Annotated in this window: 46 protein-coding genes and 5 pseudogenes (1 of these 51 running past the window's edge); 17 read left to right on the forward strand and 34 right to left on the reverse strand. The window is 62.3% G+C overall.

From position 1 onward, the window contains the following. A protein-coding gene (metE, locus tag PEP31012_RS20870; protein ID WP_150591213.1) for a 5-methyltetrahydropteroyltriglutamate--homocysteine S-methyltransferase crosses the window boundary here: on the reverse strand, positions 1 to 2,106 show its 5' portion. 183 nt of this gene lie to the left of the window's left edge; only the first 2,106 of its 2,289 coding nucleotides appear in the window; it begins with the start codon at positions 2,104 to 2,106; the stop codon falls past the left edge of the window. Positions 2,107 to 2,479: 373 nt separating this feature from the next. On the opposite strand from metE, the gene PEP31012_RS20875 reads away from it, so the two are divergent. After that, the gene (locus PEP31012_RS20875; RefSeq protein WP_150591214.1) at positions 2,480 to 3,073 is read left to right on the forward strand and encodes a putative pterin-binding protein; all 594 of its coding nucleotides are present in this window, start codon (positions 2,480 to 2,482) and stop codon (positions 3,071 to 3,073) included. A gap of 52 nt (positions 3,074 to 3,125) precedes the next feature. Here the strand turns inward: PEP31012_RS20875 and PEP31012_RS20880 are convergent, their stop codons facing one another. The 3 genes from PEP31012_RS20880 to PEP31012_RS20890 all read right to left on the reverse strand — a co-directional run bounded on the left by PEP31012_RS20880 (position 3,126) and on the right by PEP31012_RS20890 (position 6,056). Further along, positions 3,126 to 4,133 carry a sterol desaturase family protein gene (locus PEP31012_RS20880; RefSeq protein ID WP_150591215.1) on the reverse strand — a complete coding sequence of 336 codons (1,008 nt, stop codon included), beginning with the start codon at positions 4,131 to 4,133 and terminating at the stop codon, positions 3,126 to 3,128. Between the two features lie 12 nt (positions 4,134 to 4,145). Continuing rightward, positions 4,146 to 5,168 carry a YVTN family beta-propeller repeat protein gene (locus tag PEP31012_RS20885; RefSeq protein ID WP_150591216.1) on the reverse strand — a complete coding sequence of 341 codons (1,023 nt, stop codon included), beginning with the start codon at positions 5,166 to 5,168 and terminating at the stop codon, positions 4,146 to 4,148. Between the two features lie 318 nt (positions 5,169 to 5,486). Further along, positions 5,487 to 6,056, reverse strand: a complete 570-nt coding sequence (locus PEP31012_RS20890) for a PadR family transcriptional regulator (RefSeq protein ID WP_150591217.1) — start codon at positions 6,054 to 6,056, stop codon at positions 5,487 to 5,489. Between the two features lie 188 nt (positions 6,057 to 6,244). Between PEP31012_RS20890 and PEP31012_RS20895 the strand changes: the two genes are divergently transcribed. Then, positions 6,245 to 8,266: an NADPH-dependent 2,4-dienoyl-CoA reductase gene (locus PEP31012_RS20895; protein WP_150591218.1), complete on the forward strand. Its 2,022-nt coding sequence runs from the start codon at positions 6,245 to 6,247 to the stop codon at positions 8,264 to 8,266. Positions 8,267 to 8,505: 239 nt separating this feature from the next. Further along, positions 8,506 to 10,284, forward strand: coding sequence for a GGDEF domain-containing protein (locus PEP31012_RS20900; RefSeq protein WP_174978347.1), 1,779 nt, complete (start codon positions 8,506 to 8,508; stop codon positions 10,282 to 10,284). A 78-nt stretch (positions 10,285 to 10,362) separates the two neighbouring features. On the opposite strand, the gene PEP31012_RS20905 is transcribed toward PEP31012_RS20900, so the two are convergent. From PEP31012_RS20905 to PEP31012_RS20945, 9 genes are all read right to left on the reverse strand, one after another. Next, the gene (locus PEP31012_RS20905; RefSeq protein WP_150591220.1) at positions 10,363 to 11,574 is read right to left on the reverse strand and encodes an SAM-dependent methyltransferase; all 1,212 of its coding nucleotides are present in this window, start codon (positions 11,572 to 11,574) and stop codon (positions 10,363 to 10,365) included. Then, positions 11,571 to 12,398: a DUF1365 domain-containing protein gene (locus PEP31012_RS20910; protein WP_150591221.1), complete on the reverse strand. Its 828-nt coding sequence runs from the start codon at positions 12,396 to 12,398 to the stop codon at positions 11,571 to 11,573. Before PEP31012_RS20910 ends, PEP31012_RS20905 begins: the two co-directional genes overlap by 4 nt. Further along, positions 12,395 to 13,699 carry an NAD(P)/FAD-dependent oxidoreductase gene (locus tag PEP31012_RS20915; RefSeq protein WP_150591222.1) on the reverse strand — a complete coding sequence of 435 codons (1,305 nt, stop codon included), beginning with the start codon at positions 13,697 to 13,699 and terminating at the stop codon, positions 12,395 to 12,397. Before PEP31012_RS20915 ends, PEP31012_RS20910 begins: the two co-directional genes overlap by 4 nt. A 145-nt stretch (positions 13,700 to 13,844) precedes the next feature. Beyond that, a complete protein-coding gene (locus PEP31012_RS20920; protein WP_150591223.1) occupies positions 13,845 to 14,951 on the reverse strand; it encodes an SAM-dependent methyltransferase in 1,107 nt (368 codons plus the stop codon). Positions 14,952 to 14,982: 31 nt separating this feature from the next. Further along, positions 14,983 to 15,774: a DUF1295 domain-containing protein gene (locus PEP31012_RS20925; protein WP_150591224.1), complete on the reverse strand. Its 792-nt coding sequence runs from the start codon at positions 15,772 to 15,774 to the stop codon at positions 14,983 to 14,985. A gap of 330 nt (positions 15,775 to 16,104) precedes the next feature. Further along, entirely contained in the window at positions 16,105 to 16,839 is a 735-nt protein-coding gene (locus PEP31012_RS20930) for an anti-sigma factor (protein WP_150591225.1), read from the reverse strand. Then, positions 16,836 to 17,453 (reverse strand): sigma-70 family RNA polymerase sigma factor, encoded by a 618-nt coding sequence (locus PEP31012_RS20935; protein WP_150591226.1) that lies wholly within the window; start codon positions 17,451 to 17,453, stop codon positions 16,836 to 16,838. The genes PEP31012_RS20930 and PEP31012_RS20935 overlap by 4 nt, the downstream gene beginning before the upstream one ends. A gap of 206 nt (positions 17,454 to 17,659) precedes the next feature. Next, positions 17,660 to 20,206: a cation-translocating P-type ATPase gene (locus PEP31012_RS20940; protein ID WP_150591236.1), complete on the reverse strand. Its 2,547-nt coding sequence runs from the start codon at positions 20,204 to 20,206 to the stop codon at positions 17,660 to 17,662. A 41-nt stretch (positions 20,207 to 20,247) separates the two neighbouring features. Then, a complete protein-coding gene (locus PEP31012_RS20945) occupies positions 20,248 to 20,721 on the reverse strand; it encodes a carboxypeptidase regulatory-like domain-containing protein (protein ID WP_150591227.1) in 474 nt (157 codons plus the stop codon). A gap of 685 nt (positions 20,722 to 21,406) precedes the next feature. Here PEP31012_RS20945 and PEP31012_RS23755 point away from each other — a divergent pair. Then, entirely contained in the window at positions 21,407 to 21,574 is a 168-nt protein-coding gene (locus PEP31012_RS23755; protein ID WP_217427158.1) for a hypothetical protein, read from the forward strand. 91 nt (positions 21,575 to 21,665) lie between these two features. On the opposite strand, the gene PEP31012_RS20950 is transcribed toward PEP31012_RS23755, so the two are convergent. From PEP31012_RS20950 to PEP31012_RS21005, 13 genes are all read right to left on the reverse strand, one after another. Further along, the gene (locus PEP31012_RS20950; protein ID WP_150591228.1) at positions 21,666 to 22,514 is read right to left on the reverse strand and encodes a class I SAM-dependent methyltransferase; all 849 of its coding nucleotides are present in this window, start codon (positions 22,512 to 22,514) and stop codon (positions 21,666 to 21,668) included. A gap of 425 nt (positions 22,515 to 22,939) precedes the next feature. Further along, positions 22,940 to 23,581, reverse strand: a complete 642-nt coding sequence (locus PEP31012_RS20955; RefSeq protein ID WP_172417063.1) for an HAD family hydrolase — start codon at positions 23,579 to 23,581, stop codon at positions 22,940 to 22,942. 148 nt (positions 23,582 to 23,729) lie between these two features. Further along, on the reverse strand, positions 23,730 to 25,595 hold the full coding sequence (locus PEP31012_RS20960) for a hypothetical protein (protein WP_125338883.1): 1,866 nt from the start codon (positions 25,593 to 25,595) through the stop codon (positions 23,730 to 23,732). 821 nt (positions 25,596 to 26,416) lie between these two features. Continuing rightward, a complete protein-coding gene (locus PEP31012_RS20965) occupies positions 26,417 to 27,433 on the reverse strand; it encodes an ATP-binding protein (protein WP_083902327.1) in 1,017 nt (338 codons plus the stop codon). Between the two features lie 10 nt (positions 27,434 to 27,443). Then, complete coding sequence (locus PEP31012_RS20970; RefSeq protein WP_150591229.1) at positions 27,444 to 29,309, reverse strand: hypothetical protein; 1,866 nt, start codon at positions 29,307 to 29,309, stop codon at positions 27,444 to 27,446. Between the two features lie 62 nt (positions 29,310 to 29,371). Next, positions 29,372 to 30,019, reverse strand: coding sequence for a hypothetical protein (locus PEP31012_RS20975; protein ID WP_094067664.1), 648 nt, complete (start codon positions 30,017 to 30,019; stop codon positions 29,372 to 29,374). Positions 30,020 to 30,421: 402 nt separating this feature from the next. Then, positions 30,422 to 32,401, reverse strand: a complete 1,980-nt coding sequence (locus PEP31012_RS20980; RefSeq protein ID WP_094067663.1) for a tyrosine-type recombinase/integrase — start codon at positions 32,399 to 32,401, stop codon at positions 30,422 to 30,424. A gap of 370 nt (positions 32,402 to 32,771) precedes the next feature. Further along, complete coding sequence (locus PEP31012_RS20985; RefSeq protein WP_376739879.1) at positions 32,772 to 33,266, reverse strand: antitoxin Xre/MbcA/ParS toxin-binding domain-containing protein; 495 nt, start codon at positions 33,264 to 33,266, stop codon at positions 32,772 to 32,774. A gap of 997 nt (positions 33,267 to 34,263) precedes the next feature. Continuing rightward, positions 34,264 to 34,464 (reverse strand): hypothetical protein, encoded by a 201-nt coding sequence (locus tag PEP31012_RS20990; protein ID WP_039830432.1) that lies wholly within the window; start codon positions 34,462 to 34,464, stop codon positions 34,264 to 34,266. 159 nt (positions 34,465 to 34,623) lie between these two features. Next, the gene (locus PEP31012_RS23760; RefSeq protein WP_165385207.1) at positions 34,624 to 34,884 is read right to left on the reverse strand and encodes a hypothetical protein; all 261 of its coding nucleotides are present in this window, start codon (positions 34,882 to 34,884) and stop codon (positions 34,624 to 34,626) included. Then, positions 34,845 to 35,057, reverse strand: coding sequence for a GDCCVxC domain-containing (seleno)protein (locus PEP31012_RS24085; RefSeq protein ID WP_083902328.1), 213 nt, complete (start codon positions 35,055 to 35,057; stop codon positions 34,845 to 34,847). Before PEP31012_RS24085 ends, PEP31012_RS23760 begins: the two co-directional genes overlap by 40 nt. Positions 35,058 to 35,064: 7 nt before the next feature. Next, positions 35,065 to 35,340: a mercury resistance system periplasmic binding protein MerP gene (merP, locus tag PEP31012_RS21000; protein WP_094067661.1), complete on the reverse strand. Its 276-nt coding sequence runs from the start codon at positions 35,338 to 35,340 to the stop codon at positions 35,065 to 35,067. A 17-nt stretch (positions 35,341 to 35,357) separates the two neighbouring features. Beyond that, complete coding sequence (locus PEP31012_RS21005) at positions 35,358 to 35,705, reverse strand: mercuric transporter MerT family protein (RefSeq protein WP_094067660.1); 348 nt, start codon at positions 35,703 to 35,705, stop codon at positions 35,358 to 35,360. A 76-nt stretch (positions 35,706 to 35,781) separates the two neighbouring features. Between PEP31012_RS21005 and merR the strand changes: the two genes are divergently transcribed. From merR to PEP31012_RS21030, 5 genes and pseudogenes are all read left to right on the forward strand, one after another. After that, the gene (gene merR / locus PEP31012_RS21010) at positions 35,782 to 36,177 is read left to right on the forward strand and encodes a mercury resistance transcriptional regulator MerR (protein ID WP_017234406.1); all 396 of its coding nucleotides are present in this window, start codon (positions 35,782 to 35,784) and stop codon (positions 36,175 to 36,177) included. A 170-nt stretch (positions 36,178 to 36,347) separates the two neighbouring features. Further along, the gene (locus tag PEP31012_RS21015; protein ID WP_125338879.1) at positions 36,348 to 36,581 is read left to right on the forward strand and encodes a hypothetical protein; all 234 of its coding nucleotides are present in this window, start codon (positions 36,348 to 36,350) and stop codon (positions 36,579 to 36,581) included. 615 nt (positions 36,582 to 37,196) lie between these two features. Further along, positions 37,197 to 37,472 (forward strand): metal/formaldehyde-sensitive transcriptional repressor, encoded by a 276-nt coding sequence (locus tag PEP31012_RS21020; protein ID WP_017234408.1) that lies wholly within the window; start codon positions 37,197 to 37,199, stop codon positions 37,470 to 37,472. A gap of 7 nt (positions 37,473 to 37,479) precedes the next feature. After that, complete coding sequence (gene dmeF, locus PEP31012_RS21025; protein WP_094067659.1) at positions 37,480 to 38,739, forward strand: CDF family Co(II)/Ni(II) efflux transporter DmeF; 1,260 nt, start codon at positions 37,480 to 37,482, stop codon at positions 38,737 to 38,739. Positions 38,740 to 38,742: 3 nt separating this feature from the next. Further along, positions 38,743 to 38,942: pseudogene (locus PEP31012_RS21030) on the forward strand (DUF1289 domain-containing protein). Positions 38,943 to 39,205: 263 nt separating this feature from the next. Here the strand turns inward: PEP31012_RS21030 and PEP31012_RS21035 are convergent. Then, positions 39,206 to 39,566, reverse strand: a pseudogene (locus PEP31012_RS21035) (transposase); the annotation flags it as partial. 108 nt (positions 39,567 to 39,674) lie between these two features. Between PEP31012_RS21035 and PEP31012_RS21040 the strand changes: the two are divergent. The 8 genes and pseudogenes from PEP31012_RS21040 to PEP31012_RS21075 form a co-directional block, all read left to right on the forward strand. Beyond that, a pseudogene (locus tag PEP31012_RS21040) lies at positions 39,675 to 39,908 on the forward strand (IS110 family transposase); the annotation flags it as partial. Beyond that, positions 39,877 to 40,152: pseudogene (locus tag PEP31012_RS21045) on the forward strand (APC family permease); the annotation flags it as partial. The pseudogenes PEP31012_RS21040 and PEP31012_RS21045, both read left to right, overlap by 32 nt. A gap of 246 nt (positions 40,153 to 40,398) precedes the next feature. Then, positions 40,399 to 42,324, forward strand: coding sequence for a copper resistance system multicopper oxidase (locus tag PEP31012_RS21050; protein WP_150563911.1), 1,926 nt, complete (start codon positions 40,399 to 40,401; stop codon positions 42,322 to 42,324). 17 nt (positions 42,325 to 42,341) lie between these two features. Beyond that, a complete protein-coding gene (locus PEP31012_RS21055) occupies positions 42,342 to 43,232 on the forward strand; it encodes a copper resistance protein B (RefSeq protein WP_150563912.1) in 891 nt (296 codons plus the stop codon). Positions 43,233 to 43,304: 72 nt separating this feature from the next. Next, positions 43,305 to 43,691, forward strand: a complete 387-nt coding sequence (gene copC / locus PEP31012_RS21060; RefSeq protein WP_017234413.1) for a copper homeostasis periplasmic binding protein CopC — start codon at positions 43,305 to 43,307, stop codon at positions 43,689 to 43,691. Positions 43,692 to 43,696: 5 nt separating this feature from the next. Beyond that, positions 43,697 to 44,620, forward strand: a complete 924-nt coding sequence (copD, locus tag PEP31012_RS21065) for a copper homeostasis membrane protein CopD (RefSeq protein ID WP_017234414.1) — start codon at positions 43,697 to 43,699, stop codon at positions 44,618 to 44,620. A 124-nt stretch (positions 44,621 to 44,744) separates the two neighbouring features. Then, on the forward strand, positions 44,745 to 45,416 hold the full coding sequence (locus PEP31012_RS21070; protein ID WP_094067655.1) for a heavy metal response regulator transcription factor: 672 nt from the start codon (positions 44,745 to 44,747) through the stop codon (positions 45,414 to 45,416). Then, positions 45,413 to 46,813, forward strand: a complete 1,401-nt coding sequence (locus tag PEP31012_RS21075; RefSeq protein ID WP_150563913.1) for a heavy metal sensor histidine kinase — start codon at positions 45,413 to 45,415, stop codon at positions 46,811 to 46,813. Before PEP31012_RS21070 ends, PEP31012_RS21075 begins: the two co-directional genes overlap by 4 nt. A gap of 18 nt (positions 46,814 to 46,831) precedes the next feature. Here the strand turns inward: PEP31012_RS21075 and PEP31012_RS21080 are convergent, their stop codons facing one another. From PEP31012_RS21080 to PEP31012_RS21110, 7 genes and pseudogenes are all read right to left on the reverse strand, one after another. Next, positions 46,832 to 47,338: a TPM domain-containing protein gene (locus PEP31012_RS21080; RefSeq protein WP_198288704.1), complete on the reverse strand. Its 507-nt coding sequence runs from the start codon at positions 47,336 to 47,338 to the stop codon at positions 46,832 to 46,834. Next, positions 47,332 to 48,126 (reverse strand): TPM domain-containing protein, encoded by a 795-nt coding sequence (locus tag PEP31012_RS21085; RefSeq protein WP_051060219.1) that lies wholly within the window; start codon positions 48,124 to 48,126, stop codon positions 47,332 to 47,334. The genes PEP31012_RS21080 and PEP31012_RS21085 overlap by 7 nt, the downstream gene beginning before the upstream one ends. Positions 48,127 to 48,314: 188 nt before the next feature. Then, positions 48,315 to 48,536, reverse strand: coding sequence for a hypothetical protein (locus PEP31012_RS21090; protein ID WP_017234529.1), 222 nt, complete (start codon positions 48,534 to 48,536; stop codon positions 48,315 to 48,317). Positions 48,537 to 48,588: 52 nt separating this feature from the next. Next, on the reverse strand, positions 48,589 to 49,251 hold the full coding sequence (locus tag PEP31012_RS21095; protein ID WP_017234528.1) for a methyltransferase family protein: 663 nt from the start codon (positions 49,249 to 49,251) through the stop codon (positions 48,589 to 48,591). 2 nt (positions 49,252 to 49,253) lie between these two features. Continuing rightward, positions 49,254 to 49,517, reverse strand: a complete 264-nt coding sequence (locus PEP31012_RS21100) for a DUF2933 domain-containing protein (RefSeq protein ID WP_017234527.1) — start codon at positions 49,515 to 49,517, stop codon at positions 49,254 to 49,256. A gap of 193 nt (positions 49,518 to 49,710) precedes the next feature. Beyond that, positions 49,711 to 49,929 carry a hypothetical protein gene (locus tag PEP31012_RS21105; RefSeq protein WP_017234526.1) on the reverse strand — a complete coding sequence of 73 codons (219 nt, stop codon included), beginning with the start codon at positions 49,927 to 49,929 and terminating at the stop codon, positions 49,711 to 49,713. After that, a pseudogene (locus tag PEP31012_RS21110) lies at positions 49,926 to 51,731 on the reverse strand (copper-translocating P-type ATPase); the annotation flags it as partial. The gene PEP31012_RS21105 and the pseudogene PEP31012_RS21110, both read right to left, overlap by 4 nt. Positions 51,732 to 51,799 lie beyond the last annotated feature (68 nt).

Raw genomic sequence — 51,799 nt, forward strand, 5'->3', positions numbered from 1 at the left:
AATATCGTAGACGCCCGGGCCGATCTCGTTCGGGTACTGGAACGAATCGAAGGCGTCCAGCAGTTCCATGTCCGAGCGCGACGTTTCGATGGTGATGACGTCGGCGTCCATGTCGGCGATGGCCGCGATGATGTCGTTGAACTCCGAATAGCACATGTGCGTGTGGATCTGCGTGTCGTCTTGCACGCCGTTCGCGGTAATGCGGAACGACTCGACAGCCCAGTCCAGATAGGTTTGCCACTGGGCGCGGCGCAGCGGCAGACCTTCGCGAAGGGCCGCTTCGTCGATCTGGATCACGCGCACGCCCGCTCGCTCCAGATCCAGCACTTCCTCACGAATCGCCAGCGCCAGTTGGTAGCACGACACCGAGCGGGGCTGATCGTCGCGCACGAACGACCAGTTCAGGATCGTGACCGGGCCGGTCAGCATGCCCTTCATCGGCTTGTGGGTCAGCGATTGCGCGTAGCGGATCCACTCGACGGTCATGGCCTTCGGGCGGCGGATATCCCCGAACATGATGGGCGGCTTCACGCAACGCGACCCGTACGACTGCACCCAGCCGAACTGGCTGAAGGCGTAGCCGTCGAGCTGCTCGCCGAAGTACTCGACCATGTCGTTGCGCTCGGCTTCACCGTGCACGAGCACATCCAGGCCCAGGGCCTCCTGCTCGCGCACGCTGCGCGCGATCTCGGCCTGCATCGCAGCGACATAGTCGGCCTGATCCAGTTCGCCGGCCTTGAACTGGCTGCGGGCGGTACGGATTTCCGGGGTTTGCGGGAACGAGCCGATCGTCGTGGTCGGGTAACGCGGCAGGTTCAGCGCGGCGGCTTGCTTCTCGGCGCGCACGGCGTATGGGTGTTGGCGGCGGCCCAACGAGGCTTCGATCTTCGCCACGGCGTCCTTGACGGCCGGGTTGTGCACGCGCGGCGAGGCGCGACGGCTCGCGATGGCGGCGGCATTGGCGGCCAAGTCAGCGCGCACGGCGTCGCGACCCTCGTTGATGGCGCGCGCCAAGACCGTCACTTCGGCGAGTTTTTGCCGGGCGAAGGCCAGCCATGACCGGATTTCGGCATCGAGTTTCTGCTCGCTGTCCAGATCGACCGGCACGTGCAGCAGCGAGCACGACGGCGCGACCCACAGGCGATCGCCCAGCGTCCGGGCGACCGGCTCCAGCCAGTCGAGCACGGCGGCCAGGTCGGTCTTCCAGATGTTGCGGCCGTTGACCACGCCGAGCGACACGACGGCGTCGGCGGGCAGGGCGTCGATGACCCTGGCGACTTCGTTGCGGGCGTTCACGGCATCGAGATGCAGGCCATCGACGGGCAATCCGCAGGCCAGCGGCAGGTTCTCCTGCAGTTCGCCGAAATACGTGGCGAGCAGGCGCTTGACCGGCAAGGCAGCGAGCGCGGCGTACGCCGTCTGGAAGGCCTGTTGCCATTCGGCGCTCAGTTCGGTGACCAGGATCGGCTCGTCGATTTGCACCCACGCCACGCCCTGCTCGGCGAGCGTCTCGAGCAGCTTCACGTAGACCGGCAGCAGGCGCGGGAGCAGGGCCAGCTTGTCGCTGTCGTCCTTGGTCTTGCCGAGCCACAGGTACGTGACCGGGCCGAGGATGACAGGCTTGGCTTTCACCCCGGCCGCGCGGGCCTGCGTGAGTTGTTCGACCAGACGCGATGCGTCGAGCGCAAAGGTCGTGGCGGTGGAAAATTCCGGGACGATGTAGTGGTAGTTCGTGTCGAACCACTTGGTCATCTCTGCGGCGGCGACGCCGCCGCAGCAGGCCGCGTGCGCTTCAGCGCCGTGGGCGGATCGTCCTCGGGCGACGCGGAAGTAGTTGTCGAGCGCATCGCCATGGAAGCCTTGCACACGCTCGGGCAGGTTGCCCAGCGTGAAGCTCATGTCGAGGACTTGATCGTAAAAGGAGAAATCCCCGACCGGTGCCAGATCCAGGCCGGCTTGATCCCGCCAGTGACGCAGGCGCAGCGATGCGCCGAGCGCGGTCAGGTCGTCGCGCGACGATTGCCCCTTCCAATACGCTTCCAGACCGAACTTCAGTTCACGCTTCGCGCCGATGCGCGGAAATCCCAGGTTGTGTGTCGTTGCCATGTTCTCTTATGACGCTTGCCGCCAGATGAAGGAAATCGTGACGACGATCATAGAGATCCCGCTTCATGAATGAAAATGGTCTTATTTTGGATTGGCGTTAATTATTTTCATGATTGAGGTTCGACGGGTACAGAGCGCTAGCGTGAGACGTCTTGCAACCTTTGGGGAAGGGCGAGCGCCGTCGAATTCAGTGCATGGTCGTGCAGCACGCCAAAGGTTGGGGCTGCCAGGGAAAAACGCACGCCTGAGTTGGGGAGCGGCAAGGCGCTGGCCGATGGCGAATCAAGCGGATTCGGTGTTACGCTCGTGCGACATCGCGGGAGGTGCCTACGGCATCTCTCGCCCCCGTCAGCCTCTTGTCTTTGCCAACGTCATGAAGAAACGTGAATTCCTCGCCGGTGCCGCGGCCCTCGGCGCGTCGCTGCCGGGGTTCGCCAAGGCGCCCGCTACGTCGGGGTCTCCCGCGACCACGCCGCTCGTCACGATCAGTGGCGCTATCGGGCGTCACAATCGCGGCGCTGTCGATCCCGCGCTGGATCAACTCTTTCACAAGCAACTGGTGAAATTCGATGCCGCGTATGCGCTCGACTTCGGCATGCTGACGCGCCTGCCCGCGCAGACGATACGTCCGACATTGGAATACGATGCTCGAGCGCACACGTTGAGAGGCCCACGCCTGAGCGATGTTCTCGTGCAGGCCGGCGTCCCCGCCAATCCACAGACGCAGGTGCTGTTGCGCGCCATCGACGGGTACATCGTCGCGACCACGCTGGCGCAATTGCGCGAGTACCGATTCCTGCTCGCCACTCACCTGGACGACAAGCCGCTCGCGCTCGGTGGCCTGGGGCCGCTGTGGGCCGTCTACGATCCGGCGGCGATCCCCATGCTGGCTGGAAAACCGCTCAGGGAGCAGTTCGCGCTTTGCCCGTGGGGCATCTATCACATCCAGATCAACGCCGTCTCCTGAGCCGGCCGCGCGTTGACACGGGGGCTCAGGACGTAACAGCGGATGGGGTGGGTCAGGACGCGTCGGCGCCGAGGGCGGGGCGACGCAGGGCAAGCCGCCTGGCGATGCGTCCGAAGGCGCGCAGTTGTTGCGCGATCACGCCCATCCCATACCGGCGCGAGCGGCCTTCGGGGGCGGGAAGTTGATCGCGGATGCCGGTCGGCTCCACGGCGCGCACCCAGGATGCGGTGCCCAACACCATGTCCCACCAGGGAAACAGCACGCCGAAGTTGCAGCCGTAGCGGGTGCCTTCGTGTCCATAGCCGATGGCGTGGTGCCGACGGTGAAACGTCGGGCTCACGATCAGGCGTTCGAGCACCGGGCCGAACGGTAGGCGCGCATTCACGTGCTGCACGCTCTGCAGGAAATTGCCCACCGCCACGAGCACGACGTACTGCGCGGGTTGCACCCCGATGAACAGGGCGATCGATGCAAAGAACGCGGCTTGCAGCATGTCGTCGAGGAAATGGTTGCGGTCATCGCACCACATCGACATCTGCCGCTGGCTATGATGTACCGCGTGCAGCTCCCACCAGACCCCGAAGCGATGCTGCCAGCGGTGATACCAGTAACCCGCGAAGTCGAGCACGACCAGGTAGAGCAGGAACGACACGAGCGGTTGATCCGTCACACCCGGGTAAAGCCCATCCAATTCAATGCTCGGCAGCCCGCGAATCACCATCTCGCTTTGCAACGCGTTAAACACCGGTTGCAGCACAAGAAAGAAGAACAGGTTGAGAATCCCGAGTTTGGCGATCCAGGTGTAGATCACGTCGGCGCGCACCTGACGGCGGTCCTGCCACCGCTCGACGGGACGCAGCGCCTCGAGCGGGCGCAGCAGCGCATACGTCACACCAATCTGGAAGACCCCGACGAGCACCCAGTACAGCGCGTCGTAGATGTCGTCGTCGTAGCCCATCAGGTTGAAGTGGAACAGCAGCGGCTGCACTACGTCAACATAGACGAGCGTCTGCACGGCAGAGATGCCGCTGTCTACGAAGTTGATGGCTTCCTGAATCATCGGGTGGCCTCGTCAATCCGGATTCGGCGAAAGTACGGGAGCGCGATCCGCAAAGAAAATACCATGCGGCGACCGGTTGACGGCGATGCGATCGATGAGCTTGCGTGTTGTCAAATCAATCACGCCAACGTGGCGCGCAAATCGGAATGTCACCCAAAGATAACGCTTGTCGGCCGACAATTCCATATCGTCCGGACCCGGCATCAGACCGGTGATGTCGGCCACCTTGGTCAGCGACTCGTAATCGAGAATACTGATTGTGCTCTCGACACGGTTGCTCACGGCGATGTGACGGCCATCGGCGAGCGAGCGGAAGTTGTGGGCTCCGCGCCCCGTGGGGATGCGCTTGACCACCTTCTGTGTTCGCCAGTCGACCACGGCCACGTCGTCCTCGCCCGTCATCCCGACGAGCAGGTACTTGTCGCCCGGCGTCATCCACAGCCCGGCAGGCGTCTTGCCCAGCGCCATGCGCCACTTCACCGTCTGCGTCGGGAGGTCGATGGCGGCCAGCTCGCCCGTGTCCTGTATGGTCACGAACACCGTCTTGCTATCGGACGTGAACGTCATGTGGCTGGGTGTCTTCGCCAGCGGAATGCGCTTGGCGATCGAGAAATTCTCGCCGTCGTAGTGGTAGACGTCGAGACGGTCCAGACGCAGTGCCGTCGTGACGAACCATTTGCGGTCGGGCGAGAACCCTAGCTGATACGGGTCTTCGATGTCGGCAATCTGGCGTTGTAGTTTGCCGGTGTTCGGATCGAGGAACATCAGGCTGTTCGAGACCGAATTCGCCACGATCAAGGAACGCTTGTCGGGGGTGATCATCAGGTGATGCGGCTCTTTGCCCGTCGGCATGGTGCCAACGACCTTGTGCGACGCCTGATCGATGAGGGAGAGCTGAGCGGCGCCGGAATCGAGCACGATGACGGTGCCGGCATGGGCGGGCGAGAGCGGGAGCGCTGCGGCGACCAGGACTGAGAGCGTCGCCAGGGGGCGGGCACGGCCGGTCAGCCGGGAAAACTTGAGAGAAAACACCATGAGAGCCTGGGGTGGGGCGTAGGACGGTAACGCAGGGCCGGTAAGCCAAGCGTCGATTCCTTCGTTAAACGCACCACGTGCCCCGCCCGTTGACAGAAAAATGGGACGGTACGCGACGAAACGCAGCAAAACGAGACGACGCGTAGCGACGCTGGACGACGCGGGGTGACAGGCGGCAGCACGGGGCGGCACGGGGCGGAATGAGGCGGCATGAGGCTGCACGACGCGGCATGAGGCGAAATGAGGTGCGATGCTGCGGGATGCCTCGATCCGCCGGCTCATCCCCTGCCTAATCCGATTGGGGTACGCCGCCGCTTATCAGGCCGAAGACACGTCGGAAGCCGCCACGCCATCCCATGTTTCCAGCAAGGCCAGCGCCTCGCGCGCCCAGTCCAGCCAGCCTTGCTCGTACCGCACGCCGAGTAACAGGATGTGCCGTTGCAATGCGGCGGCGCGCGTCAGCGTCTCGTCTGCGGGAAAGTCGCGTGCTTCGATGGCCCGGTAGGCAGCGAGTTTTTGGGCGTGGAGTGCTACACGCCGGCGCAATTCCGGCTGCAGGCCGAGCGGTCCGATGGCGGCATCGGCACGCAGACGGACCATCAAATCGTCGCGCAGATCGGCGGGGGCGGTTGGGGTGGCCGCCCAGTGGAGCAATTCGTCGCGCCCGGCGTCGAGCACGCGGTAGACGCGCTTGCGCGTGCGTCCGCCATCCGGCGCAGCCATGGAGTCGATCCAGCCTGACGCCTCCATACGTGCCAGTTCGCGGTAGATTTGTTGATGGCTGGCATGCCAGAAAAAGCCGATCGACTTGTCGAAACGGCGGGCAAGGTCGTACCCGGAGGAGGATTTCTCCATCAACGAGGTCATCAGGGCGTGGGCAAGCGGCATGTCCAGCAGTGTAGGGACTCTATTTCTACTATGCAACTGGTTGCATAGTGTGGGATGGTCCCTTAAAATCGCCCTCGAACTATGCAACCGGTTGCATAAACTGAAGACGCGCGCACGACGCGTCCTGTGCTTGCCGGGTAGTCCCTGCCAAAACCCACGGCCCGTGCCGAATGACAAGTGAGACAACGATGAGCGGCTATCCCCACCTGATGCAGCCCCTGGATCTGGGCTTTACGACGTTGCGCAACCGTGTGCTGATGGGCTCGATGCATGTCGGGCTCGAAGAGGCGCGCAATGGTTTTGCGCGCATGGCCGAGTTCTACGCGGAACGGGCGCGCGGCGGCGTGGCGTTGATGGTGACGGGCGGCATCGCGCCGAACGACGCCGGTCGGCCCTATGCGGGCGGCGCGAAGCTCAGCACCGCGGACGAGGCGGAGAAACACCGCGTGGTGACGCAGGCCGTGCACGCCGCCGGGGGCAAGATCGCCCTGCAGATTCTCCATTTCGGGCGCTACGCCTACCATCCCGACCTGGTCGCGCCGAGCGCCTTGCAGGCGCCCATCACGCCCGCCAAGCCGCGCGAACTGACGAGCGACGACGTCGAGGCGACCATCGACGACTTCGTCAACTGCGCCGCGCTCGCGCAGCAGGCGGGATACGACGGGGTAGAAATCATGGGCTCCGAGGGTTACCTGATCAACGAGTTCATCGCCGCGCGCACCAATCATCGCACCGACGCCTGGGGCGGCAGCTATGAGAACCGGATCCGATTCCCGGTCGAGATCGTGCGGCGCGTGCGCCAGCGCGTGGGGCGCGAGTTCATCATCATCTACCGCCTGTCGATGCTCGATCTGGTTGAAGGAGGGTCCACCTTCGAGGAAGTGGCGCAACTGGCCCGCGCGGTCGAGGCGGCCGGGGCGACGCTGATCAACACGGGGATCGGCTGGCACGAAGCTCGCATCCCAACGATCGCCACCAGCGTGCCGCGCGCCGCATTCGCGTGGGTAACCGGCAAGCTCAAGGGGCACGTCGGCATTCCGCTCATCACGACCAACCGCATCAACGTGCCGGAGGTGGCCGAGCGCATTCTCGCCGACGGCGAAGCCGACATGGTGTCGATGGCGCGACCACTGCTGGCCGATCCCGAGTTCGTCAACAAGGCGGCCGCCGACCGCGCCGAGACGATCAACACGTGCATCGGCTGCAATCAGGCGTGCCTCGATCACACGTTCAGCGGCAAGATCACCTCCTGCCTGGTCAATCCGCGCGCCTGCCACGAGACGGAACTGCGCATCGAGGCGGCCGGACGCCCGCGTCGCGTGGCCGTCGTCGGCGCTGGCCCGGCGGGTCTCGCGGCGGCCACGGTGGCGGCCCGGCGGGGACACGACGTCACGCTCATCGAGGCCGATGCCGAGATCGGCGGGCAGTTCAACATGGCCAAGCGGATTCCCGGCAAGGAAGAGTTCTTCGAGACGCTGCGCTACTTCCGCCACGAACTGGATACCGCGGGCGTCAAGGTGCAACTCAACACGCGTGCGACGGTAACTTCGCTGGTCGACGGCCGGTATGACGACATCGTGCTGGCGACCGGCGTGGTGCCGCGCACCCCGGCGATCGAGGGCGTGGATCACCCCAAGGTGCTCAGCTATATCGACGTGCTGCGTGGTGGCGCATCGGTCGGCAGGACCGTCGCAGTGATTGGCGCGGGGGGCATCGGCTTCGATGTGGCCGAGTTCCTCACGCAAGCGGGTGAGAGCGCCACGCTGGCGCCAGCGAAGTTTTACGCCGAATGGGGCATCGACCGCGACTACGCGCACGCCGGTGGCCTGCGCCCACCGGAGCCGCAGAGGTCACCTCGCAAGGTCTACCTGATGCAGCGCAAGGCATCGAAGGTGGGCGATGGCCTGGGCAAGACCACCGGCTGGATTCACCGGACCTCGCTCAAGCATCGCGGCGTCGAGATGATCCCCGGGGTGACCTATCGCCGGATCGACGACGACGGCTTGCATGTCACCATCGACGACACGCCACACGTGCTCCCCGTCGATAACGTAGTGTTGTGTACCGGACAGGAGCCTTTGCGCGAACTGGCGGATGGTCTCCGGGCGGCGGGGGCGCGCGTGCATGTCATCGGCGGCGCCGATGTGGCGGCCGAACTCGACGCCAAGCGCGCGATCCTGCAGGGCACCGAGGTGGCCATCGACCTGTGACGGCCGCGCATGGGCCTGGACGCCCCGGCGCGTTGTGCGACAATGGCGCCGCGTCGATGTCCGCCGCTTTTTTTGCGACCTGATTTCGCCGCCAGCCGACATCGTCGTGATGCCGGCGCGTGGGTGCCAAGTGCCGGGCGCCACGTGTCCGAGACCTGCTTTGGATGGCCGCCGTCATGGCGCCATCCAGTGCAGCCTGCGTGGGACCCCGAACCGTGTGGCCGGCGGTGTCATCGTCAATGAAGCGCACGTTACTCTCCGCCGTTCCGCTGACTGGCCACCTTCGGTGGCTGAATTTCGCCGTGGTCGGCAGCGTCGTTGTCCTCTGCGTCGGTCTGCTGACGTGGTCCTGGGGAACGTACCAGCGCGCCCGCGACGCCTCACTCGCGCTGGAGGCCCTGCGGGCAACGCTGTTGGCGATGGAGAAGGCGTCCGCCGAGCGGGGGCCGGCCAATGCCGTGCTGGGCGCCGATCTTCCGCTTCCCAACGCGTCGGTCACTGCGCTGCGCAACGCGCGCGAGGCGACCAACGCGCGCCTGCAGGAACTGCTGTCGGCGCTCTCGACCGACCGCTGCGACGCATGCGGCAGCAGCTTGCGGGTCGTCGAGCGTGCGCGCCTGGATCTGGCGGCCGCCAGCGCGAATGTCGACCTGCTGGTGCAACGCCCACGCGAGAAACGCAGCGACGCGGACGTGCGCGATGCTGTCGATCGCATGATCCGTGTCATCCCCGAGTTCACCTCCGTGGCATCGTCGCGCATCGACGTGATTTCGCGCGGCGCGCCTGACGCGCTTCACTATGTCGTCCTCGCCCGTCTGGCCGCAGATCTGCGCGAGTCCGCCGGTCAACTCGGCTCGCACTTCACCGCGTCGCTCACCACCGGGGCGCCGCTCACTGAGGCCGATCAGCGCACCCTGGAGCGCACGCTCGGACGCATCGATCAACTGCACGACATGATTGCCGCTCGCATGATCGATCCCCCTGAACTCGGTCCCAAGGCGCTTGACGCCCTGAACGCCCAGTACTTCACGGCGGGATTGCATTACGTGGCCACGGTGCGCACGCTGGCGAGTTCGCCGGCGCATGTCGCGCCGACGACGGCCGAGTTTGCCGGCCATTACGTGCCGACCATGCACGCGATCACCGACTTCCGCGACACCATGCTGACGCTGGCGCGGCGCAACGTCGACGCCCAGGCCTCACTGGCGCTCAAGTGGCTGGTCGGCACGGCGCTTGCTACGCTCGCGCTGGGGCTGGCCATGGTCGTTTTGCTGCGCCATATCCGTCGCCACGTGGTGCTGCCGTTCGAGGCGGCAACGCGTTGCGTCAATGCCCTGGCGCAGGGCCATCTCGACGGGGCGGTGCCGGGCGAAGGCGTGCCGATGTACCGACCACAGGTGCGCGCCGTGTTCGATGCGCTGCGCGTGCTCAGGCTCAACGCACTCGAGTTGCGGCAACTGCGCGGCGAGCGCGCGCGGTTACTGGGCGACCTGGAGATGAGCGCGGATACCGACCCGCTCACGCAACTGATGAATTGGCAGGCCTTCGTGCGGCAGGCGCAGGCCCTGTGGGCGATGCCGACGCCGGGTCTGGTCGCCTTGATCAAGCTCGATGTCGACCACTTCACGCAGATCAACGCGACCTGGGGGCATGGCGCGGGCGACGATGTGCTGCGCCGCGTCGGCGCGGTGTGCCTCAATACTTCTCAGCCCGGGGATGTAGTGGCCCGGTTGGGGGCGGATGGGTTTGTGATTCTGGCGCGTGTGCTCGACCCAATTCGCGCGCAGCAATTCGCGGACCTGCTGCGTGGCCGTATTGAAGCTACGGCGTTGACGTTGCCGAACGGCGAACGCGTGTCCCTGACGGCGAGTGTGGGTATCGCGATCGGCGATCCTGCGACATTCGGTGGTGCGACGCCCATGTCCGGCGGCGCGCCGGCCGCCGTGTCGGCACTGTTGAGCGAGGCGGAGCGCCAGCTCCACGCGGCGCGGCGGGCGCGACGGCATGTCATCGAGTAGAGCGCGTGAGCGTGCCTCATTCACACGCATGCTCGCATCGTTGCAAGCCGTGCGCGATCTGGCGGGCCGCCGCCCGCGTCAACACCCGTGCGAGACAACGAAGTGCCGCACATCGATGCGTTGCTCTGCGAACGCCGCCTCGCAATACTGAAGATACAGTCGCCACGACCGGATGAAGGTGTCGTCGAAGCCTTGCCCACGCACCGCGTCGATTTGCGCTTCGAAGGCCGCATGCCAGTGCTGCAGCGTCCTGGCGTAATCGCGACCGAAGCGCAACGTCTCGACGGCCGTCATGCCGCAGGCTTCCGAGGTGCTGACGAAGCGCTCGGGGCTTGGCAGCATGCCACCCGGAAAGATGAACTCGCGGATGAAGTCGCTTGACGCGCGGTATGCGTCAAAGGCGTTGTCTTCGATGGTGATCGACTGAATCAGCGCACGGCCACCGGGGCGCAGGCGTGATTTGAGCATTGAGAAGTACGCCGGCCAATACGCTTCCCCCACGGCCTCGAACATCTCGATGGACACGATGGCGGCAAACTCACCCTGCACGTCGCGGTAATCCGTGAGCGAGATCTCGGCCAAGTGGCTCAGGCCCTGCGCGTCAATGCGGGCACGGGCGAGCGTCAATTGTGCCTGCGACAGTGTGATGCCATGCACCGCAATCCCTTGCCGGGCCGCGTGCAGCGCAAATCCGCCCCATCCGCATCCCACTTCCAGCACGCGATCGCCGGGGCGCAGCGCCAAGGTATCGATGATTCGCTGATACTTGGCATGCTGGGCGTCGGCGAGCGAACGGTGGCTATCGCCGTCGAACCAGGCACTCGAGTAGGTCCAGGTCGAGTCAAGCCACAATTCATAGAAGCGGTTGCCGAGATCGTAATGCGCGTGAATATTGCGACGGCTACCCGACTTGGTGTTGCCACGCAGGCGATGCCGGAGGTGATACCAGATACGCGCGATCCGAGAGCCCGTCACGGTGCTGGAGATCGAGGCGAGATTGCGTATCGCCAGCCGGAGCAGCGTGACCATGTCGGGCGAATCGACCCAGCCGGCGCGATAGGCGTCGGCGAACCCGATGTCGCCAGCGTGCATGATGCGACGACAGGCGCGCCAGTCGTGCAGGTGAAGCGTCGCGCCCGGCGCGCTATGGGGATCGCCGAACATATGCACGGTGCCGTCGGGGCATACCAGCGTCAAATGTCCGGAGTGAATGCGGCGAAGCAACGCGATGAACAGGCGGGCCGACATCGGTGCGTTGGGACGCATGGAGAATAGGCGGAGCGGAATCATGGACGGATCTCCCGGTCAGCGCAAGCGGCGCGCTCCGGCGCCGTTGCACGTAGCGTGGGCGGCGTCTTGCCGTGGAATGGCACGCGCTTGAGCCAGAGCCTCAGCGCTTGCCAGTGGATTCTGATAACGACGTTCAGGGCATTGAGGGGCTGCGACAGCACGGCACGCAGCACGCGCCTTCCCGTGAAAGGTTCTGCTCGCATCGCGATCGCCGTGCGTAGCAGCAGTTCGGTGCCGACGCGATAGTCGATGGCGACCGACCACATCGCGCCCTTGCGGCGAACGCGAAATTCGTATTCGCCCTGCACGTCGCAAAACGGGGAGACATGAAAGACTTTCCGGCAAAAGAGCCGGGTGTCGCCGCAAATGGCCGCATGTCCGTCGGCACTGAGCAGATACCCGTGGTGTTGACCGAACGTGTTGCGCACATCGGCGTACAACGCGCGCAGGTTTCCCTGGCGGTCGTGGCAATACCAGAAGCTCACCGGGTTGAACGCATAGCCGGCCATGCGCGGAATCGTCTGCAGCCAGAGGGTGCCATCCGCCGGAATCCCGGCTTCCGCCAGACGCGCGCGCATCCAGGGCGCGAGCGCACTGCCGTCGCGAGGACCGTAGTCGTGCGATCTCAGGGCGAGGGGGCGCCGTTCGTCCAGCGCAAACCACCGGCTGCGCAAGGCATCGAGACGCCCGACATCGCAAGCGATTTGAAACATCGAATAAGTGAACGCGTGCCGGACCGGATGCAGCCGTTCGTGGGTCACACGGCCGCGCAGCAGCCAGGCGGGTGGTGTTGATGCACCGGCCATCGCGTCCTTCGTGCTCATAGCTTCGCCCACGCCGGCATCACGCCGAAATCGCCCGCCACCCGCAGCGCGGATTTCAGGCCATCCTCATGAAAGCCGTAGCCGGTCCACGCGCCCGCGAACCATGTCCGTTGGCGGCCTTGAATATCCGGCAGGCGCGATTGGGCGTCCACGGCGGCCAGATCGAGCAGGGGGTGTTCGTAGGCGTAGCGTCCCAACACCTTGTCCGGCGCCGGCTCGTCGCTCGGGTTGAGCGTGACGATCACGGGGGACGTGAACGGCAGGGCCTGGAGCTGGTTGATCAGATAGCTCACGCACACGGGACGGTGCGCGTCGGCGGCCGTGCCCGCCTGACTGACATAGTTCCACGCGGACCAGACACGGCGGCGGCGCGGTAGCAATTTCGGATCCGTGTGCAGGACCGCCATGTTCGGTTGATACCGCACGGCACCGAGTATCTGACGCTCGGAAGCGTCGGCATCGCCCAGTAGTTTCAGGCTGTCCGGCGCGTGACCGGCGAGAACGACGGCGTCGAAACGCTGCGAGGCTCCGTCGCCGAACGAGAGCGTTACCCCATCGCGCTCGCGCGTGACGCGCCGAACGGGCGTTCGCAGTCGCACATCGTCGAGCGTTGCCAGCAACCGGCGCACGTATGCGCGTCCGCCACCGGCGACGGTTTTCCATTGCGGACGTTGCCGGATCTGCAGTAGCGCGTGATTCAGACAGAAGCGCAGAAACGTCGCGGCCGGAAAGTGCAGGATGTCGGCCGCACGGCTTGACCAGATCGCGGCGGCCATCGGCAGGAGATAGTGGTGCTGAAACGGTTGCCCGTAGCCGTTCGCCAACAGCAGGTCGCCCACCGATTGACGCTCGCGCATGGCGCTCTGCAAGTGCTGCTCTGCCGACGCGTTAAAGCGCAGCACATCGCGCAGCATCCCAAGAAAGCTCGGGGAATAGAGGTTGCGACGTTGGGCAAAGACAGTGTTCAGGTTGGTGCCAGCCCATTCCAGGGCGCCATCGTCGACCGATACCGAGAACGACATATCGCTCGCGATGGCGCTCACCCCGAGTTCATCGAACAACGCAATCAGGTTGGGATAGGTGCGATCGTTGAAGACCAGAAAGCCCGTGTCGACAGGCGCGCAATGCCCGTCGAGCGAGACGTCGACGGTATTCGTATGCCCACCGGCATAATTGCCTGCCTCGAACACGGTCACGTGATGCTTTCGTGCGAGGAGATAGGCACTGGCCAGTCCGGCAATCCCCGCGCCCACCACGGCGACGCGTTGTCCGGGGGGCAGGGCGGCGGTCGATGCGTTCATTGACTTGTCTCGTCGAGGTTTTGTGGTTATACGAACCACGGGCGCGCCCGGATGCAATCGCGCTTGAAAAAACGGTGCGCCACCCACGAATGCGCGCCTCGCGGCCGAATCCGCAATGCCCGCCAGGTCATGGCGGATCGGCGGCTCATGCCCGACGGCTCCGCTTTTCGAACAGATAATGTCCAACGCCCCATTCGCGGCCTTGGGCATAGCCGAACAGTTCGGCGACCGCCATATAGAACATGCGCCAGCGCTGGAACTGAATGCCGGCCTGCGGGCCATACCCGGCCGCCTTGAGCATCGGCAGTGTTCTGTCGCGCGACGCATCCAGGGCCGCCAGCCAGTCGTTGGCCGTGCGCGCGTAATGGCGGCCGTCGACCCACCAGCGGTTCGCGAGGCGCAGGTCGTCCTGGAAGTGCAGCAGCAGATCGGCGCTGGGCATGGTGCCGCCGGTGAAGAAGTGTCGCGACATCCAGTCGCTGCCATCGTGGTTCTGGAAGGGGTAGGCGACGTGACGATGTGCGAAGAGGTGGACGAACAGGGTGCCGTCGTCGTTCAGCCAGCGCGCGATCTTGGCGAGCAGCGCGCCGTAGTTCTTCATGTGCTCGAACATTTCGATGGACAAGATGCGGTCGAATCCTGATGCGATGCCGTCATCGAAGTCGAAGTCGGCCACGTTGCCAGTGACGATTCGCAGATTGCGCAGCCCGCGCCGCGCCGCCGCCGCCTCGATGAAGCGGCGCTGACCGTGGGAGTTCGACAGCCCGACGATCTGTGCGCCGGGATATCGCTCAGCCAGCCAGAGCGAGAGCGAGCCCCAGCCGCATCCGAGATCCAGAATCCGCTGACCGTCGGCGATGTCGGCGCGCTGTGCGTAGAGCGCGAGCATGGCCTGCTCGGCCTGGGCCAGTGTCTCGTCGCCATTGGGGTAGTAGCAGCACGAATACTTGATGGCTGGCCCGAGGTGCTCGACGAAGAATTCGCTCGGCACCTCATAGTGCTGCGTGTTGGCGGTCTGCGCCTCAACGGCAATCGGGCTTGCGTGCAGTTCACGGACGAATGCGGCGAGCGCTTCCGCGCTTCGCTCGGGATCGTGCGCATGCGTCTCGCGCAAGCGTTGGCGCATCAGCATGCGCATGCCCGCCCGTAGCGCAACGTCTGGCACAAGGCCCCGCTCGCAGAGTCGGATAAGACCGCTTTCGTCGGGCGACGTGACGTGTGTGGCGGGTGGTTGCGTGAGGGAGACGGTCATGGCGTCGGGCTCCTGTCTTCAACGAACGGGGTCATGGCAGCGGCGTCTCGCCGGACTTCCTGGGGGGCCAGGGAATGAGCGCGCTGGTGGTTTGCATGTACGTCTTGTAGGCGGGACGGGATTGCATGAGGTGGGCTTCGAGCAGTGGGATGCCAGACACCTTGAGCAGCAGCCAGGCCATGAGCAGCGGCGGGACGAGCGTGATCCATGCCAAGGGCGCTCCGATCGCGAGGATGGGGTAAGCACACCAGTGCACACACTCGAAGAAGTAATTGGGATGGCGCGAGTAACGCCACCAGCCCACCTGACAGACCTGGTCCCGATGGGTGGCGACGGCGGTGAAGCGTCGCAATTGACGGTCAGCCGACGCCTCACCTGCCACAGCGGCCAGCCAGATGAGCGCGGCGACGGCGACCGCCAATGGCGCCGGGGCGTGCTCGTCAAATGCCGGCACGAAGAACGCCGCGGCGAGGAGCAGGGCGATTACGCCCTGCAACTGGAAAAACCAGAACATGTTGCGACCGGTATGCTTGCCCCACTGTTGGCGAAATTGTCGGTAGCGCGCGTCTTCCGGGTGGCCGAAGTTGCGACGCCAGAGATGCATTGCCAGACGCAGGCCCCATAGGCCACCGGCCACACCGACGAAGGCGCGGTTGATAGGGTGGCCGGTGCCGAGACAGGCGGCCACGATCGCGACGCTCCCGAGCGCGGCCGCCCAGACCGGGTCGACCATGCCGGCGTTATGCGAGCGCCATTGGTAAAGCCACGCGAGCGCGAACACAACGCACAGTCCAGCGAACGACAGGGCGACAGCAGCGAGCATGCGGGCTCCAGACGCGGATTGAGGACTCGATGCTGCTATATACGAGCGTCAAGCGTCACCGGATGCACGCGCGGGAGAAAAATCTGAATGAAAGTGGAGGGCGGGACGATCCGGAAAGCGAAGAAGGGGGTGTCCAACGCACGGACAACCCCCTTCAAGTCAAACGATGACCGAAACGCCGCAGGGTGCTCAGACCCTCGCCCCTCGCTTCTCGACCTTCGACCTCAGACCCTCAGACCCTCAGACCCTTAACCCCTTAGATTCTTAGATCTTCAGATTGTTGGATCCTAAGGCCCTCTCAGACCTTCAGTCGTTCAGTAGCTCAGCCGCTCACGCGGGCCGGATGGCGCCGGTGGCGACCACTGGGCCAGTCGGTTGGCCGGTGGGCGAGCCCCCCGGCGGCTCGACGGACACCGCGAGCACGGCGTTGCTGTCCATCTGCGCGAGGATCTGGGGGGAGAGCGTCATCGACGCGGGTTGATCCGACGCGAATACGCCCAACGGGATGGGTTTGGCATTATGCGGGATCAACCACAGTTCGGTCGCGCGGCCGGCGGCAATGACCGGCTTGAGCACCGGCACCACGACCATGCTTGAGCGACGCCTGTCGACCGTTGCGGTCCAGTGCGCAACGCCGTCCTGGCGAGCGATGGTCGACACCATATAAGCATTGGCCGTTACGGCGGACGGGCTGCGCGAAGGCATTAGGGTCACCACGTTCACGGCGAGCAGGGCAAGCGCCGCGAGGCTTGCGCCGAGTCCCACCCATCGCCAGAGGCGCAAATTGTCCCACCAGGTGGCGGGTACCGGGCGCGCGGCGCGCGGTGCTTCCATCGGGACTCCCAGATCGCGCCGAATGCGTTGCCACACGCGCGGCGGCGGGGCGACCGGTGCGACATCTTCGGCCAATTGCGCGATACGCGCTTGCCACTGGTGAAGGCTTGCCTGAATGCGAGGATCGGCGTCGGCGGCCTGCTCGAGTTCGCGCCGTTCGGCAGCGCTCAGCACGCCGAGGGCATATTCGGCGCAGCGCAGCTCGTCGTCTTGGTTGGCGGGCGTATTCATTGCTCGAGACATACCTTCAGTTGCATTAGGCTACGGCGTATCCAGCTCTTCATCGTGCCGAGGGGCACGCTCAGGCGAGCAGCGAGCTCGCTGTACGAAGCGCCGGTGAAGAACGCCTCGCGAACCACGCCACGTTGTTGTGGCTCGAGGCGTTGCAGGCACTGCTCGAGGCGCTGTCGTTCCTCGGACGCTTCGGCGAGCGCGGCAGGCGTGGGGTCGTCGGATGGGATGGCGAGCGCGTCGGCCTCATCGAGGGCGGCCTCGCGATGCTCGCGCAAACGGTCGATGGTTCGGTTGCGAGCCAACGTGATGAGCCACGTCATGGCGTTGCCGCGCTCGGGGTCGAAGCCGTCTGCGCGTCGCCAGACGCTGACGAAAACCTCCTGAAGCAGGTCCTCGGCTTCCGCCCGGTCGCGGATCATTCGCAGGATCACACCGAACAGACGCGCCGATGTCATCTGGTAGAGGGCGGCGAAGGCTTCGCGGTCTTCTTGTCCCACGGCCGACAGTGTTCGGTTCAATGCATCGCGCCATGCGGTGTCGGCACTGGGGTCGCTCGGGCGCTGAGGGGTTGATGGACGTGCTCGGTTGGCACTGCTGGGCATGTCGTTCATGCGGGAGAGACCCTGGCATCGGCCATAGCATTGACGTTCCGCGCAATATAGCACCTTCGGTGCGAGATAGCGCGTCGTGTCCGGCATAAGCAGGCGGGGATTCGGCATGGTGTGACGACCGAGGGTGAGCGTATTGATCCATACGGATCAGGTGCGCTCCCGGATGCGCGGTATCGGGGCTTTATCAAGTCGATTTTGACGTGTGCTCAAGGATTGAGCAGTGCCACGAGTCCAAACAGCCGTGCCAGCGACGGCACGGTGATCAGCAGCGCAAGCGCCACGCCCGTCATGCCCAAGACCCGCCAGAGGTATCGATTTCGCGGACGCCCCCACGCGGGACGTGCTGTGCGCAACACCATCGGAACCACGAAGATCAGCGCCACATTGACCACGACGAGCAGTTCGAAGGCCATCGTGCGCGCCAACGGGAGCGAGTTCGCGGAGGCGCTCGCATATTGCAGCAGACCCGCGTAAACGCCGAGGACCAGCGCACCGGCCAATGCGCCGACCGAGGCCAATTGCAGGACGGTGCGAGACGACAGGAGTCGCGCACCGGGACGCCGAGGCGGGGCATGCATCAGACGCGGGTCTTCCGGCTCGTTCTCGAACACGATCGAGCAGACCGGATCGATCACGAGTTGCAGAAAGACGATGTGGATCGGCGCGAGCATGGGCGGCAAGCCGACGAGAATCGGCACCACGGCCGCCGCGACCATGGGAACGTGCACCGCGATGGTGTAGCTGATCGCGAGGACAAGATTGGCGTAGATGCGTCTCCCGAGCCGGATGGTGGACACGATGGGGGCAAAGTCGTCGCGCAGCAGCACCAGCGCCGAGACTTCGCGCGCCACTTCCGCGCCGCGCAATCCCATCGCAATGCCAATGTGGGCCGCCTTGAGGGCCGGCGCGTCGTTCACCCCATCCCCCGTCATCGCCACCACTTCACCGTTGTCACGCAGCGCGTTCACCAGACGAAGCTTTTGCTCGGGCCGGATGCGGGCGAAGGTCTCGACCTTCATGACGGCGTTGCGCACCTGGGCGTCGTCCATGGCCGCCAGGGCCTGCCCGGTGACGATCCGTCGGCTGTTGATGCCGACCTCGGTGGCAATGGCCTGCGCGGTTGTGGGATAGTCGCCGGTCACCATCACCACGCGAATGCCGGCGGCGTGGCATTGCGCGATGGCCTGCGCAACTTCCGGCCGGACCGGATCGGACAGACCGACCAGCCCGAGGAATGTAAACGCGAAGCCGTGCTGATCCTTCGGCCACTCAGCGTGCGAGTGCGACGCTTTCGCCACCCCCAGCACCCGCAACCCGCCCGACGCCATGGCCGCCGCCTGGCCGAGCACCGTCTGGGTTTGCGTCGCGTCCAGATGGCAAAGGGCGCAGACGGCTTCCGGCGCCCCCTTGCACGCGATCGAATGATGCTCCGGCGCCGGGGTGCGCCAGGCGTGGGACATCGCGGGTACCGCAGGCGTCAACGCGTACTCATGCACCAGCGACCAGTCGGTGTGCAGGCGACCGGTGCCCGCGAGTTCGAGGCGGCCGGTCTCGTGGAACGCGCGCTCCATCGGATCGATGGGTTCGATTTCGCTGGCGAGCACCAGGTACTCGATCAACTCGTGAAAGGCGGCATCGATCCGCGGTGTCGATGGGCCGACGTCAAGCCGCCGGCCATGGGCGACGAGCGCGCTGACCGACATGCGATTCTGTGTCAGCGTGCCGGTCTTGTCGACGCACAGCACCGAGGTCTGGCCAAGCGCCTCGATCGCGCTCATCCGGCGCGTGAGTACGCCTTCCTTGGCGATACGGCGCGCGCCCAATGCGAAGAACACGGTGAGGATGACGGGGATCTCTTCAGGCAGGATGCCCATCGCCAGCGTGATCCCGGCGAGGATGCCGGGCAGCCACTCACCGACGCGCCAGCGATAGATGGCGGTGAGCAGAAAGACCGTGGCAATCGCTACCGCAGCAAAGCGATTGACGAAGGTTCTCGTTTCGATCTGCAGGGGAGAAAGCGCTTCCGAGATGCCGCTCAGCGACTTGCCGATGCGACCGAGCGTCGTATTCGGCCCGGTGGCGGTCACGATCATGCGCGCTTGCCCTTGGACCACCATGGAGCCGAAAAACAGCTGGCTGTCGGCGGGCTCGCCGGTGTCGCCTGATGGATCGGTGCGGACGTCGAGTCGGGCGACGGATTTGCTGACCGCCACGGATTCTCCCGTGAGCAACGACTCGTCCACGCTCAGTTCGTGAAGTTCGACGGCAAGGCCGTCTGCGGGCACGCGGTTGCCTTCATCGACGAAAACGACGTCGCCGGGAACCAGTTCCGAGGAGGACACCAGTTGGCGGGTGCCGTCACGTAGCACCTTGGCGCGCGGCGCGGACAGTTCGCGAAGCGAGTCGAGTACCTGGGCGGTTCGATGGCTTTGATAGACGGTGAGACAGACAATCGCGATGACGAAGGCAAGCAGCGTCAACGCTTCGGCCGCATCGCCGAGCACGAGATAGATGGCGCTTGCCGCGAGCAACAGCAGGAACATGGGCTCGCGCAGGACTTCCCACAACGTGAGTCGCCAGGTGCGGCGCGCCGCGTAGTCGACGACGTTCGCGCCGAAGCGCGCGCGCCGGGCCAGCACCTCGGCGCTCGATAGCCCGCGCTCGGCGTCGGGCGGCCGGCTCGGACCGGCCTCGGGCGCGTTGACGATGCCATTGGATTCACGGGGAACGGGCGCGGTTGGCGTGGCGCGCATGCGTGTCGGCTCGTCGGCGTCTTGCGGCGTGAGCGTGTCGCTCAGGGGCGGCGCGGTTTTGGACATCGCTTACACAGATGCAGGACGCCCGGGAAGTCGGGATCCTCCCAGGAGAAATGCAGGTCGAGGGCCCCGCGCTTGGGCACCCGGATATTTCGGGATTCCGTAATTCCGGGGGTATGCGCCCAGACCCGGTAGGCGCCGGCGGGTATCCGGACGAAGAGGAACGGCCCCTCGGTTCGAACGGCCAGGACGTGCCGCCCGGCGTCTGAGGTGATCGTGACATCGACGTCGGAGAGGTAGTTTCCCGTCTTCGACGCGAACGTCATCCGTAGGTTGTACTGTGGCGCTGCGGCGCGAAACGCCTGAACGTCGTCTTCGCCAATACCGCCAGTGATGTACGAGACGCTGTTTTCCGAGTCGGGTTGCGGCGTCGGCCCGGCCAGCGCGGCGCCCACGGTGCATAGGCATGCGAAAAGCGGCACAAGCAACGACAAGCGGACGTCCCTGAACATGGCAATTCTCCCCACACTGGCCTCGTTTTCAGAATGGCGGGTCGCGTTCGTTAGGGTGTTGACCGATGTCAAGGAGCCGCTTTGGGGACATCGCTTTTGCCGGCCTGGCGTTGGGTACGGCGCTTGTCTTGCGTCAAGCAAGGCACGCAAGTGCCGCGCTGTCGGTCTGCGGCTGCCATCCTTGATGGGCCCAGGGTTGCGCCCCGGCAGACCGTTGGGCGGATCAAGGGTTTGACCTGCCTCAACGTAAGGCTTGGTGCGTCGCCTACTCTGAACATGCACGATTGGCCCGGCATTCGCGCGGTTTCGTCACCGGCCATGCTATCGGGATTCACGTTCAGGAGATTGATGCGATGGAAAGAAGAACCATGAAGCGCGTCTTGATGGTCGCGTCGTCGGCTTTGCTTGTGGTTGCGACCTCGGCGCTTGCCCAACCCAATGATGGCGACTGGGGGGCGAGCGGGGTTACGGCCCAGGGATGATGGGTGGCGGTTATGGGTACGGCTACGGCCCAGGGATGATGGGCGGCGGTTACGGTTATGGTCCTGGCATGATGGGGCGGGGCGGTGTGATTCAGGGGCCTGGCGGTTGCGGACCGTGCTGGGGGCCTGGCGCTGCGGGGGGCGGCGGACCTGGGGTCCAGCGTGAGGATCTTAAATTGAGCGTCGATCAGGTCCGAAGCAATATGGATGGATGGGTGAAGCGTATGGGCAACCCGCGCCTCAAACTCGGCAAGGTGGTCGAGCGGGATGCGGACACGATCACCGCCGATGTGGTGACGTCGGAGAAAGACGTCGTCGTTCAGCGTTACGAAATCAATCGGCACTCGGGGTTCATTCGACCGGCGCGATGAGGGGAGGGACGTGCGCGTGGCGCGTTGGACTTAGCGCTTTGCGCACTTCACCGCATCCGACTTGGCACGGAGGGTGCCAGGATCGTGGGGCTTATCCCTCTGATACTGGTGCTGGCGAGGTAAAGAAACGTTCACGCATTTCTTCCAGCCCGAGCGATGCGAGAACCTCTTCGAGGCGTTCGGCGGGGCGGCGGCGCGGCAGGTTCTTGTATTGCGCGATGATCAACTCGTTTTTCATCGAGTGTTCCCAGCCCACCAGTTCGGTCACGCTGACGTGATATCCGTGGGCCTCCAATTGCAGGCAGCGCAGCACGTTCGTGATCTGGCTGCCGAATTCGCGCGTATGCAGCGGGTGACGCCAGATTTCCGTGAGCGCGTTGCCTGCCAATTGCTTACCTTTATTTTTGCGCAGCACGCCTGCAATCTCGGCCTGACAACAGGGCACGAGCACGATATGGCGCGCTTGCTTGGCCAGCGCGAAGCGAATTGCGTCGTCGGTGGCGGTATTGCAGGCATGCAGCGCGGTGACGACGTCGACCGTCGGCGGCAGTGCCGGCGAGGTGATCGACTCTGCCACGGACAGGTTCAGGAACGACATCCCGGTAAAGCCCAACCGCTCGGCCAGCGCTTGGGATGTCTTGACGAGTTCCTCGCGGGTCTCGATGCCGTAGATATGCGAGTCGTCCGCGAGCGCCTTGAAGAACAGGTCATAGAGGATGAAGCCCAGGTACGACTTGCCGGCACCGTGGTCGACGAGCGTGACGCGACCGCGCTCGGCCTTGACTTCCTGGAGCAGCGGTTCGATGAACTGGAACAGGTGATAGACCTGCTTGAGCTTGCGCCGGCTGTCCTGGTTCATCTTGCCGTCGCGCGTGAGGATATGGAGTTCCTTGAGCAGCTCGATGGACTGGCCGGGGCGGACTTCGTGGGTATTTGACATGGGCAGACTGAGTAAGCAACGGGCGGTGAACCGTCCCGTAAATACCGGCAGTTTACCGAAAAGACCGGCTGGCGCCGAAACCGTCAGTGGAGAACCGCTGCGTATTGGGCTGGATACGGCTTCGCGCGGCGCTTTCGGGAGCCATCAATTATTCGCATAATGTACATTATGTTAAATGAAAGAGTCAGCGGACACAATTTAGGTTAACAAACTCGATTTTTTGGACGCAAATGTGCAACTTCAGTCGGCGGACACAAATTAGGTTAACAAAACCCGTTTTTGGGACACAAATGTGCGACTTCAGCCAATTTGCGGATTCGCAGCAATTTTCTGTCTTGCAAACGGTGACTCGCAGAATCGTGGCAAATTTGTGTCCATCTAGGCAGGTGCTGTTGTTACGTCGATCAATGGTATTTGGAGTTTCCCTACTGTTTCCCTGGCGCGTGGATGGTCCGCAGTAGCAGCTCTAGCGAACCAATGCTGGTGATCCCTTGGTGCCGAGAGGCAGATCGGTCAATGAGAACTGCCCGAATGCCTGCGGAATTGGCACCTGCGTAATCACCGGCGAGCGAATCCCCCACCATTACGGTGTGCTGGACGTCAACCCGAAGCTCGTCGCATGCCCGTTCGAACATTCGAGAATCTGGTTTGAGCCATCCGGATTCAAATGACCAGATGCAGGTCGTGGGCGTGATGGGCAAACAATCGAGTGCCGGTTGTGCGTACGGGCTCGTCAAATTGGACACTAGCCCGATCTTGACGCCCCTTGCTGCAAGGACTCGTAGGGTTTTGTCGGCATCGGGAAATAGCCTGATACTCGCCAGTTCGATCTGCAAGTCCCTTTCGAGTGAGGCCAACATGTCGGCGCCGGCATGGACGTGATTGGCCATATCCTCAAGCGTCATGCGACGCGTCATCACCATTTCAAGCGCTGCGCGCGGATCTGGTGACAGCTTCGCCAACTTCAAGAACGGGTGCTTTCTCCGACCGACGTTACAGAGGGTTCCGTAGACGTCGAAAAGCACGGCGTCGATTGTCGCGGAATGCTCTTGCGGTGCAATTGGCATGATCGGCGTCCGAAGGTCTGCGGGCGAATCACAAAGACCGCGTGACATGTTCATGTGGGCATACCGGCCCATACTTGTTTCGAATCTATCTCCCTCTCCCCTGCCCGCTGCATTTCCGAACCTTACGCCTCGCTCGTCCGTCGCAAGGCTAACGCCACAGGTGTGAAATTCTAGCGAGTTCTTTTAGCAGTCTTTCGGCGGGAAGTCTGCCACGAGGTCCCAAGTATGCCAACGTCGAGGATGGAATGCTGTAAGGCTTGCCAAAGAGTGCCCAGTTGTTTCCCCCAGCATCTTCGACCTGTTGCAAAAATGTGTTCGCCAATCGCCGGGCACCTGCATGCAATAGTTGCTCGGCTGTGTGAGCGTCCGATACTGCGGTCGCCAATGACGCCGCATCGCGGAACGCCTGCCGTGCGATCTGTTGAATCCCCACGAGACCCGTGCCAAGAAGGGGTTCCGACGTGGGATTGGCAGGCGCTTCTTCAACCGTCCACAAGTCGTCCGACGAAGTTTGGATGGCCATCAGACCGACCCAGTGGCTCAGCATTTCGGCTAATGGCGGCACCACGTAGACGATCTGACGATCGGGCAATCTGCGCCGAACTTTGAGCACAGTTTCATGCGGCTGAATGGAGAGGTCCGCGCCTGATAGTGCTTGAGCTTCGGGCAGGCTTAGCGTCCCGTAAAAGCAAAGCGATATCAGGAGTTCACGTCGCAACCCTTCCGGCGTGCCATCATTCTTAATCGCCTGCCAGAGATAGGCCATTGCAGAGGAACCAATAGGCTCGCTGCGAATTTGCTTTACGCTCCCTGCGATCAGCGGGTTGGCAAGGGCCAGCGGCCCGGTTTGATACGGACGGATTTCGTGACAGTTCGTGGCATACTGAATGCTGCTTAACCATTCGTAGAATAGGCGGACTGTGACCATTGTCGTGCGAATGCTCGATAGCGCGAGTGGGCCACGAAATGGTGCCCATTGTGCATCGGTGCCGTTGCCCATGATCCACAACGCCCGTGGATTGGGCTCCAGCAGGAAGGCCTCAAATGCATCAAAATCACTGCTGTCAAGCGAACTCATGGCCTTGCCACGTTGCACGTAAGCCCAATTTACAATTTTTTCGAGGGCGCGTTTGTAACTCGTGGCGGCTGCGGGATGATCCCGAAATGTATCCAACCACGCGTTGATGGCCTGCAGGTCATTTTGCAACGGTATCGACGGACCTTCCGGCGCGCGGAATGTGCCATCATGACCATCGAGTTCGGGCCCCGGATGCAAAAGCGCTAGGCGTTGCGGGCGATCCAGCTTGGTAGTGGACGCGGTATTTCGTTCCTCCACGCTCGTCGGTGGTGCGCTGATCTCGCGGTCTGTGCATTCAAAGTGCCTCGATAGGCGTGTGGCAACCGTCGGGATCGCGGCGACAAGCCACGATGCTAGATGAATCCATGTGTCATAGCCTTCGCCCGCGCAAACGAAGGTCCAGATCTGGGCCGCCATGCCGGGCGAATCCGATTCATACGCGTAGTTCAAGTGACGCGGCCACGGCGGATTTGCCGAATTGAGTTTCGGGCGAAATTCATTGAGCAGCTCCATCCATCGAGGGTTGCGGGGGCCTGGCGAATCCAGTGTTTTGATCTGGCTTTGCCAATGCACGCACACGGCGTAGTCAGCCAGAAAGCTCATTGCACAGTATGCGACCCATGTTTCCATCGTCACGATAACGTCGACCGGCCATGAAGCCATTCGACTGCGCAACGACGTCAGTGGCTTAGGCGCGCGTACGTCACGTGCTCTTTCGAATCGCTGTCGCCACAGAATATAGGCGCTGAGCTCAGGCGGCTCATCAGGAGGCGAGACGAGCATTGCGCCATCTTCATGTTGTTCGAGCCATCGCGTGACGTAGCTCCGATTTGATGCATCGCCACCGAGCCCGAGTGAGTTCCACAGCCAGCGGCGAAAGGCACGAAACAACGACACCATGTGTTTTTCGCGGACGTTGACCTGACTGAAGGTCAAGGGGGCAGAAGACCGCAAGCTGCCAATGACGGCGATTTGTCTTGAGGGCGCTAGAAGCGATGCGGGCGTCCGTGACCCGCGGATGTGATTGAGCGCGTGAAATACCGATATCCTTCGCTCTCGCTCAACGTCCGAGAATGAACAAGACCAATTGGATTGATTTGGCCACGTGAGGCTTAGCGCGGAGAGCTCCGTTAGCCAGCGTGTCAACGACACATATTCAGTCTCTGCAACAACAATGTCGGATAATGCGTTTCCCGTTGATGTTGGGCCCCAAGCGGCGCCGTACCAATGACCGCATGACGGGCAACTGAACGGTGCATCAAAAGTGGCATGCGTCAGTGCATATCGTGGCGTGCGAGCGCCACACTGAGGACAGTTTGAGCGTAGCGTATCCCCATGGATCGGGCATTTCTCCAGCGCTTCAATTTGACAGGCTGCATGATGAAACCCGAGGCTCAGGCAGGTCGGGCAAAATCTGATCGCCTCGTCGCTGGCGAGCCCGCTTGCCCAGCGACCGGGTTCGGACTGTAGCACCCCGTCACGAATTTGCCGGATCAGGGCGCTTTCGGACTTGCGTTGCGTCATCCACTCCCCCCACAGCAATTCGCGGGGATGGCGCCGAGAGTAATCGTTGGGGGCAAGCGGTCTGCCGAATACGCCGGCACACAGTTCCGCGGCGCCCATGGCATTCGCAATCGCAAGCTTCCCCAAGCACGCATAAGCGCTCTCACCTACGACAAACCACGCTGGCGCCCAGGCCAACCCGTCTCGCAGCGCACCGTGTGCTGCCTGGCCGCCGCGTGAGGTCATCAAGAGATTCATAGACCCGCCGGATCTTGCGAGAGCGTCGCCTCGAAGCCGCTGCGTTGTACCGCCTGGATCCATGCGTCTCTTGATGCCTGGAAATCTCTGCCATCGTCGTCCATGTGGGTGCACAGGAAGTCACGAATGGCCCCTCCGACCCATTTCATGCCGATTTCTGCGTCGTGGCCCGTGCGGTGGTTGCCAAAGGTGGCGAAAGCATCCCAGCATGCCGGTGCCTCACGCTGTATGCGCCAGCCGGCATCGTAGGCGCGCGGTAGGAAGAAGGAGGAGATGCATACCCCGCTGCGCGACGGAAATTCAAAGATGTCTGGATCGTCATAGCACTGCAGCGTTACAAGAAGATCCTGTTCCGAACGGACGCCATGAAATGCATAGGGCGAGAGCAGAAACCTGCCAATTAAGTCGGTTCGTTTCGCTGTGCGCAGCTCGGTTCGCAGCGTGTGGAGCTGGTGGTGACCGAACAGCACCACCACGAGGGAGATGCCCTGGCGCGTCAAGTCGTTGGACAAATCACGCATGTGCGTGAAATCCGCCGTTTTCCAGTTCTGAGCTTCGTCGACAAACAGCAGAATCCGGTCGCTCGCGTTCGTCTGCGCGGCCGCGAGCATCAGCGAAAAAACACGGATCCGGCGTGCAATTGCGGTCCCCGTGTTTGGGCTACCATGGCCCAGATCCAGCAGGAGATCGGTGTATAGGGCGCGCTCGGTGGGATGGTCGTGCTCTTTCGCGCTCACGCGCAACCGAGGAACATTGGCGAAATGCTGTGTGACAGTGGTATCGATCAGGTTGATGGCGAACGTTTTGCCAAACCGTGATTCGGCAACGAAGCATACCCCCGATTCATAATGAATCAAGGCGTCTTCCACAATATCGAATGCCTCCTTGATCGCGGGCGTCGGCGCGATGACTTGGTCCTTGATCAATGGATGCACGTTTAGCTTTTCGTCACGGAGCTGAAGCAGCTCGGGCAAAGTCATTCGCGGGCCTTGCGGTGGTTTCGTCGTTCTCATGATCTGTCTCCTAGCGCCCTTTCCACACCACTGGTTTGAGTCGATGTGTCAGCGAGCGAATGTGTGGCACTCGCGCAGGTCGCTTCGGCGCTGCTGTCGCGTCGATGGTGACGCCGCTCTCACGTGCCAGATTGGCAAGCTTGGTCGCGTCGCGAGATATCTTGGTTGGACGCTTGCGTGATTGTTCTTCGATACGTGTGGCTAGCGCTCGTGCAACTTCCTGCATGGGATCGTCATCTGGTGCATAGCGGTGCTCGTTGGCCTGAATCGTCCTCCGCATCTCCAGCGTGTGGGCATGTCGCCCCCACCCTGCGTGCAGTATTGTCAATCCGCCAAGCGCAAAGCCATTGCTTAGATAGGCGTCGCAATTGCGCGCATCGCGCGGCACATGCACCACAATCCTCTTGCCGATTAAATGCCACGCGCTTTGCAGGTTCTCGTTGCTGTAACGTGCGCCGCCAAATTCGACATAGGGTCGCCTGCCCTGCTGTATCGAGCCACGGACGACAGGCGTGACGATCTCCACACCCAATGCGGGCGAGTTCCACGAGGGCGTGGGCAGGGCGGGCAGCAAGGGGCCATCGAACCCACGTTGAGCGAAGGCACGAAGCACCTCTAGTGGTGACTGTCCTCCGAGCGCCCGATGGGGGGTAGCGTTGTAGTTGGCACACAGTACGTCCGCGAGATAGAGCAGTTGCTGGTACGTAATCCCCAGTCGGCTCGCGGTACGCACCGGATCACGTGCACGCGTGTCGCCCGGATGTGACCCGGTTGTTGATGGCAGGCGATGGAAGCCTCGCGTTTCCAACGTTTTGAACCAGCGCTCAAGCAGCGCGTTGTGTCCCCAATCGGCGAGTCCCCCATACGCGATGATGCAGCCGAGCCGACGACGCAGATGCTCCGCGATAACGTGGCTGTAGTGCTGCACCGCATTGTCCAGGTTCAGCACACAAGGGCTGCACTGGGCCAATTCGGGAATGAGGCCGGAGGGAAATCCTGCGCCTTGGGCATACTTGACGCCCAATATAGACGCCTCCATCGGCTGCCACGGGACGTTTGCCGCAACGAAGGCCGCTTCTATCGTTTGGGCGGACGGCTGCGTGGCAATGGCAATAGCGTAGCCCAAGACGCACCTCGAGTAACTGTCCAGATAGGCAATAAGCCATAGGCGCTCGATGGGCACGAACTGGGGACCTACCGGGCCGGTAATCTCCAGCGTGCCGATGCAATCAATTTTGTGCGCATCACACTGTGCAATGTCAAAGGGTGCCATCGCACAAATCGGAGAGCGGCGGGCGGTACCAAAGCGCAGTTTGTAAGCGGCATTCTCGCCGAATCGGGCGTCGACGGCGCCGTGCGGCGAGCGCTGGACAAGCTGAGTGACGTAGCGTGCCACGGATCTGCGCCCTTGGCTTTTCGTGTTCAGGGGGTAACTCCGCAGGGAGATGCCAGCGTCGAAACACCAGCCGCAGAGCCGCGTCCACGCTGTTTTTGCCGATACCCTAGCTTCGGCGACCTCCCCAGTAATGCGTCGGCCGAGAATGAGCGCGTCGAGTTTGTCTCGAATCTCAGGGTGCTCAGTCAGAAATTGCGTGAATGCGCCCGCGTGTCCGCTCCTGTCGGCGGGGCCCGGGAGTGATTTGTTTCGGTGGTAGCCGCATGTGCGCGCCCCGCAAAGCAGCCCTGCCCAGCCGTACAGACGCCCATCGTCGGCGAGTGTCACGCACCGATTGAGTTGCCGTATCAACACACTGCGAGACACCTGCGCGATCTGTGCGGCGCGAGTGAGGTGGCCGGTTTCCAGATAGAACGCGATGCCGGCTGACAAGCGTTCGAAGCGATCTCGCACAGCATCAGTGAGCTGACTGGAGTCCACGCGTCGCCAGTCTTCGGTGTTGCGCCACTCCCATGGGAGGGTCCGGGCGGTCAGTGGCCTGCTCACGACGGCACTCCCGCGCGCACAAGTTCGGTGCGCAGCGAAAGCGGCTCGTTGCCCAATGCGAGCGCGAGGCATCCGCTTTGAACGAGTCGAAACGCCGCAGCGATGTAAGTGTCACCCCGGCCAACTTCGTCCAACCGTGCGACATCCTTTAGCGAGATGGCATGCCCCGTGTCGAGCAGTGCCCCGACGGCCATGGATTCATGCGTCAATGGTATGCCGCGATACAGTGCAAGCCAGTGAATAATGCGCAACCAGTTGTGAAGATGTGCGCTATCGGCATGTAGGTCGTGCTCACGCAGGCGACAGTGCTGGGCCTCATATGCTTGGGCAAGTCGCGCGCGGGCTTGCTCTTTTGCCGGGTCAGTTGCTTCCCCCAGGCAACGCCACTCCCACGTCCCGTCGTGTCGGCGTACTTCCGCACACCAGGCGATCAATGAGCCGGGTGGGTCAGTCGATAACTGACGCGGCGCGGGCGCGTAGTTCACGGAAACGATGTCCGGCGTCGACTCAGCCAGTACAAAGTGGGCCAATTCCAGCTTTCCACTCAGTGCCCAGTCGCGATCCGATTTTGGACTGTAGACGTAGCAGAGGTTGGCTTTGCGATGCCCACGCTTGTCGTACGCGTCGGCCAGTGCCGCGCGCATGCGAGTCCCTGGGCGTGCGTTGGCCGTGGGCTTTGAGGTAGTGCTGGACATGGCGGGTCTCCCACGCTCAGTGGCGAGACGCACGTCTCATGAAGGTCGTACCACAGCGCTCCCCACGTGACGAAAGCAGGATGCACCAATCCAGCCTTGACATGGCCGCCTATGCGACCTATGTTCAAAGCGAGTGCCCCACCGGTCAAGGGGGTGTGCTAGCGGTAATCAACGGGTTCTGTCGCGCCAACGGCAGAGCCCGTTTGTATTTTCATGTTGGCGCTCGTATGCGTCTCCTTTCGGATCGTTGTGATCCGCTTCCTATATCGATAGGTCGTAACTCGCGCAAGGTCAAGTCCGGCGCTCGGTTGTGCGACTCGGTTGTGCCATCCAACAAGCCGCGAACGCGGGCTACAGGTGTTCGCCAAACGCCTTGTCCATGTCCTCAGCCCGCTTGCGTCTCTCGGGGTGCAAGTATTGTGAGGTGGTGGCCAGGCTCGCATGCCCCATCTGGTCTTTCACCACGTCGAGCGCAGCACCCCGCGCCACGGCGTGCGTGCCAAAGGTGTGCCGCAACCAATGGGGGGTGGCTTGGCGGATCTGATGGGCTGCCCCTGGATTGACCGTTTCATAAACGCTTGCCGCCTCAGCAAGCGTTTGGCGAAGCATATGGGCGAGTCCATTGGGTGACAGGGGCTGACGTGGATGGCGCTGCGCGTCCTTGCCCAGGCGGCCGATGAGCGGGACATCTGGATCGATGTGGTCTGCCACGTCCCCCATACCACGCTGCGCAAGATAGCGTTGCAGCATTTGCACCAAGGTCGTAGCCAACTCGACCACCCGCGTATGCTCACCTTTGCCCGTGACGACCAGACGCCAGCGCATACCGAGCCCGTCGAGGTTCTCGCATGACAAGTCCCGCACGCGTGCACTGGCAAGCTCAGATAACCGCAGGCCAGTGGCATAGGCAAAGCGCAGCACGAACTGACGGCGTTGGGCTACCGGATCGGCGGGGTCGAGCCGGTCTAGGTAGTCCTTGAGCAATCCCCAGTGGCCCTGGGACAGACTGCGATCGCGGTTAGCGCCACGATGCGGGTGCCCCGGTTTCGGTTTGGCGATGAGCAGCCACGGGTTGTAACGCAGGTACTGCACCGCCATAAGCCAGTTGGTCATGCGCTGCAGCACCGTCATCGACAGGCGAATGCTCGCCGGCGCGAGTGCGCTTGCGAAGGGGCGCCACGTGGAGCTGTAGCGAGGCAGGTGTCGTGATGCAATCCAGTGTGGCGGGGGCGCGGCGAGAAACTCTCGGTAGGCCGCGCAATCCTGCACGTCCACATCGGACAGCGCCTTACCCCGCTCGAACCAAGCCCAGTTCAAAAAGCGCTCGGCGTGACTGCGATACGAGCGCCACGTATTGCCACCGATCGGGTGCAGCGTGGCGAGCCAGGCCTGCACGGCGCCGAGATCGTGCGTGACAACGAGCCGACAAGTGCTCCCCATCAAGCGATTGTGACCATCTTGTCCGTCCAATCCCGTCGGGACGCTCAGGAACTCAAGGGGCGCTACACCGCCCAGTTGCGGTCGTAACAAACGCTGCACGTCAAGCCCCGCAGCGCGGCGCGGCACCAAGGCGTAGGCAGGTACGCTCTGTCCTAGCGAGCCCTCGTGGGCGTCTAACCATCGCTGCAGGCGACCGGCTGCGACCGGCCCCAAGCGGTGTACGCGGGCGTGCCAGCTCGGTCCATGCGTACGAATAAAGGCAATCAGATCCAGCAGCGAGAGGATGCCGGCGGCCTCCAGTCGCCCGGCAATCGCTCTATGGAACCAGCCGCGCACGTGGTGATGCACTTGTGGCTTGACGGCCAATAACTGCTGCAGGCGGGCCAGCGCTCGCAATTGGCCCGCCCGCAAGCGGTCGTTGCGCGCTTGACGCCGGTCGGTGCGCACCTCCGGGTGCGCTTCTTGAAAGAGCGCCAGCAGCTCCTTTTGACTAAAGCACTCGTAGGGATCGTAGGCTTCGGCAAAGGCTTCCAACGTGGGCACGCAGCTCGCGGATGCCGCATCACCGGACACCAATGATGGGCCGATGAGCACTTGTGGTGCGATGCCGAGGACTCGTGCACCGGTGTAGTCCCGCTCGCGGCGTGCGGCGGTGACCAATTGCTCACGTATCCAGCGCAGCGTCGTTCGAGCCCGGCGCAGATCGAGGCCGGTCTCCAGGTACTGGTCGGCCAAACGCTCGAGCGGCAAGCCTTCCAGATAACCCCGGAAGAACGCGAAGTGTTCGAGGCCGAGGTGCTCGCGGGTGGCCGGAAACGGGACGGCGCGTCCCTCGGTGCTGATGAAGGCGACGTCCGCCACGTCGGATGTGTGGGATTTGGCGTGGTGCATGGTCTTGCGCGGATTAGCTGTGTAGCGGGGGCGCTCCCCCAACTCGTGCGTGACTCACGGGGCCATCGCACGACGACGCCCTACCCGGCTAACCAGGGGGTGCCGCGCAGAACGCCGCTAGGGCGTTGATTCGCAAGAGGATAGCGCTCGGACCTTGCGCCGGTGTCAGATTTATTCGACAAAATCCGCACTGATGCTTATGGCACTAATCATCAGTCAATTTTGAGAAATATTTCCGATGGATGTTCTGACCCCCGATGGGCTTGGGCGTGATTTCTCATGGATGCGTTGGCGCGTTGATTACTTCGGCTGAATCAGGTTGCGAGCGAGGGCCCGGGCGCGAATTTTGATGATCGCAATATCGCCAACGCTATGCATAGGCCCCGCTCTGCATCCGTGCCAGGAGTGCCGACAAAAGCTCCTGCCCCAAAATCGTGTCTGAAAATTCCGCGGGACACCGGCCGCCAAGTGCCGGGGTTGGTTGCTGTAACCACTGGCCGGTCCAACGAGGCGGATCGAACCCGTCTGCCTGCCCCGACTGGACAACCATGGCCTCAACTTGCCCGATTAACCGGACAAGGCCAAGGACACGTTCGGCCTGGTCGACGGACAGGTGCTTCCGTTGCTTCACCTTGCGGTCGATTGCGGATCGCGAGAATCCTAGCGCTTTGACGAGGAATTCCTTGCTGATGTGCATGCGGTTTGCCACGCGCAGCACGTCACTTGCTCGCACGCCGTTCCTAATTCGTAAAACGCGCTCATGTATCGTGGCTTGGTACATTGCCCGAGCCTCGGAGAGGATGGACGTTGCGCGTTTGCCTCCCCTGTTGCCCTTAGGGGAATTCCACGTTGCAGGGGCTGCCATTTTGTCTTAGCGGGAGAGATACATGAACACGGCGAACACGAAGGCGATGGCAATCACACCCGCCCAACATTTCTGCGCTCCGGGACTGGATTGATTAATCGCGTCCGCAAGGTGGCTTCTTCTACGATACCTTCGACGTGCCATTTGCAGTGCGCTCCAAGGTGTCAGATTGTAAAATCTGGCGACGTGCCAACGATTCGATATTGGCAGTCTGCCGGCGAGCGTGTGTAAGGACTTTACGCCACATCCGTGCAGAATGGGGCTTGAAGCCTAACCCATTGAAACATCAATCTTGTCGCCAACAGCCCACCCGATTGCTTTCAAGACCTCGGCAAGTGGTCGACGCGATACATCAGCAATGCCGTCGGGAACTGGAACAAGACATGTTCGGCACAGCCGACGTATGGAACGTAAGGTAACTGGCCCATGGGGATGTTCGCAAGTTCATTGTCGGAGTCTGACAGGGGGGGCCATGACGCAAAAATTTTTTCCGAACCCGTTGCCTACGCCCACGCTACCTATTCCTCATCGACACCTTGTTGCATTTCGGTAGGCAGTCGGTCAAACGCATCGCGACGTGGCGAATCGACTACCAATCGGCTCGACCGTATAGCGCCTTTGGGCAACTGGCGCCGGTCTAATTCCGGTAACTGCATCAACCGAAAGCTGGCCAGCCAGCCAACTTACGAATGGTGTACGCGGCTGGGTAAGGTCAAAAGGGTGCGATGACTTGGCCCAACAACTCGCGGTCTACACCGCGCGGAAAATGACCGACAAGGCCTCGTCGCTGGAGCAACCTCCGGCTTGACGTCGCCGAGAAGGTCTGAACCGGCCTATGGGAATTTTCTGCTGCCGCGATAGCCTGGATTACTGGTCGTAATCGACGGGTTATTTGGGGACGTATACCGAGCAACAAATGGCTCGTTCGAGATCCCCACGCTGGGAGCCTCGACAGGAAACGAAACCTCTCGTACTGGATCAAGTTTTTGGACGAGCGTCAGTATGGCTTGGCCTTCTCCGCACGGCATTTCTCGAGCTCACGCGACAGTGCATCAATCTCCGACTGCATGTTGGCTGCTCGCTTGAGCAGTTGCCCCACCCGAAACCAATACTCATCACCCAAGTCGCCATCCGCCGAGGCGAGTTCGTGCAACTTGCGAAGTGCAATGGCCAGATCGATCTGATTCTCCGAAGACATCGACATGCTCCTTTTGTCGGCCCACATGCTACGTTCCCGTGCGAAATTCGGGTGGCGCGCACTTACGAGTTTATGTTCTCGGACCAGCTTGCCTGCCTCGAGTTTGAACTCTCGGTCGAGCACTCTTCTCGTTCCCAACGGCCATCTCCGATTTCGCCTTCACATTTTGACAAGGTGTTTTTGCAAACGGTAGCAGCCGAGTGTGGTCGATGTGATCTGCTCGGCTAAATCCGAACCAGTTTGACTGTTGGTTTTCAGGCAAAGCATCGCGCACACCGCCGGAACCACGGATTTGGCCATTTGGCCGCGACGCTTCCAACGGCGTGGCTTTCCCAGTCGCCATAGACGATCCGAGAGCGATTTAACCAACAGACTTGCCGCTACCCGCAGCATCCGCACTGCTGCTGGATCGGCGGACATTTGACCGAGCCGAACGAGCAGAAGACGCAACAGTCACCGGAGTTGGGGCGCAACAGCATCATGCAGTGACTGCACTCGTAGTAATACTGGCAGGCGTTGGTGGGCATGGTTTCGTGTTGGGCAAAACCGCAATGCGGGCAGGTCAACAAGGACTCGAGGATGACGGCGTTCATCGCGGCCTCACTTGCGAACGGCGGACGGATAGCCCGCGTTCCCCGTCGCTTGCGTCAACGCCTGCGGCTGGGCCTCGTCGGGATCGTAGGTGACGGTGGCGGTCTTCTTGTCGAAATCGACCTTGACGGTGCGGACACCGGTCACCCGCTTTAATGACTTCGTGACCGTTATCGGACACAGATCGCACGTCATGTTCTGCACGTCAAGCGTGACCGTCTCCGGCGCGCCAGCCAGTGCCGCTAGAGGCAAGGCCGCGAGCACGGTCATCAGCAGTTTGCGCATGGAAACTCCCTTTCAGTTCAGTAGAGCAACGGTGCGAGCCAAGGCACGGCCAAGAGGCCGAGCAGCGAGAGGGCAATGATCCAGAACACACGTCGCTGACGATGGATCGGACGAAGATTTGCGCAGGGCATGTCGGGCGCGCAGACCTGCGGCACCCCATAGAGCTTGCGGAAGGCCAGCCCGAGAAACAGCAGCGTCAGGCCGATGAAGAAGGGCCGGTACGGCGCCATCGCCGCCAGGTTTCCGATCCATGTGCCACCGACGCCAAGTGCGAGCAGCACAAGCGGACCGACACAGCATACCGATGCGCCCACGGCGGACAGCACGCCCGCAATGAGCGAACCTTTCCCGCTGAGTCGCGCCATACGCTTCTCCTTGAATTAGTTTGCGTTGGTGATACTCTAAATCCCGTACTTAAGTACGGAGTCAAGGAGACATGTCGTGGCAACACTGAGTATCGGCAAGTTGGCCGAGGCTGCCGGGGTGAACATCGAGACGATCCGGTATTACCAACGGCGCGGCCTGCTGGAGGAACCACCCAAGCCGCCAGGCGGGCATCGTCGCTATTCAGCAGAGCAGCTCAAGCGGGTGCGCTTCATCAAGCGAGCGCAAGCGCTGGGTTTCACGTTGTCTGACGTTGGCGGCCTGCTGGCGCTCGATGCAGCGTGCGCCTGTAAGGAGACGCGGGCGTTGGCCGAGCGCAAGTTGGCACTCATCGAGCGGAAGATAATCGACCTTGCCGCAATGCAAAAGGCGCTGGGCGCGCTGGTGCAGCAATGTGATGCGGGTGGCGGCGGGCCCAACTGTCCGATCATTGATGTGCTGGCTGGAGAATGAGCCTGAGCGCGCGAGTCCGTCGCCCCGCTGCCGCCGAGGGTGTGTTGATTGCCGCGCGCATGCATCGCTGTCGCAACTGTTCGACGCGTTGTTATGGCGGTGGCCGAGGCAGACCTGCAATGAAACCGCGTTGTCCGCACACTACGCATTTCCCGGCAACGCCACCGGCTATGGATGTCAACGCCACGCAATGTGCAACGGTCTATAGTTCAAATGTGCAATTAAGGGACGGACCGTCCCGGGCGGTTCCCGAATTTTGGCGGGTCGACATGATGATTGCGATCATCATCTGCAAAGTGTGGCTGGTGCTGCTGCTCGGGGCAATTCCTTCCGAACCGACAGTACCGGGTGCCGACATCGGATCAGCCACGTTTTCCGGCGTCGTTGCCGACATGCCCCGCTAGCGCGAATTCAAAGCGTCCGGAGCAGACTCTGGACACCCGCTTCGCCTTCCAATCTCTCCACGCTCGTGCTGCCGTCGGGGTCATTCCGCTCACGGCAGCCCCGCGCTTGCCATGAACTGCTTTCACGGCCATAGGATGCAGTTCAAAGTGTCCGAGTGCGCCAGCGCGGTACAAACATCGGCACGCGCTCGCGGTAGTCCGCATACGCCCGCCCAAAACGCTCCATCAATCGAGCCTCTTTTCGCGTTGCTAGGCGCACATAGGCAAACACGATAGCCGGGGCCAGTCCCAGCGTGAAATGAGGGGTATACGGATTCTGTGGTTGGTTTCGGCTTGTGCGGCGCAGCAGTGGCTGAAGTGGGGCAATCGTTGATTCCGAGGGCACAAAACGGCCATTAGCGACCGCCCGCGAGCACTGCAACGGAGACATCCGAATGTTTCCTCCGTACTGCCAAGCTGGCATTCCATTCGAAAGCACCACACCCGGCAGGTTGAAACTTTCTGGCGCGAAGCGTCGCACTGGCAACGCTCCATTCAACCCTCGTTTGATAGAAACGTATACCCCCGTACCCTATATGTAGTAAGATAGCCCCCTACACTATTTGGGGGCTGGCCGTGAGCCATACGATTCGCGAAAAGCAGAAGCTGCTCAACCGGGTTCGCCGTATCAAGGGCCAGGTCGAGGCCATTGAGCGAGCACTTGAAGAGGAGCGTGGATGTATGGATGTGCTTCAGCTCATCACTAGCAGCCGGGGTGCAATGAACGGGCTGCTCGCGGTCGTTCTCGAAGACCACATCCGCACGCATCTCGTCGACGCAGAACCGCACGACGACGAGCACGGCAGCGGCACCGAGCAACTGATCGAAGTGGTGCACAGCTACTTCAAGTGAGAGAGATATGAGCAAATTTGAGGACGCCGCTTTCGGGGCGGGACACGATCACATTTTTCTGGGCGCAGCCCACGAAGACAATGAGCGCAGAACCTGGATGGTGATTGCGCTGTGCAGTGCGATGATGGTGGCTGAAATTGTCGGCGGGAGTCTTTTTGGCTCTCTCGCACTCGTCGCCGACGGTCTGCACATGTCAACGCACGCTGGAGCGATGCTCATCGCCGCTTTGGCTTATACGTACGCCCGCAAGCATGCTGGCGACTCCCGCTTCGTATTTGGCACCGGCAAGCTGGGAGATCTCGCGGGCTTTACCAGCGCCATCGTACTCGCGATGATCGCGCTGCTGATCGCGTACGAAGCTGTTTCGCGCTTTCTCTCGCCCGTGCCCATCCACTTTGGTCAGGCGATCCCCATCGCCGTACTTGGACTGCTGGTTAATCTTGCGAGCGTCTGGCTGCTAAGCGGCGATCACCACGGCCATGGACATAGCCACGGGCATAGTCATGGCCACAGTCACGAGGAAGAGGTGCATCGCATCTTCGGTAGCGCCGGCGTATTCGCCTTATCGGTCTTCGAAGACGGGGTGCCGCCTGTCTTCCGCATTTCACCAGAAACGGACTCTTCGAAGCTCAACGCCGATGCTGCTTCGGTTACGACGATCCGCCCCGACGGCACGCGCCAGACGTTCGCACTTGTCGATCGCGGTGGCTATCTGGAGTCGAAGGACCACATTCCTGAGCCCCATGCATTCAAGGCCGTTGTCCGCCTGCCCGATGGTGAACATCAAGTCTTGTTCGAAGAACACGAGCACGCCGATGCTCAGGATGGAGCAAACCGTGACCACAACATTCGCTCGGCCTACATTCACGTGATTGCCGACGCGGCGGTTTCCGTGCTGGCGATTATTGGACTGCTGCTTGCGCGTGCTTTCGGCTGGGTCTGGATGGACCCACTTGCGGGTGTGATCGGCGCACTGGTGATTGCGAACTGGTCGTGGGGCTTGATGCGCGATACGGGCGGCATCCTGCTCGACATGAATGCGGACAAGCGTATGTCCGAGAACGTCCGTCATGTCATCGAAGACAACGGCGATACCGTGCTCGATCTCCATGTCTGGCGCGTCGGTCCGGGGCATATGAGCGCGATCGTTGCGGTGGCCACCGATGAATCGCGGCGCAACCCGAGCTTCTACCGCGCAGCACTCAAGCGCTTCAAGGGACTGTCGCATGTGACGGTCGAAGTGAACCCGACCCGCGCAGTGGCCTGAGTGATGCCAGTCAAATCGCCATGCATCGATGTCTGTGCGTTCGATGGTAAGACCGGGCTTTGCATCGGCTGCTTTCGGACGCCCGACGAAAGCAGCGGCTGGAAGAAAATGACGACCGCCGGCGTCATCAGATACTCAATGAGAAGACCCGGCGACAGGCGAAGGTAGCACGTGAGGTAAAGGTCGCTGAGGTGAAAAGCTGAAGGAATAGACGCGTTCCCCGGCACTGCCTGGGGGGGGCGGAGTGCACCGTATTGCGGACGTTTGAGCGGGGAGCTTGTCACTGGCAGAAACGGCCTAGGGTGTGAGGAAACGCCGATTGATCCGCAGCATACGCGGCGGCCTGCGAGTCCTGCCTTGTTTTACTGTTTCCGCGGTCAATTTGGTGACGACGATCTGCTGAACGGCTCTGATGCCCTCCGCACCGTCGTCTTCGGTCCGCTCGGAAGGCGCAAAGGGCGGGTGCTTACGCACCCGTCAGCCGCATTGCTTTCATCGTTTTCGAGAACCCCAGTGTTTTCAGCACTCGCTTGAGGTTGTAGGCGAGCACATCCAAGCTCATCTCGGTGCCCACGTTGGCCAGCCTGCGTGCCAGGAAGTGTGTGTAGCCCATCCAGTGCTTGAACGTCCCAAAGACATGTTCGACCGGTTCGCCTGCGTACTGTCATCGCATCCGGAGTCTTGTCGAGCTAGCGTTGGACGGCTTCAAGCACAGTCTCATGCTCCCATCGGGGGATTCGTCGTTCGGGGCTCGGCGTGCACTGTGACTTTATCGCGCATTGAGAACAGGCGCTGCTCCAGTAGCGGCGCAGTTGCAAACCGTTTTCCCCCGGCTAAGGATTAGTTATCGATATATGGACAGCGCCGAACTCTCATGATTGCGTGCATGTGGAGGCTCGAATGATGTCCATGGGCATCGCCGAATGAGTTGCTGAATGGAGGCATGCGGTGGTGCGCAACATTGGGCTCGTGAACTGACCAAACTGGGACATCAGGTCAGGTTGCTCTCACCGAGATTTGTGAAGGCATTCAACATCGGCAACAAGAGCGATGCGGCGGACGCGCGAGCGATCTGGCTAGCTGTCCAACAGCCGGGCAAGCACGTTACCGTAAAGACCGAAACGCAGCAGGCAGTACTTGCCATGCATAGGGTTCGGGAGCGGCTTCTACCTCGGGCTGACCGGGGTCGCTTGCGGCTGGTACTATCGCAAGGTGCTGACGCAGGGTCCGTGGGCCGTCGTGACCCATGTCATCTGGCCGGTGGCAAGCGGGCTCTTCCTCTTTTTCATCGCGGTCTACAGCATCCCGACCTTCGACTGGGCCACCAATGTCGTCGGCATGGCCGGCATTCTCATCGGTATCGTTCCGCTGCTGCTGAACCGCAAAAAGATCTGGGTAGCCCGGCGAGGCTGATCCGGCTGGGCGCCTGGCATTGGCCGCACGGGTCACCCGCTGACCCGTGCGAGCGGTGGAATTCGCGCATCGCCTCCCCGCGGCTGTCTTCAGCATGACAAATTCGTCATTTTGCCGTCATGTTATCGATGTCAGCGCCCGGATAATCTTGTGCCATGCCGCAAGGTACCGGCCGGGCGAACACCGCGGTACCGACTGACGGACATCGAGCCATACGGCGTTGTCGAGACAATCGGAAACGGATACATGCAAACGCACTTCGGCAGACGCACCTTCGTGAAGGGATTGGGGGCCGCCGGCCTTGCCGGCGGGCTTGGCCTGTGGCGTCCCCCAGTCTGGGCGATCTCGAGCCCGGGCCAACCCCATGTGCTCACGGGCACCCAGTTCGATCTCGATATTGGTCAGACCCCCATCAACATTACCGGCCAGACACGAACGGCCACGCTGATCAACGGCACCCTGCCCGGCCCGGTCCTGCGCTGGCGCGAAGGCGATGACGTTACCCTGCGCGTCGCGAACAAGCTTCAGGCGCAGACTTCCATTCACTGGCACGGCATCCTGCTGCCGAGCAACATGGATGGGGTTCCGGGGCTCAGCTTCAACGGTATCGACCCCGGCGAAACGTTCACCTATCGCTTCAGGGTGAAGCAACACGGCACCTATTGGTACCACAGCCATTCGGCCTTGCAGGAGCAGACGGGCGTGTACGGCCCGTTGGTCATCGACGCGAAGGATCCGGAGCCGTTCAAGTATGACCGGGATTACGTGGTCATGCTCTCCGATTGGACGGATGAAGACCCGCGGCGAATCCTGGCAAAGCTCAAGAAGCAGTCCAATTACTACAACTTTCACCAGCGCACGATCGCCGACTTCTTTCACGACGTCAGAACCCAAGGGTGGAGCGCGACAATCGCCGACCGAAAGATGTGGGCAGAGATGCGCATGAGCCCGACCGATCTGGCGGACGTCAGCGCCTACACGTACACGTATTTGATGAACGGGCAGGCGCCCAACGGCAACTGGACGGGCATCTTTCGCCCGGGCGAGCGCATCCGCCTGCGCTTTATCAATGGGTCGGCCATGACCTATTTCGACGTGCGAATCCCCGGCCTCAAGATGACGGTCGTGGCGGCCGATGGGCAATACGTCAATCCGGTCAGCGTGGATGAGTTCCGGATCGCGGTCGCCGAAACGTACGATGTGATCGTTGAGCCGGCGAACGGATCGGCTTATACGATCTTTGCTCAGTCGATGGATCGAACCGGCTTTGCCCGCGGCACGCTGGCCGTGCGCGAAGGGTTGGCGGCCGAGGTGCCCTCCCTCGACCCGCGCCCGCTGCTCACGATGGATGATATGGGCATGGGCGGCATGGATCACAGCGCAATGCCCGGCATGGATATGTCGAGCACGAGCGACGACGCGATACAGACCATGGATGGCACGCCTGCCAAGGATCCCAACGCCATGCCGGGCATGGATATGTCCAGCATGAGCGGTGAAAACCTGCAGACCATGGACGGCACGTCGAGCACGGATCCGGGGGCGATGCCGGGCATGGACGGCATGTCGGGATCGGCCACCGGCGCTGCGGCGGGCATGTCTGGCATGGATCACGGAGCCATGTCCGGCATGGGCGCCATGGGTGCGATGCAATCGCATCCCGCAACGGAAAGCGGAAATCCGCTGGTCGATGCGCAAGCCATGAGCCCCACGCCACGGCTCTCCGATCCAGGGATCGGACTGCGCAACAACGGACGTCGCGTGCTCACCTATGCCGACCTCAAGAGCACATTTTCCGATCCCGACGGACGTGAGCCGACGCGCACGATCGAACTGCACCTGACCGGCCACATGGAAAAGTTCGCCTGGTCGTTCGATGGCGTGAAGTTTGCGGACGCGAAGCCGATTCGCCTCAAGTACGGCGAGCGGGTCAGGCTGGTGCTGGTCAACGACACGATGATGACGCACCCGATTCATCTCCATGGCATGTGGAGCGATCTGGAGGACGAAGAAGGCAAGTTCATGGTGCGCAAGCATACGATCGATATCGCCCCTGGGTCGAAGCGAAGCTATCGCGTCACGGCCGACGCCCTTGGGCGATGGGCCTATCACTGCCACCTGCTTTTCCATATGGAGACGGGGATGTTTCGCGAAGTACGCGTGGAAGAATGATGCGAATGGATAAATCGATGTCGTCGACGATCCCGCGACGCCTCCACCGAATCGCCCTGGCCTTCGGCGTGTCGGCCGCCTTCGGTCACGCCGTTCCTGTCCTTGCGCAGTCGGCGGCTTCCCCGGCGCACGCGCACGTTCAGGCCGCGTCGGGGGACGTGGAGATTCAACCCATGCAACCCGCCGCATCGACCCCGACCGCGTCTCCGGTCCCGCCGCTCACCGACGCGGATCGCAATGCCGTATTCCATGGCGGGCATATGCACGATATGGGCGACGCGCAGATCAACTACCTGGTGCTGTTCGACAAACTGGAATGGCAACGCGCCGGCGGCGGCAATGCGTTGAACTGGGAAGGCACAGCCTGGGTGGGCGGCGATATCGACCGCTTGTGGATCCGTTCGGAAGGCAAGCGGACGGGACATGGTTTGGAGGACGCGGAAGTCCAGGCGCTTTGGGGTCATGCGATCAGTCCATGGTGGGACGTGGTCGGGGGCGTTCGCCACGACTTCAAGCCGGGACGGTCCCAGACGTGGGCCGCGTTAGGCCTGCAGGGGCTCGCGCTGTACAACTTCGACGTGGAGGCAACCGCCTATGTCGGCCAGGCCGGGCAGGCCGCCGCCAGGCTGGAAGGCAAATACGAGTTGCTCATTACCAACCGACTGGTGCTTCAACCGACGGCGGAAATCAATATCTACGGCAAGAACGATGCAAGCCGGGGTATCGGTGCGGGCCTGTCGTCCACCTCGCTCGGCTTGCGCCTGCGATATGAACTCGATCGCCAATTCGCCCCTTATATCGGTGTCAACTGGGACCGAAGCTACGGAAATACGGCGCGTTTCGCCGAGCAGGAGGGCCAGCGACGCAGCGAAGTGTCCTTTGTTGCGGGCGTTCGCGCCTGGTTCTGAGTCGGCGTTCGCACGTCCGGCGCACGACGTCCCCCCCTTTTTTTGCCTCACCCATTACCCACGGAGTTACCGATGAATCTTCGACACGTCGCCTCTCGCATCGCGGTGATCGCCGCCACTGGAGCCCTTGCCTCGGTCGCCTATGCGCATCCCAAGCTGTTGTCCTCGACGCCGCAGGAAAATGCCGAAGGCGCGGCGCCCGAAAAGATCGAGCTGCACTTTTCCGAGAACCTGATGACCCAATTTTCCGGCGCGGCGCTCGTCATGACGGGCATGCCGGGCATGTCCAGCCATGCGCCGATGCGGGTTGCCGCAAAGGTGTCGGGCAGCGACGATCCCAAGGTCATGGTCATCGCGCCGTCGCAACCCCTGCCGGCCGGCACCTATCGCGTCGACTGGCGCGCCATTTCTTCCGACACCCATCCGGTGACCGGGAAGCTTTCGTTCACGGTGAAGTGATCGGCATGGACAGTTGGGTCAACATCGCCGTCCGGTTCGCGCTCTACCTGGATCTCATGCTGCTTTTCGGATTGCCGCTCTTCGGGCTCTACGCGTTGCGGCGCCATGAACGACATTCCACGGATTTCGTGAGGCCGCTGCGCTCGCTGCTCGTGGCGCTGGTTGCCATCGGCATCGCGTTGTCTGTCGGCAGCATGATCGTAATGGGCAAAGCCATGACCGGCGCGTCCGATTACGCCTCGATCGGGGCGCACGCGTTTTCGATGCTGATCTCCGGTACGGCCTTCGGCGCGGCGTGGCTGGCTCGCATCGCCGCCCTGGCGGCAAGTCTTGCCGCCGCGCTCGCCCTTGCACGCCGCCCTACGACGTCGCTGGCGGTGGCCACCGTCTCCGGCGGTATCGCGCTGGTTACGCTGGCCTGGGGCGGACATGGGGTGATGGACGAAGGGGACAAAGGTGTCCTCCACCTCACGTCCGATGTCTTCCACCTCATTGCGGCCGCCGGATGGGTGGGCGCATTGACGGCATTCGGGCTGCTACTGCGCGTGGATCATTCGACGCCGCAAGCGCGCATCGCCCTGTTGAGCCGGACGCTGAACAGTTTTGCGGTCGTGGGCGCCATGATCGTCGTGACGCTCGTCGCCACCGGACTGATCAACTACGGCATGATCGTCGGTCCCACGTTGCGCGGTCTGTTCACCACCTCCTATGGGCAGTTGCTCGTCGTGAAGCTGGCACTCTTTGGCCTGATGCTCGGCCTCGCGGCGGCGAATCGCTACCATTTGGCGCCCTTGCTCGAGATCCGGGTACAAAGCGGGGATTTCCAGGGGGCGATATCCGCGCTGCGCCGGAGTCTCTTTATCGAAGCCAACGCTGCCACGGCGATCCTCGCTGTGGTCGCGGCGCTAGGCACGTTGAGCCCCGAATGACCGGGAGGGACGCCGCGGCATGCGCCGCGGACGTCCAGGCCGGGCATGGGATAATGCCTCGCTGCGCGGATGACGCCCACCCACGGCTCTGGCGGCATCGGCCGCCGGCCCGCCCAATTCTGATATGCGCATACTCATAGTCGAAGACGAGCCCAAAATGGCCGCCTACCTCAGGAAGGGTCTGATGGAGGCAAGCTATACCGTCGACACGGCGAACAACGGCAAAGACGCGCTGTTTCTCGCGCTGCACGAAGATTTCGATCTGATCGTGCTTGACGTGATGCTCCCGGAACTGGATGGCTTCGAAGTCCTCAAGCGCCTGCGTATACAAAAGCAGACGCCCGTGCTTCTGCTGACGGCGCGGGACACCGTGGAAGACAAGGTGACCGGCCTGGAGCTGGGTGCGGACGACTATCTGTCGAAACCGTTCGCCTACGCGGAATTCCTGGCCCGGATTCGATCACTCCTGCGGCGTGCTCCACGGGGTGTGCGAGACACGCTGGTCATCGCGGATCTTGAAATCGACCTGATCAAGCGCCGTGTGCGCAGGGGGCAGATCCGGGTCGACCTCACGGCGCAGGAATTCTCTCTGCTTCAGTTGCTGGCCGAGCGCCAGGGCGAGGTGCTGACGCGAACGTTCATTACCTCGCAGATATGGGACATGAACTTCGACAGTGACACGAACGTCGTCGATGTCGCCGTCAAGCGGCTGCGCGCCAAGATCGACAATGCCTTCGAGAACAAGCTGCTGCACACGGTCCGTGGGATGGGCTACGTGCTCGAGGATCGCTCGTGAGCTTCGACGCCAGGCCCTACTCCCTGCTGCGCCGTCTGACGGTGGCGTTTTCGACGGTCGCCATACTCGTATTCGCCCTGGTGGGCACGTTCCTCTATGATTCGTTGGCCACCGAGCTGCAGCGGCGCGACGACATCGAAATTACCGGCAAGCTGAACCAGTTCCTCCAGCTCATTCGCGATCAGGGCTCGATGGCGGCGATAAGGTCCAATCCGGCACTCTTCCACGAGGTGCTGCTCTCGCACCCTGGCGTCTATCTCGGCATCTTCGACGAGAACAACACGCCGCTCGTGGAACACTCGGACGCGGAGGCAGTAGACCTGTTGCCGGTAGCGACGTCGCACCACGCTTTGGGTGTGCCCTTTACTTGTGAGCCTGCGGGAATCGGCCTGTCGCGATGTATCTCCGGGCAGGCGGTGTTGCCGGGGGGCGGCACGGTTCGTGTCTCGCTTGTGCGCGCAGCGTCCGAGCGCCGATCTCTGCTCGACAGGTACCGCATTGACGTACTTCTCGCGATGGCCGCAGGGGCGGTGTTGGTCGGCACGCTGGGGTATGCCATTACCAGACGAGGGTTCCGGCCGATCCGCAGCATCGGTCGCCAGACCTCGCGCATCGAAGCGCATAACCTCGGCGAGCGACTCGACATTCGGGGCGGACCGCTGGAGCTTCAGGACATCGCGCTGTCTGTGAATCGAATGCTGGACCGGCTGGAACGCGCATTTGTGAGACTTTCGCAATTTTCGTCCGATCTCGCGCACGATATGCGCACGCCGCTTGCCAACGTCATCAGTTCATCGCAAATCACGTTGTCGCGCACCCGCACGATCGAAGAGTACGAAGCACTCATCGACTCCAACATCGAAGAATGCGAGCGGCTCCAGCGCATGACGGAAAATATGCTGTTCCTTGCTCGCACCGACAATGCCACACAGCACTTGGCGCTTGGCACGCTCGATGCGCAAAGCGAACTGCTCAGGCTTGCGTCTTACTTTCAGGGACTGGCGGAGGAGGCTGGCGTCGACATCGTTGTCGAGGCAGACGCTCGCATCTGGGCGGACGCGGGCATGTTTCGGCGCGCCGTGAGCAACCTCGTATCGAACGCGCTGGCGCATGCCGTGGCCGGCACCGCCATTACGCTTTGCGCCCATGAATCCTCGCACCACGCCATCGTCAGCGTGATGAACCTCGGGGAGTGCATCGCGCCCGAACATATCGAGAAAATTTTCGAGCGCTTCTATCGCGTCGATCCGTCTCGTCACGGATCCGCGAAGAACACGGGGCTTGGCCTGGCGATCGTCAAATCCATCGTGGAACTTCACCGCGGCAAGGTCGATGTCGTGAGCTCGGAGGGCAAAACCACCTTCATCTTGCTATTTCCGCGCCAACCGAGCGCATAGCGCCGCTCCCTCACCCCGTTACAAGACCACGGGCTTGTCGCTCAGCTCATTCGTGCCGCCGTCCCGTGCAGGGAAGTGTCGCCGCAGATGCCGGCCAACGGACTCGACGCCGGCGATGACACCGGCTTCGTATTCGCCTTTCTGAAAGGCGGCTTCCATCTGCCGGCACACGGCGCTCCATTCTCGCGCCCCGACTTTTTGATGGATGCCGCGATCCGCGACGATCTCGACGCTGCGATCCGCCAGCAGCAGGTAAATCAGAACGCCAGTGTTGTGCTCGGTATCCCATAGGCGTTGTTGGGAGAACACTTCGATGGCACGTTCGCGGGCGGTGAGGCCCTTGAGCAGTCCGGCCCAGCTCAGCGCGCCTTCGACGACAAAGCAGAGTTGACCGATGTGGCTGGCTTCGCCGGCCGAGATGGCCCGCTCGATCGCCTGCAGCGTCTTGCGCGGGAAGGTTTGCCTGACCTTCCAATGGGTCATCAGCAGATGTCGGCCCAAGCGCCGGAAATTTGGCATCACCATCTCCCCGAGGCGCCGCCGCCGCCGAATCCACCGCCGCCCCCACCGAATCCGCCCCGCCCTGACCCGCCGAAGCCGCCCATGCCGCCAATTCCCCAGAACCCGAGATGGGAACCGCCAACCATCGTAAAGAAGAGGGCGATCGCGCCGGCGAGAACCCCGAGGATGAGGGTTCCGGACAGCATCCAGCCGATGACGCCGACAACGCCGCCCGTGGCGACGGCGCCGGGGCCCCGGCCGAGGATCGATCGAAGCACGCCGCCGAGGACGAGCGTCAGCACCAAAAGGACTGGCAGGAAGGGGCGCACTGAGTCGTTTCCCTCACCGCTGATGCGTTTCGGTGGCGGTAACGGCTCGCCGTTGACAACGCGCATGATGCGTTCGACGCCGGCGCTCACGCCGCCATAGAAGTCGGCTTGCTGGAAGCGCGGAACGATGTCGTCGTGGAGGATCTGGTTGCTGATGGCGTCGATGAGCACGCCCTCGAGACCAAAGCCGACCTCGATGCGCACGCGCCGGTCGTCCTTGGCGACAATCAGCAGCACGCCGTCATCCGTGCCCTTGCGCCCGAGCTTCCATTGTTCGACGACTCGAATGGAGTACTGCGCAATGTCTTCGGGTTGCGTGGTCGGTACGATCAGAATCCCGATCTGACTGCCCTTCTCGGCCTCGAAGGCTTGCAGCTTTTGCTCCAGGGCGGCCGTCTGTTCAGGGGGCAATGTGCCGGTCAGGTCGGTGACACGGGCGGTCAATGGGGGAATGGCAACTTCGGCGCTCGCCCCAAGGCACACTCAAAGCAGCAACGCGGTGAATAAGCCTTTGACTGCCTGAAGCCATTTCACGTTGACCTCCCGGGAGGGCTGACGGGATATGCGTTGAACTCGCCCCGCGACGGCTGGGCGATCGCCGACGCCGTTGCCACCGCGACGTCGGGCGGTGCCTGGTATCCGAGACGCATTGCCGTCAAGTCGGAACGCCGTTAGCTGGAACGCCTAGGATCCTGCCTCGGCCACTCGACAAACGCAAGCAGCCAAAGCCCGATCAGATTGAACAAGGGCACGAACGCCAGTATCGCCCAAAAGGGCGACAGGCCGATCCGCATGAGAATTCGACCGATCGGATAAATCAGCGCCAGCGCCATGATGGCGAAGGTCAACCAATGGACCACACCGTATCCCGCCATATCGAACCAATGAACCATCACGATAATCTCCTTGGTGGCTTTGTCGCGGCGTCCCGCCGGGCCGCTGATGTCAGTGAGGACGTGCGCTGGGCGCCGTGTTTCCCCATCGCGGGATGAATCGTGGGGTCCGAAGGCAATAGCTGGCGTATTCCTGGCCAAACTCGGCGGCAGCCTCACGCTCCTCCGCCAACGCGAGATGAACATACATCCAGACCAGCACCGGAAACATGATCAGGGTGAGGAGCGTCGGCCACTGAATCAGAAAACCCAGCATGATCAGGAAGAACGCCGCGTACTGAGGATGGCGCATGCGTGCATAGAGTCCGGTGGTTGCCAGCCGATGCTCCGCCTGGGCAAGATACAGTACCCGCCAGGCAGAGGCGAGCATGACAAATCCGCCAAAAATCAGCCCGTTGCTCACCAGGTGGAACGGCCCAAAGTGTGGATTCGTGCGCCAGCCGAACATCATCTCGAGCAAATGTCCCGCGTCGTGTGAGAGGAAATCAATCCCCGGAAAATGCTTGTTCAACCAGGGCAACATGAGATAGATCGTGAGTGGGAATCCGTACATCTCCGTGAACAGTGCTACGAGAAACGCAGAGAATGCGCCGAAGGAGCGCCAGTCGCGCGAGGTCCGGGGTTTGGTGAAGCTGAAAGCGAAGATGATGAAGATGGCCGAATTGACGAACACCAGCCACCATAGACCATACCCGGGTTGAGTATCGTGCTGCATGTTTACTCCCCTTTTCCGTCCACACGCCGGGACGGTCTTTCTCCCGAATGCCGATGGCCGTGGTGGTGACCGTGATGCATGAAGAGATGCATCAACGGACAGGCGGCGAACAGAAGGAACGGCAGGTACGGAATGACGTGAGCCCGGTGCTCCGTGAACAGGAAATACGCAATGACGATCAGGAAGCCGATCAGAACCCACCTGGACCTGGACAATGTCCTGTGAGCCTCGTGCGACGTTTCCTGCTGAGGCATCTGGTTGTTCATATGCACTCCCGGTCGTCAGGTTATCGACAATAGCGCGCCCCGCCCAGCCGCCCCCGCCTTCCCGGGGAGGATGCCGATGTGCAAGGCCAGCAAGGTTTTGTTGAAAGCATTGCCCGCGACGCCGGCCGCGAGGGTATTTGCGGAATCGACGGAATCAGGTCTTGTGAAAGCCAGTTCATTTGCGCCCTCGTTCTCATGGCTTGTTGCGGGATTTCAATTCCTGGTCCACCGCGGCATGGATATCTAGCTCGGTTCGCCGCGAAATACGCAAGCTCATCCAGATCACCCAGACGGGGCAGGACAGCACCAACAGGGCCACCAGCACCGACATAAGCGAAATTCCGTACGCATAAAGGATGGCGATGGCCAGTAGCGTCGCCAACGTTGCACAGATCCCGACGGCAAACTTCATGTCATCACCTCCTCGTGGCCACTCAGACGTACGCGCTTGAGCATCGCCGAGTTGGCGACCACGCTCAGCGATGACAGCGACATGGCCGCGGCCGCGACGATGGGATTAAGTAGCCCCAACGCCGCGATCGGAATGCCGATCGTGTTGTAGAAGAAGGCCCAGAAGAGGTTTTGCTTGATCTTGCGCATCGTGGCTCGCGACAGCTCGATGGAGGCCGCCACGTCGCGCACGTCGTCACGGATGAGAATGATGCTGCCGGTCTCCTTGGCGACGTCCGAACCCGATCCAATGGCGATGCCGATGTCGGCCGCCGCCAGCGCCGGCGCGTCGTTGACCCCGTCGCCGACCATGGCGACCACCTCCCCTTCCGCCTGCAACCGCTGGATGGTCTTGACCTTGTCGTCCGGCATGACTTCCGCGATCACGCGGTCGATCCCCACCTGCCGCCCGATCGCTTGCGCGGTCCGCGTGTTGTCGCCGCTCAAGAGCACAACCCCGATACCGCGTGCCTTGAGCAGGGCGATGGCTTGCGACGCCTCGGGCTTCACTGTGTCGGCCACGGCGACGATGCCGAGGAGATCCTGCCCGCTGCCCACGAGCATGGCGGTCTTGCCGTCGGCTTCCAGGCCGGCCAGCATCGCTTCGGCCGTCTCGATCGCCCCGCCCTGTAATGCCAGCATGCGCCGGTTCCCCAGCCAGGCCCGCCGTGCGTCGACCTCGCCTTGAATGCCCATTCCCGAGAGCGCCTGAATATGGCTCGCCTTGAGGATCGGTAACCGACGATGCTGCGCGGCGCGGACGATGGCTTGACCGAGCGGATGCTCGGAGCCGGATTCCACGGCAGCGGCCAGCGCAAGCAGGTCAGCCTCCTGGTGACGCCCGAGGGGCACGATGTCGGTCACGGTCGGTTCGCCGCGCGTGATCGTGCCGGTCTTGTCGAAGACGACGGTACTGAGTTTTTCGGCACGTTCCAGAACCTCGCCGCCGCGGATCAGGATGCCCGAATCCGCCCCCTTTCCCACGCCGACCATCAAGGCCGCAGGCGTTGCCACGCCCAGCGCGCACGGACAGGAAATGATCAACACCGCGATGAAGGCAAGCACCCCTTGTGGGAAATGCCCCGCAAGCGTCCAACCGACGATCGCCAGCAGCGCGACGCCCACGACAGCCGGCACAAAGTAGCCCGTCACCCGGTCGGCCAGACGTTGGACCTGTGCCGAGCTCGCCTGCGCATCCTCCACCATCTTGATGATCTGGGCCAGTGCGGTGTCCGCGCCAATCTTGGTCGCCTGGAACGTAAACGCACCCGATCGGTTGAGTGTGCCGCCGATGACTTTGGCACCGAGGGCTTTGTCGACCGGCATCGACTCACCGGTCAGCATCGATTCGTCAACGCTGGATTGCCCCTCGGTGACGGTGCCATCGGTGGGTATCTTCTCGCCCGGGCGCACCACCACCCGTTCCGAGACCATGATGCTTTCTGCGGGAATCTCGACCTCGTGACCCTCGCGAATCACATGGGCCTTGGCCGGCTTCAGGTCAAGCAGGCGACGTACTGCGGCAGAGGATTTTTTCTTGATGATCTCTTCCATGTATCTGCCCAACAGCACAAAGGCAATGATGACCGCAGATACCTCGAAGTAGACATCGCGCTCGGCGACTCTGACAGGCAACCAGGACGGAAAGAACAGGACGACGATGCTGTAGGCATACGCGACCGAAGTGCCCAGCGCGATCAGGAAGTCCATGTTGATGTTGCGCGTGCGGATCGCGTTCCATGCGCCCTTGTAGAAGGGGTCTCCTCGTTTTCAGTGCAATAAGTGACGGTACGCAAAGCTAGCACTGGCGCGGGGGTGGTCTGGGTAGACCG

Origin of the sequence: Pandoraea eparura (genome assembly GCF_902459725.1) — a bacterium.
In the GTDB taxonomy this organism is placed as follows: domain Bacteria; phylum Pseudomonadota; class Gammaproteobacteria; order Burkholderiales; family Burkholderiaceae; genus Pandoraea; species Pandoraea eparura.

Excerpts from the sequence above, each read along its gene's own strand:
- PEP31012_RS20875 (WP_150591214.1), top strand. The coding sequence starts at position 2,480 with ATGAAGAAACGTGAATTCCTCGCCGGTGCCGCGGCCCTCGGCGCGTCG.
- PEP31012_RS20880 (WP_150591215.1), bottom strand. The coding sequence starts at position 4,133 with ATGATTCAGGAAGCCATCAACTTCGTAGACAGCGGCATCTCTGCCGTG.
- PEP31012_RS20885 (WP_150591216.1), bottom strand. The coding sequence starts at position 5,168 with ATGGTGTTTTCTCTCAAGTTTTCCCGGCTGACCGGCCGTGCCCGCCCC.
- PEP31012_RS20890 (WP_150591217.1), bottom strand. The coding sequence starts at position 6,056 with ATGCCGCTTGCCCACGCCCTGATGACCTCGTTGATGGAGAAATCCTCC.
- PEP31012_RS20895 (WP_150591218.1), top strand. The coding sequence starts at position 6,245 with ATGAGCGGCTATCCCCACCTGATGCAGCCCCTGGATCTGGGCTTTACG.
- PEP31012_RS20900 (WP_174978347.1), top strand. The coding sequence starts at position 8,506 with ATGAAGCGCACGTTACTCTCCGCCGTTCCGCTGACTGGCCACCTTCGG.
- PEP31012_RS20905 (WP_150591220.1), bottom strand. The coding sequence starts at position 11,574 with ATGATTCCGCTCCGCCTATTCTCCATGCGTCCCAACGCACCGATGTCG.
- PEP31012_RS20910 (WP_150591221.1), bottom strand. The coding sequence starts at position 12,398 with ATGAGCACGAAGGACGCGATGGCCGGTGCATCAACACCACCCGCCTGG.
- PEP31012_RS20915 (WP_150591222.1), bottom strand. The coding sequence starts at position 13,699 with ATGAACGCATCGACCGCCGCCCTGCCCCCCGGACAACGCGTCGCCGTG.
- PEP31012_RS20920 (WP_150591223.1), bottom strand. The coding sequence starts at position 14,951 with ATGACCGTCTCCCTCACGCAACCACCCGCCACACACGTCACGTCGCCC.
- PEP31012_RS20925 (WP_150591224.1), bottom strand. The coding sequence starts at position 15,774 with ATGCTCGCTGCTGTCGCCCTGTCGTTCGCTGGACTGTGCGTTGTGTTC.
- PEP31012_RS20930 (WP_150591225.1), bottom strand. The coding sequence starts at position 16,839 with ATGAATACGCCCGCCAACCAAGACGACGAGCTGCGCTGCGCCGAATAT.
- PEP31012_RS20935 (WP_150591226.1), bottom strand. The coding sequence starts at position 17,453 with ATGAACGACATGCCCAGCAGTGCCAACCGAGCACGTCCATCAACCCCT.
- PEP31012_RS20940 (WP_150591236.1), bottom strand. The coding sequence starts at position 20,206 with ATGCGCGCCACGCCAACCGCGCCCGTTCCCCGTGAATCCAATGGCATC.
- PEP31012_RS20945 (WP_150591227.1), bottom strand. The coding sequence starts at position 20,721 with ATGTTCAGGGACGTCCGCTTGTCGTTGCTTGTGCCGCTTTTCGCATGC.
- PEP31012_RS23755 (WP_217427158.1), top strand. The coding sequence starts at position 21,407 with ATGGATGGATGGGTGAAGCGTATGGGCAACCCGCGCCTCAAACTCGGC.
- PEP31012_RS20950 (WP_150591228.1), bottom strand. The coding sequence starts at position 22,514 with ATGTCAAATACCCACGAAGTCCGCCCCGGCCAGTCCATCGAGCTGCTC.
- PEP31012_RS20955 (WP_172417063.1), bottom strand. The coding sequence starts at position 23,581 with ATGCCAATTGCACCGCAAGAGCATTCCGCGACAATCGACGCCGTGCTT.
- PEP31012_RS20965 (WP_083902327.1), bottom strand. The coding sequence starts at position 27,433 with ATGAGAACGACGAAACCACCGCAAGGCCCGCGAATGACTTTGCCCGAG.
- PEP31012_RS20975 (WP_094067664.1), bottom strand. The coding sequence starts at position 30,019 with ATGCGCGCGGCACTGGCCGACGCGTACGACAAGCGTGGGCATCGCAAA.
- PEP31012_RS20980 (WP_094067663.1), bottom strand. The coding sequence starts at position 32,401 with ATGCACCACGCCAAATCCCACACATCCGACGTGGCGGACGTCGCCTTC.
- PEP31012_RS20985 (WP_376739879.1), bottom strand. The coding sequence starts at position 33,266 with ATGGCAGCCCCTGCAACGTGGAATTCCCCTAAGGGCAACAGGGGAGGC.
- PEP31012_RS20990 (WP_039830432.1), bottom strand. The coding sequence starts at position 34,464 with ATGTCTTCGGAGAATCAGATCGATCTGGCCATTGCACTTCGCAAGTTG.
- PEP31012_RS23760 (WP_165385207.1), bottom strand. The coding sequence starts at position 34,884 with ATGTCCGCCGATCCAGCAGCAGTGCGGATGCTGCGGGTAGCGGCAAGT.
- PEP31012_RS24085 (WP_083902328.1), bottom strand. The coding sequence starts at position 35,057 with ATGAACGCCGTCATCCTCGAGTCCTTGTTGACCTGCCCGCATTGCGGT.
- merP (WP_094067661.1), bottom strand. The coding sequence starts at position 35,340 with ATGCGCAAACTGCTGATGACCGTGCTCGCGGCCTTGCCTCTAGCGGCA.
- PEP31012_RS21005 (WP_094067660.1), bottom strand. The coding sequence starts at position 35,705 with ATGGCGCGACTCAGCGGGAAAGGTTCGCTCATTGCGGGCGTGCTGTCC.
- PEP31012_RS21015 (WP_125338879.1), top strand. The coding sequence starts at position 36,348 with ATGGATGTCAACGCCACGCAATGTGCAACGGTCTATAGTTCAAATGTG.
- dmeF (WP_094067659.1), top strand. The coding sequence starts at position 37,480 with ATGAGCAAATTTGAGGACGCCGCTTTCGGGGCGGGACACGATCACATT.
- PEP31012_RS21050 (WP_150563911.1), top strand. The coding sequence starts at position 40,399 with ATGCAAACGCACTTCGGCAGACGCACCTTCGTGAAGGGATTGGGGGCC.
- PEP31012_RS21055 (WP_150563912.1), top strand. The coding sequence starts at position 42,342 with ATGTCGTCGACGATCCCGCGACGCCTCCACCGAATCGCCCTGGCCTTC.
- copC (WP_017234413.1), top strand. The coding sequence starts at position 43,305 with ATGAATCTTCGACACGTCGCCTCTCGCATCGCGGTGATCGCCGCCACT.
- copD (WP_017234414.1), top strand. The coding sequence starts at position 43,697 with ATGGACAGTTGGGTCAACATCGCCGTCCGGTTCGCGCTCTACCTGGAT.
- PEP31012_RS21070 (WP_094067655.1), top strand. The coding sequence starts at position 44,745 with ATGCGCATACTCATAGTCGAAGACGAGCCCAAAATGGCCGCCTACCTC.
- PEP31012_RS21080 (WP_198288704.1), bottom strand. The coding sequence starts at position 47,338 with ATGGTGATGCCAAATTTCCGGCGCTTGGGCCGACATCTGCTGATGACC.
- PEP31012_RS21090 (WP_017234529.1), bottom strand. The coding sequence starts at position 48,536 with ATGGTTCATTGGTTCGATATGGCGGGATACGGTGTGGTCCATTGGTTG.
- PEP31012_RS21095 (WP_017234528.1), bottom strand. The coding sequence starts at position 49,251 with ATGCAGCACGATACTCAACCCGGGTATGGTCTATGGTGGCTGGTGTTC.
- PEP31012_RS21100 (WP_017234527.1), bottom strand. The coding sequence starts at position 49,517 with ATGAACAACCAGATGCCTCAGCAGGAAACGTCGCACGAGGCTCACAGG.
- PEP31012_RS21105 (WP_017234526.1), bottom strand. The coding sequence starts at position 49,929 with ATGAAGTTTGCCGTCGGGATCTGTGCAACGTTGGCGACGCTACTGGCC.